The following is a 55,028-nucleotide window of genomic DNA, read 5'->3' as shown; positions in this document are numbered from 1 at the left end:
CGGATCATCAGTGTGAACGTTAATGGCATTCAGGCTGCGGCCGAGCGTGGTTTGCTCAGCTGGCTACAAGCCCAGAATGCCGACGTCATCTGCCTTCAGGATACCCGCGCCTCGGCCTTTGAACTCGACGACCCAGCTTTCCAGCTCGATGGCTATTTCCTTTATGCCTGCGATGCAGAGGTGCCCGCCCAAGGTGGCGTGGCGCTCTACTCGCGGATGCAGCCCAAGGCAGTCATCACCGGCCTGGGCTTCGAGACAGCCGACCGTTACGGGCGTTACCTGCAAGCAGATTTCGACAAAGTCAGTATTGCCACCTTGCTGTTGCCTTCGGGCATGAACGGCGACGAAGACTTGAACCAGAAATTCAAGTTGATGGACGACTTCGGCAAGTACCTGGACAAGCAGCGCCGCAAGCGCCGCGAGTACATCTACTGCGGCTCGTTCTATGTCGCGCAGCAGAAGCTCGACATCAAGAACTGGCGCGACAGCCAGCAATCGCCAGGCTTCCTGCCGCCAGAGCGCGCATGGATGGACTCGATTGTCGGCGACATGGGCTACGTCGATGCCCTGCGCGAAGTCAGCCGCGAAGGCGACCAGTACAGCTGGTGGCCGGACAACGAGCAGGCCGAGATGCTCAACCTGGGTTACCGGTTCGATTACCAGATCCTCACCCCAGGCCTGCGCCGCTTCGTGCGTAACGCCCGCCTGCCGCGCCAGCCGCGGTTCTCCCAGCATGCGCCACTGATCGTGGACTATGACTGGACGCTGACCATCTGAACCCCGGCCAGCAGCGCGATACAAAAAAGGCGACCTTCACGGTCGCCTTTTTTTGTGTCTACCAACGCTGTCAGTCGGCCAGGGCGGCGTTCTGCAGTTCGTAGATCTCGTTCATGCCTTTTTGCGCCAGCGCCAGCATGGCGTTGAAGTCTTCCGGCTGGAACGGCGCGCCTTCGGCGGTGCCCTGCACTTCGATGAACCCACCGGCGCTGGTCATCACCACGTTGAGGTCGGTCTCGGCGGCGGAGTCTTCCGGGTAGTCCAGGTCGAGTACGGCTTCGCCCTGGTACATGCCCACCGACACGGCAGCGATCATGTGCTTGAGCGGGTCGCCGCCCTTGAGGCCGCCACGCTTCTTGATCACGCGCAGGGCATCGACCAGAGCGACCATGGCGCCGGTGATCGACGCGGTACGGGTGCCGCCGTCGGCCTGGATCACGTCGCAGTCGACGTACAGGGTGATCTCACCGAGCTTTTTCATGTCCAGCGCGGCGCGCAGGGCGCGGCCGATCAGGCGCTGGATTTCCAGGGTGCGGCCGCCCTGCTTGCCACGGCTGGCTTCGCGCTGGTTACGCTCACCGGTGGAACGCGGCAGCATGCCGTATTCGGCGGTCAGCCAACCTTGGCCCTGGCCTTTGAGGAAGCGGGGAACACCATTTTCGACGCTGACCGTGCAGATGACTTTGGTGTCACCGAACTCGACCAGTACCGACCCCTCGGCGTGCTTGGTGTAGTTGCGGGTGATGCGGATCGAGCGGAGCTGATCGGCGGCGCGACCACTTGGACGTTTCATCTGGGATACCTGTACTGGGACTTGAATCTGCCGAGCATTATAGAGCCGGCAGCCCGGCGAGGACACGCCTATTGTCGCCGCCCCGGCAGCCTGTCGCCTTTTCCCACCCACGTTGGGGGCTGTCTGTAACATGGGCGGCTGCCCGGGCCAAGTTGGGCGCCAGGGCCGCACTGCGCTACAATCCTGCGCCTTGCAGCCGAAAGGCTTGCCCCGTTCACCCATCTATATGCGAGGTCGTCCCCCATGGTGCACAGCATGACCGCTTTTGCTCGTGTCGAGCGCGCCGGCAGCCAAGGCACCCTGGTCTGGGAGCTGCGCTCGGTCAACCACCGTTACCTGGAGCCGCACCTGCGCCTGCCAGAAGCCCTGCGCGACCTTGAAGGCGCGGTGCGCGAAGGCCTGCGCCAGGGCGTGTCGCGGGGCAAGGTGGAATGCACCCTGCGCCTCAACGAAGACAGCACCGGCAAGGCGCTGCAGGTCGACCGCGAGCGCGCCGCGCAGCTGGTCGCCGCCGCCGAGACGGTGGCCAGCCTGATCAAGCAGCCGGCCCCGCTCAACCCGCTGGAAGTGCTGGCATGGCCCGGCGTGCTGGTGGCCGATGCAAGTGACCCGCAGGCGCTCAATGCGCAAGCGCTGGCGCTGTTCGACGAGGCGCTGCAGGAGCTCAAGGCCGGTCGCCAGCGTGAAGGCCAGGAACTGGCCCGGCTGATCAACGAGCGCCTGGACAACATGGCCACCGAGGTCGTCACCCTGCGCGCTCTGGTGCCGCAGATGCTGGCCGCCCAGCGGCAGAAGATCCTCGACCGCTTCCACGACATGCAGGCCGAACTCGACCCGCAGCGCCTGGAGCAGGAGATGGTGCTGCTGGCGCAGAAGAGCGACGTCGCCGAAGAGCTGGATCGCCTCAACACCCATATCATCGAAGTGCGCCGGGTACTCAAGTCCGGTGGCGCTGCCGGTCGGCGCCTGGATTTCCTCATGCAGGAACTCAACCGCGAAGCCAACACCCTCGGCTCCAAGGCGTTCGACCCACGCAGTACGCAAGCGGCGGTCAACCTCAAGGTGCTGATCGAACAGATGCGCGAACAAGTACAGAACATCGAGTAAGGCCACCCCGACCATGAATCACAGCAGCGGCACCCTTTATATCGTTTCGGCCCCGTCTGGCGCCGGCAAGACCAGCCTGGTCACGGCGTTGACCGAGGCCGACAAACACATCCGTGTCTCGGTTTCGCACACCACCCGGGCCATGCGTCCGGGCGAGCAGGACGGCGTGAACTATCACTTCGTCGATCACGACGCGTTCAAGGCGCTGATCGAGAAAGGTGATTTCCTCGAGCACGCAGAAGTGTTCGGCAATTATTACGGCACGTCGCGCAGCGCCTTGCAGCAGACGCTGGACCAGGGCATCGACCTGATCCTGGAAATCGACTGGCAGGGTGCACAGCAGGTGCGCAAGCTGATGCCTGAGGCATTGTCGATCTTCATCCTGCCGCCAAGCCAGGAAGCCCTGCGCGAGCGCCTGACCGGGCGTGGCCAGGACAGCGAGGCGATCATCGAAGGGCGTATGCGCGAAGCGGTCAGCGAGATGGAGCACTACGCCGAGTACGAGTACGTGATCATCAATGATGATTTCGCTGTCGCACTGGAAGACATCAAGGCGGTGTTCCGCGCCAATCGCCTGCTGTTGGCCAAACAGCAACAGCGCCATGGGGCGCTGCTCAAGCAATTGGTCGGCTGATCGATTGCCGGGGCCTCTTCGAGGCCCTTTCGCGACACAAGGCCGCTCCCACAGTAACAGCGCCAGTCTTGAGCTGGACGAGGTCTCCTGTGGGAGCGGCCTTGCCGGGGCGCCGGACCGGTCGGAAAGGGGCGCAAAGCGCCCCCAGCCGCTATTCCTGCAACTGCAGCTTGGCCTGCTGCTGCAGGGTCGCGCCAAGGAAGAACGCCGGCAGGCGCAGCCGCGACAGCAGCATCAGGCAGATCCCCAGCAGCGAGATGATCGCCGCAATCACGAACACCAGCCCCAGCCCACCGACATGCGAGCCGCTGCCAAAGTCCGGCGAGGCGCTGTCGATTGCCGTGCGCACGAAGATCACCGACAGGATCGCCCCGCCCAGCAACGGGCACACGCCGCGCATGAAGAAGTGCCGCAGGCTGGCGAACAGGCTGTGGCGGAAGTACCAGACGCAGGCAAAGGCGGTCAGCGAATAGTAGAAGCAGATCATCATCCCCAACGCGGTGATGGTGTCGGCCAATACGTTCTCGCTGAGGGTGCGCATGGTCACGTAGAACAGCGCCGCAGCGATGCCAGCGCAGATCGTCGCGTAACGCGGGGTCTGCGAACGCGGGCAGACCTTGGCGAACCGCTGCGGCACGGCGCCGTAATACCCCATCGCCAGCAAGGTGCGCGCAGGCGATACGAAGGTCGACTGCAACGACGCCGCGGTGCTGGCCAGCACCGCGATGGACATCAGGATCGCCAGCGGGCCCATCACCGGACCGGCCAGGTGGGCGAACACGTTCTCTTGAATCCGCGGGTTACCGAGGCCCAGGCCCACATCACTGATCCCGGCGAACTGCAGGGTGGCGATGGCGGTCAGCAGGTACAGGCAAAGGATCAGCAGCACCGTCCAGGTGGCGGCCTTGCCGGGCACCTCTTCACTGCCAATCGACTCCTCGCTGACCGTCAGGCACACGTCCCAACCCCAGAAAATGAAGATCGACAGCGACAAGCCCGCGGCAAACGCCGAGAACGACTCGACCCCGAACGGGTTGAACCAGGCCAGGTCGAAGGCCAGCGGCGGCGGCGCGGTGGTCTCGCTGAACGCGGCAAAGGCAAAGCCGATCAGCACCAGCAGCTGCAAGGCCACCAGGCCATACTGCACCGTCATCGTCGTGCCCATGCCGCGACAGCAGATCCACACCGCCAGGGCGATGAACGCGCAACAGGTGACGATGTTGATCACCAGGTTGTCGGCCAGCGCCGCCAGCGACTGATCGCCGGTGATCTGGCCAAGAAACAGGTAGAAGAAGTCCACCGCCACGCCGGCCAGGTTGGACAGCACGATGGTCGTGGCAACCACCAGCCCCCAGCCGCCGATCCAGCCGATCATCGGCCCAAATGCCCGCGCCGACCAGGTAAACGAGGTGCCGCTGTCCGGCTCTGCGGCATTCAGCTCGCGGTAACCCAGGGCAACCAGCAGCATCGGCAGGAAGCCGACGATGAACACCGCCGGCAAGTGCGCGCCGACCTCACGCACGGTCGGCCCGAGGGCGCCGGTCAGGGTATACACCGGGGCGATGGTGGAAATGCCCAGCACCACGCTGGCCAGCAGACCCAGGCGGCCTTTGGCCAAGCCTTTGCTGACGCGCGCGCCGCTGTTGCCTGTCTCGGCCGCCGCATCGGGTGGGCGGCCGGTTTCAGTCTTTACGCTCATGAGTATTCGCCGTTGATATTGGTATTGTTTTCACAGGCCGTCGGTGGAGGGCCCGTTTTCACTCATTGAATGCTGCTGCTTGGCGGTGCGTCATCCGAGACCTTCGGCTGACTTCAGACTGCCTCCTGGCGCGAACCCTGCCGAGCAGCGTGGGCGATGCAGGCCTCGCGAAACGCCTGAAACAGGCGCAGGGAGACCGGGTTTTCGGCGAAACGCCATTCCGGGTGCCATTGCACGCCGAGCACAAAGCCCGGTGCATCGCGCAGCGACACCGCTTCAATCAGGCCATCCGGTGCCTTTGCCTCGACACGCAGGCCTGGGGCCAAACGGTCGATACCCTGGCTGTGCAGCGAGTTGACCTCGAACTGCTCAGCCAGGCCAAGGCGCTCGAACATCCCGCCCGCTTCAATGCGCACAGGGTGTCGAGGGCCGTATTGCACCTCCAGGGGTGCGTCCTCCGGTTCGCGGTGGTCCAGGTAGCCGGGCAGGTCCTGCACGCGCTGGTGCAGGCTGCCACCCAGGGCTACGTTCAATTCCTGGAAACCACGGCAGATGCACAGCACCGGTACGCCGGCGGCAATCGCCGCCTGCAGCAGCGGCAAGGTCAGGCGGTCACGCGCCGGGTCGTGGCGCGTGCCTTCGGCGCTGGCGGCGCCATTGTAATGATGCGGCTCGACATTTGAAGGCGAACCGGTAAAAACAATCCCGTCGAGGATCGCCAGCAACGCCCGCGGGTCGCTGGCGACGTCGCGGGCCGGGAGAATCAGCGGGGTCCCGGCAAAGCCGGCCGCCTCCACATACTTGTCGCCGACCGTGTGCGAGGCGTTCTTGCCGACCTGCTGGCGGCAGGCGCTGACACCGATCAGAGGGACCGCATTTGCGCTCATGGGCTTACACCGTGTGCAGGTACCAGTTGTACTCGAGGTCGGAGATCGACACTTCGAACTCGGCCTGCTCGCTTTCCTTGCAGGCGACGAAGATGTCGATGTAGTCCGGGCTGATGTATTGGTTGAGAACTTCGCTGTCATCCAGCGCGCGCAAGGCGTCGCGCAGGTTGTTCGGCAGGCTCTGCTCGAGCTGCTCGTACGAATTGCCTTCGATCGGCTCACCCGGCTCGAGTCGGTTGACCAGGCCGTGGTGAATGCCGGCCAGGATCGACGCCATCATCAGGTACGGGTTGGCGTCGGCACCGGCCACGCGGTGCTCGATACGCACGGCATCGCTGCTGCCGGTCGGCACACGGACGGCGACGGTGCGGTTGTCCAGGCCCCAGCTCGGCGCATTGGGCACGTAGAACTGAGCGCCGAAACGGCGGTACGAGTTGACGTTGGGGCAGAGGAAGGCCATCGAGGCCGGCAGGGTTTCCAGCACGCCGGCGATCGCATGACGCAGCGGCTCGCTGTCGAGCGGGTCTTCGCTGGTGAAGATGTTCTTGCCGGTCTTCTTGTCGAGCAGCGAGATGTGCACGTGCAGGCCGTTGCCCGCCTGGCCCGGGTAGGGCTTGGCCATGAACGTGGTGTCCATCTCATGGTCGTAGGCGACGTTCTTGATCAGGCGCTTGAGCAGGATCGCGTAGTCGCAGGCCTTCAGCGGGTCGGCGACGTGGTGCAGGTTGACCTCGAACTGCGCCGGGGCGCTTTCCTTGACGATGGCGTCGGCCGGGATGCCCTGCTCCTTGGCCGCCTCGAGCATGTCCTGCAGGCAGTCGGCGTATTCGTCGAGGTCGTCGATCAGGTACACCTGGGTCGAGTGCGGGCGCTTGCCGGAGATCGGCGAACGCGGCGGCTGCGGACGACCGTTGAGGTTGTCCTGGTCGATCAGGTAGAACTCCAGCTCGAACGCGGCGCAGATATCCAGGCCCAAATCGTCGAACTTGCTCACCACCTGGCGCAGCACTTCACGCGGGTCGGCGAAAAACGGCTGGCCTTCGAGCTCGTGCATGGTCATCAGCAGCTGCGCGGTCGGGCGCTTCTGCCAGGGCTCGTAGCAGAGGGTACCGGGGATCGGGTAACAGACCCGGTCGGCATCGCCGATGTCCAGGCCAAGGCCGGTGCTCTCGACGGTCGAGCCGTTGATGTCGAGGGCAAACAACGACGCCGGCAGGTTGATGCCGCGCTCGTAGACCTTGTGCAGGCTGGCGCGCTCGATGCGCTTGCCGCGGACCACACCGTTCATGTCGGAGATCAGCAGGTCGACATACTGGATATCCGGATGGGCCTTGAGAAAGTCATTCACTTCGCTGGAAGAACTGGCGCACGGGGTGACCGACGTCATGGCTGTACATCCTATGATTTGGAGCGGCGATGTGGAGGGGTACGGCAGGCGCCTCACGGGCGACGATGGTGGCTGCTGTTGTTTTTTTCACGGTCCCATCGTGGGGATTGTCTGGCCCGACGGGGTGCATTGATTCCCGCAGGCCGTTTCACTATAAAATGGCCCCAACGCAACAGACATTGGCATTTCGGCAAGCAGAGCGTGCACCAATGCAATATCAGATCACCCATGCCGACCTTTCCCTGGTCCTCGCCCTGGAGCGCGGTCGGTCGCTGGCCAAGGCCGCCGAGTTGCTCAAGGTCGACGTTTCGACGGTGTTCCGCTCGATTCGACGCCTGGAGTCGGCGCTCGGCACCGCGCTGTTCGTCAAAAGCCGCAAGGGTTACCTGCCCACCGACACCGCCCAGGCCCTGGCCGAGCAGGCCGAACGCGCCGAGCTGGCGCTGGAGGCGGCACGGATTGCCCTGACCAGCGGTGAGCAGGTGGTCAGCGGCACGGTGCGCCTGACCTGTACCGAGGCGGTGCTGCACAGCCTGTTGTTGCCGGCGCTGGCGACGTTCATGCCGAACTATCCGGCGTTGTCGCTGGAGCTGGGCACCTCGAACACCTTCGCCAACCTCAGCCGCCGCGACGCCGACATCGCCCTGCGCCTGACCAACACGCCGCCGGAGCACCTGGTCGGGCGCTGCCTGGGGTCGACCTCGTACGTCATCTGCGGCCACCCGAGCCTGCGCGAGCGCCTCGCCGAGTCGGCCAGCAGCGTGCCATGGATCGCCCCGGACGACTCGATGCAGGACCACCCCACGGTGGTCTGGCGCAACCAGCAGCACCCAGGGCTGATCCCGCGGTACCAGTGCAGCGGCATGTCGACCATCGCCCAGCTGGTCAGCACCGGCCTGGGCGTGGCGGCGCTGCCCGACTACATGGTGCATGACCTGCCCGACGTCGAGGCGCTGAGCCCAGCGCTGCCCGGCTGCGATACCCAGCTGTGGCTGCTGACCCGCCCAGACTGCCGCGCGCTGCGCTCGGTGCAGACCTTGTTCGAGGAGCTGACCCCACATCTGCGCGGCGCAATGTTGCGTTAAGGCGCCGACAACGGTTGTGCCAGAGCCCCCCGAGCCGTTATCGTCAGCTGAACGGCGCGGGCTCTGCCAAATCAGTCCTTCCCTATTGGCTGGTGATTTTTTAAACTACACAGTCCGCCTGCCCATTCTGGGCTGTACGCCTACCGCATTGCTACTGAGGAAGACCATGGCCCGCGTAACTGTTGAAGACTGCCTGGAACACGTGGATAACCGTTTTGAGCTGGTCATGCTCTCCACCAAGCGCGCCCGTCAGCTGGCCACCGGTGGTAAAGAACCCCGCGTGGCATGGGAAAACGACAAGCCTACCGTCGTCGCCCTGCGCGAAATCGCCGAAGGCATCATCACCAACGAGTTCCTCGCCGCCGAAGAGATCGTCACTGAGGATCCGGTGTTCGCCGCATTCGAGGACGAGTCCAACGAGGCTGTCTGATTGATGCCCGGTCGACGTTGCTTGGCAACAGGACTTCTTCCTCGGCAGGAGGCATACCCATGCCGAGCATAGATACCCTAGCCGAACGGCTGTCGACCTACCTCGGCCCGGAACAGGTCAACCTGGTCCGCCGAGCCTACTTCTACGCCGAACAGGCGCACGATGGGCAACGCCGCCGCAGTGGCGAACCCTACGTGACTCATCCGCTGGCAGTCGCCGGCATCCTCGCCGACATGCACATGGACCATCAGAGCCTGATGGCGGCCATGCTGCACGACGTGATCGAAGACACCGGCATCGCCAAGGAAGCCCTCAGCCAGCAGTTTGGCGAGACGGTCGCCGAGCTGGTCGACGGGGTCAGCAAGCTGACCCAGATGAACTTCGAGACCAAGGCCGAGGCGCAGGCCGAGAACTTCCAGAAGATGGCCATGGCCATGGCCCGGGACATCCGCGTGATCCTGGTCAAGCTGGCCGACCGCCTGCACAACATGCGCACCCTGGAAGTGCTGTCCGGCGAAAAACGCCGGCGCATCGCCAAGGAAACCCTCGAGATCTACGCCCCGATCGCCAACCGCCTCGGCATGCACACGGTGCGCGTGGAGTTCGAAGACCTCGGCTTCAAGGCGATGCACCCGATGCGCTCGTCGCGCATCCACCAGGCGGTCAAGCGCGCCCGCGGCAACCGCAAGGAGATCGTCGCCAAGATCGAGCAGTCGCTGGCCAACTGCCTGTCCAGCGACGGCATCGAAGGCGAAGTCAGCGGCCGCCAGAAACACCTCTATGGCATCTACAAGAAGATGCGCGGCAAGCGTCGCGCCTTCAACGAGATCATGGACGTGTATGCGTTTCGCATCATCGTCGACAAGGTCGACACCTGCTACCGCGTGCTCGGCGCCGTGCACAACCTGTACAAGCCGCTGCCGGGGCGCTTCAAGGATTACATCGCGATCCCCAAGGCCAACGGCTACCAGTCGTTGCACACCACGCTGTTCGGCATGCATGGCGTGCCCATCGAAATCCAGATCCGCACCCGCGAGATGGAAGAGATGGCCAACAACGGCATCGCCGCGCACTGGCTGTACAAGTCCAACGACGATGATCAGCCCAAGGGCAGCCATGCCCGCGCCCGCCAGTGGGTCAAGGGCATCCTCGAGCTGCAGCAGCGTGCCGGCAACTCGCTGGAATTCATCGAGAGCGTGAAGATCGACCTGTTCCCGGACGAGGTCTACGTCTTTACCCCGAAAGGCCGGATCATGGAGCTGCCCAAAGGCTCCACCGCGGTCGACTTCGCCTACGCGGTGCACACCGACGTCGGCAACAGCTGCATCGCCTGCCGCATCAACCGCCGCCTGGCGCCGTTGTCCGAGCCGCTGCAAAGCGGGTCGACGGTTGAAATCGTCAGCGCCCCGGGCGCGCGACCGAACCCGGCCTGGCTCAACTTCGTGGTCACCGGCAAGGCGCGTACGCACATCCGCCACGCCCTCAAGCAGCAACGCCGCTCCGAGTCGATCAGCCTCGGCGAGCGCCTGCTGAACAAGGTCCTGACCGGCTTCGACAGCAGTCTGGAGAAGATTTCCCAGGAGCGTATCCAGCCGATCCTCGCCGAGTATCGCCTGGAGGTCATTGAAGACCTGCTCGAAGACATCGGCCTGGGCAACCGCATGGCCTACGTGGTCGCCCGCCGCCTGCTGTCCGCCGAGGGCGAGCAGTTGCCGAGCGCAGAAGGCCCGCTGGCGATCCGCGGTACCGAAGGCCTGGTGCTCAGCTACGCGAAATGCTGCACGCCGATCCCTGGCGACCCGATCGTCGGCCACCTGTCGGCGGGCAAAGGCATGGTCGTGCACCTGGAAGACTGCCGCAACATCAGTGAAATCCGCCACAACCCGGAGAAGTGCCTGCAACTCTCCTGGGCCAAGGACGTCACTGGCGAGTTCAACGTCGAGCTGCGTGTCGAGCTTGAGCACCAGCGCGGCCTGATCGCCCTGCTGGCCAGCAGCGTTAATGCCGCCGACGGCAACATCGAGAAGATCAGCATGGACGAACGCGACGGCCGTATCAGCGTGGTCCAGCTGGTGGTCAGCGTGCACGACCGCGTGCACCTGGCCCGTGTGATCAAGAAGTTGCGCACCCTGACCGGCGTGGTTCGCATCACCCGCATGCGTGCGTAGTCCGTCAACCGCAAGGAGTCATCATGACCAAGACCGTCATCAACAGCGACAAGGCCCCCGCCGCCATCGGTACCTACTCCCAGGCGATCAAGGCCGGTAACACTGTCTACATGTCTGGCCAGATCCCGCTGGATCCGAAGACCATGGAGCTGGTCGAAGGCTTCGAAGCCCAGACCGTGCAGGTGTTCGAGAACCTCAAGTCGGTGGCCGAGGCTGCGGGCGGTTCGTTCAAGGACATCGTCAAGCTGAACATCTTCCTCACCGACCTGAGCCACTTCGCCAAGGTCAACGAGGTCATGGGCCGTTACTTCGAACAGCCCTACCCGGCCCGCGCCGCCATCGGCGTTGCCGCGCTGCCCAAGGGCGCCCAGGTCGAAATGGACGCCATTCTGGTCATCGAATAATGATGCCGCGGGTGACGGGCGCCCTGCCTGTCACCCTCTCAGCCCCAAGGTTTCCCACCATGCGTCATGCCCTGCCTCTCGCGCTGGCAGCCCTGTTCCTGGGCGGTTGCGCCAGCCACAAACCCGAAGATTACAACGGCACCTGGATCAACCAGGCCGCCATCGATGCCGCCGCCAAAGGTGGCAGCCTGCGCCAGGCGCTGGCCGCGCATGGCCCGGTGTTCGAGTGGAAGCTCGACGTCAGCCGCCAGCACGCCAGCTACAGCAATGGCTTTGAAGCGGCCGACGGCAACCTCAGCGCTGCCGAGAAACACTGGCAGGCCAGCTTCGAGGGCGGCCAGGTCGAACAGCTGGAGCTGGACGGTGACGAACTGAATGTCACCGGCCAGGCCGGCCAACAGCAGACCTTCGTCAAAAGCAGCCCACCGGCTTCGGCCGATGCGCCGCTGGGCAGCAGCTTCGAGAAGGCGCTGTACCAGAGCTACCTGAAGGGCGACTGGAAGATCGTCGAAGGCCAGGGTCAAGGCGCCGTTGTGCGCTTTGCCGACAACGGCAGCGTCAGCGGCCTGCCCGGGCCTGACCGTTACGCGCTGTGCTTGACGGGCGACTGCGCCAACATGGGCGGCGCCAACGACACCTTGTGGCTGGAGCGTAACCAGCGCGGCGCGCCGTTCGTGTTCAAGCGTGACGGTGATCGGCTGGAGATCTTCCAGGCGGTCAATCGTGCCCAGGCCGATGAGATGCCGCAGCTGGCGCCGGGTGCACGGCAGTGGCTGCTCGAGCGTAGCTGAGCCTGCGCGAGGGATTTTTGTTGGCCTCTTCGCCGATGCGATCTACCCGCGAAGAGGCCGGCACTGACAACCCTCAGCGCCCCTGCAGAATCGCCGCATACCCCTCTTTATAGCTCGGATACTGCGGCGCCCAGCCCAGTGCCTGCGCCCGCGCATTGCTGCAGCGCTTGCTGCCGGTGCGACGCACCCGCTGCTCGTCCGACCACTCGGTAACGCCCATGTATTCGCGCAGCCAGGCGACCACGTCGGCCAGCGGCGCCGGGGCGTCGTCGACGCCAATATAGCAATCCTCCAACGCCACTCCCCGCGCATCCGCCTGCAGCAGATACGCCAACAAACCCGCAGCATCCTCGGCATGAATTCGGTTGCCATAGAGCGGCGGCTGTTCGGCAACGCGATAGCCTTGACGCACCTGGCTCAGCAGCCATTCGCGGCCCGGCCCGTAGATCCCGGTCAGACGCACCAGGCTGGCCGGGATACCACTGGCCAGGGCCACGCGCTCGGCTTCGAGCATGATCCGCCCCGAGTAACCGGCAGGCTCGGTGGCCGCCGTTTCGTCGACCCATTCGCCGTGCTGCTGGGCAAACACGCTGCTGCTGGACACGAACAGCAACCGCCGCGGTTGCTGACCGCGCGCCTGCAGCCAGCTCAGCACATTGCGCAGCCCATCGACATAGGCCGCCTGATAGCCCGCTTCGTCATGCTGGCTGGCGGCCACGCAGTACACCAGGTAGTCCGGCGCGCGGGTCGGCCAGGCGGCGGGTATGCAAGCGTCGGCCAGGTCGGCCGCGATCGGATCGACACCCGCAGGCAACTGCCCGACCGACCGCCGCAGGCCAGCGACCTGCCAACCAATGGCCAGCAACTGCTGGGCCAGACGGCCGCCGACATCCCCGCAACCAACGATCAAAGCCGATAAATCCGACATTACCCATCTCCATTTCCAAAGGGTCAGGCTAGCCGGACTACACGATCAGCGGCTAGACAAAGGTGAAAAAAACCGAGCGTATTGCTTTTGTTAACAAGAATTACTTGCAATAATGGCCGCCAATCTGTTCTCGGCCGCCTCGAGGCCGTGGTGAACGTCAACGCTTATTCTTCATCAGGTCCGGCCAGCATGACTCGTATTCAACCTTCCGCTTCGCCAACCACATCGCGCGCATGGCGCGCCATTGCCGCGCTGATGTTCAGCCTGGTACTGGCCCCTGCCGCCATGGCAGATGAGCCTGTCGCTCCCGCTGCCAGCACCCCGGCAGCCGCCTCGGCCCCCGCTGATGCCGCCGCTCCGGCAGCTGCACCCGCTGCCGTCGAAGCCGGCGCGGCCCCTGCGGCCGAACGCACGGTCCCTGCTGGCGAGAACGTCGAAGCACTGGTTGAAGACACGTCACTGGGCATGGCCCACGACCTGTCCCCATGGGGCATGTACAAGAACGCCGACATCATCGTGAAGATCGTCATGATCGGCCTGGCCATCGCCTCGATCATCACCTGGACCATCTGGATCGCCAAGGGCTTCGAGCTGCTGGGCGCCAAGCGCCGCCTGCGTGGCGAAGTCGCCGTGCTGAAGAAGGTCGCCAGCCTCAAGGAAGCCGCCGAGGTCTCCAACAAGGAAGGCACCCTGGCCCACACCCTGGTCCACGACGCCCTCGAAGAGATGCGCCTGTCGGCCAATGCCCGCGAAAAAGAAGGCATCAAGGAGCGTGTGGCGTTCCGCCTCGAGCGCCTGGTTGCCGCCAGCGGTCGTAACATGAGCAACGGCACCGGCGTGCTGGCCACCATCGGTTCCACCGCACCGTTCGTCGGTCTGTTCGGTACCGTGTGGGGCATCATGAACAGCTTCATCGGTATCGCCAAGACCCAGACCACCAACCTCGCGGTCGTTGCCCCCGGCATCGCCGAAGCCCTGCTGGCCACCGCCCTGGGCCTGGTTGCGGCAATCCCGGCCGTGGTCATCTACAACGTCTTCGCCCGCTCCATCGCCGGCTACAAGGCACAGGTGTCCGACGCGTCGGCGCAGGTCCTGCTGCTGGTCAGCCGTGACCTCGACCACCAGGGCAGCGAGCGCGCCGCCCCGCACATGGTGAAAGTGGGGTAAGCCATGGGCCTGCATCTGAACGAAGGTGGCGACGACCTCGCCGAAAACCACGAAATCAACGTTACGCCGTTCATCGACGTGATGTTGGTGCTGCTGATCATCTTCATGGTCGCGGCTCCCCTGGCCACTGTCGACATCAAGGTCGACCTGCCGGCCTCGACCGCCAAACCGGCGCCGAGGCCCGAGAAACCGGTGTTCGTCAGCGTCAAGGCCGACCAGAAGCTGTACGTCGGCGACGATCAGGTTGCACAGCCCGACCAGCTTGGCGCGATGCTCGACGCCAAGACCAAGGGCGACAAGGAAACCACCATCTTCTTCCAGGCCGACAAAGGCGTGGATTATGGCGACCTGATGGAAGTGATGAACACCATGCGCGCGGCCGGCTACCTCAAGGTCGGTCTGGTAGGTCTTGAGACGGCAGCCAAGAAATGACGAAGACGCGGCACAATCTGGCGCGTTACAGCGGCAGCTTGGCGATCGTGCTGGGTCTCCATGCCGTCGCCGTGCTGCTGACGCTCAACTGGTCGGTGCCCCAAGCCATCGAGCTGCCGCCGGCAGCCATGATGGTCGAACTGGCACCGCTCCCTGAGCCAGCGCCGCCACCCCCTCCAAAAGCCGCACCCAAGCCACCGGTAGAAGTCGAAGAACCGCCTCTGCCCAAGCTGGTCGAGGCACCGAAACCGAAAATCGCCATCCCCAAGCCGCCCAAGCCGAAGGCCAAGCCGCAGCCGCCCAAGCCCGAGAAAAAGCCTGAGCCGGTGAAGGATGAACAACCGACCAAGGAAGACGTCGTCGACACCCCACCGAGCACTGCGCCTGCGCAGAAATCGGCGGCACCGGCACCGAGCATCTCGTCCAATAGCAACGCCTTGCCGACCTGGCAGAGCGACTTGTTGCGCCACCTGGCGAAGTTCAAGCGCTATCCGGAAGACGCCCGTCGTCGTGGCCTGCAGGGTATCAACCGACTGCGTTTCGTAGTCGACGCCGAAGGCAAGGTGCTGTCGTTCTCGATGGCCGGTGGTTCGGGCAGTGCAGCGCTGGACCGCGCGACCATGGAAATGATCCGACGCGCAGGGACCGTACCCAAGCCGCCGGCAGAACTGCTCAACAATGGCACGATCGAAGTGGTAGCACCCTTTGTCTACTCGTTGGACAAGCGCTGACACTTTGCTTCTGTCACAAAACGGCAAGTCTGATAACGTGCGTCTATCGTTTGCAGCCGCTATGCTGGGGCCGCAACTTCATGGACGCACGTTATGACCCTCACAGAATTACGCTACATCGTCACACTCGCCCAGGAGCAGCACTTCGGCCACGCCGCCGAGCGTTGCCATGTCAGCCAGCCGACCCTGTCGGTCGGTGTGAAGAAACTCGAGGACGAGCTTGGCGTGTTGATCTTCGAGCGCAGCAAGAGCGCGGTGCGCCTGACCCCGGTCGGCGAAAGCATCGTGGCCCAGGCGCAGAAGGTCCTCGAGCAGGCGCAAGGCATTCGTGAGCTGGCCCAGGCCGGAAAAAACCAGCTGACCGCGCCACTCAAGGTCGGCGCCATCTATACCGTCGGTCCTTACCTGTTCCCCCACCTGATCCCACAGCTGCACCGGGTCGCCCCGCAGATGCCGCTGTACATCGAAGAGAACTTCACCCACGTACTGCGCGAAAAACTGCGCAACGGCGAACTGGACGCGGTGATCATCGCCCTGCCGTTCAACGAGGCCGACGTGCTGACCCTGCCGCTGTACGACGAGCCGTTCTGTGCGTTGATGCCGGCGGACCACGCCTGGACCGCCAAGAAGACCATCGACACCGCCCTGCTCAACGACAAGAGCCTGCTGCTGCTGGGCGAAGGCCACTGCTTCCGCGACCAGGTGCTGGAGGCGTGCCCGACCCTGAACAAGGGTGGCGACGGCTCCAAGCACACCACGGTCGAGTCCAGCTCGCTGGAAACCATCCGCCACATGGTCGCCTCCGGCCTGGGCATCTCGATCCTGCCGCTGTCGGCCGTGCACAGCCACCATTACGCCCCGGGCGTGATCGAAGTGCGCCCACTGACCCCGCCAGCGCCGTTCCGCACCGTGGCCATCGCCTGGCGTGCCAGCTTCCCGCGGCCCAAGGCGATCGAGATCCTCGCCGATTCGATTCGCCTGTGCTCGGTCGTCAAAGCTCCCGCGGAACAACCGGCCTGACCCATGAACGAGCTGTCTAAGGTCCCCGTCACCGAACTCAAGGGCGTCGGCGAGGCGATGGCGGATAAACTCGCCAAGGTCGGCCTGGAAAACCTGCAGGATGTGCTCTTCCACCTGCCCATGCGTTACCAGGACCGCACCCGCGTGGTGCCCATCGGCCAGCTGCGGCCTGGCCAGGATGCGGTCATCGAGGGCGTGGTCAGCGGCACCGACGTGACCATGGGCAAGCGCCGCAGTCTAGTGGTGCGCCTGGGTGACGGCAGCGGCGTGCTGAGCCTGCGCTTCTACCATTTCAGCAATGCGCAAAAGGAGGGCCTCAAGCGCGGCACCCACTTGCGCTGCTATGGCGAAGCGCGCCCCGGTGCTTCGGGCCTGGAGATCTACCACCCGGAGTACCGTGCGCTGAATGGCAGCGAGCCGGCGCCGGCGGTCGAGCAGACCCTGACCCCGATCTACCCGACCACCGAAGGCCTGACCCAACAACGCCTGCGCCTGCTCTGCCAGCAGAGCCTGACGATGCTCGGCCCACGCAGCCTGCCCGACTGGCTGCCGGCGCAACTGGCCAACGACTATCAGCTGGCGCCGCTCGACGAGGCGATCCGCTACCTGCACAACCCGCCAGCCGACGCCGACCTCGAAGAGCTCGCCCTGGGCCACCACTGGGCCCAGCACCGGCTGGCCTTCGAAGAGCTGCTGACCCATCAGCTGTCGCAGCAGCGCCTGCGCGAAAGCCTGCGCAGCCTGCGTGCGCCGGTACTGCCCAAGGCCAGCCGGCTGCCAGCGCAGTACCTGGCCAACCTTGGCTTCGCGCCCACCGGTGCGCAGCAGCGGGTCGGCAACGAGATCGCCTACGACCTCAGCCAGGGCGAGCCGATGATGCGCCTGGTGCAGGGTGATGTCGGCGCCGGCAAGACCGTGGTGGCCGCCCTCGCCGCCCTGCAGGCGCTGGAGGCCGGTTACCAGGTGGCGCTGATGGCGCCGACCGAGATCCTCGCCGAGCAGCACTTCATCACCTTCAAGCGCTGGCTGGAGCCGCTGGGCATCGAAGTCGCCTGGCTGGCCGGCAAGCTCAAGGGCAAGGCCCGGGTCAGCGCCCTGGAGCAGATCGCCGGCGGTGCGCCGATGGTGGTCGGTACCCACGCGCTGTTCCAGGAAGAGGTCAAGTTCAAACACCTGGCCCTGGCGATCATCGACGAGCAGCACCGCTTCGGCGTGCAGCAGCGCCTGGCCCTGCGCAAGAAAGGCGTGGCCGGCGAGCTCTGCCCGCACCAGTTGATCATGACCGCCACGCCGATCCCGCGGACCCTGGCCATGAGCGCCTACGCCGACCTCGACACCTCGGTGCTCGACGAGCTGCCGCCCGGCCGTACCCCGGTCAATACCGTGCTGGTGGTCGACAGCCGGCGCTTCGAAGTGGTCGAGCGGGTCCGTGCGGCCTGTGCCGAAGGCCGCCAGGCCTACTGGGTCTGCACCTTGATCGAAGAGTCCGAAGAGCTCACCTGCCAAGCGGCCGAGAGCACCTATGAAGACTTGGGCAGCGCCCTTGGCGAACTGCGCGTGGGGCTGATCCACGGGCGCATGAAGCCGGTCGAAAAAGCCGCGGTGATGGCCGAATTCAAGGCCGGCAACCTCCAGCTGCTGGTCGCGACCACGGTGATCGAGGTGGGCGTCGACGTGCCCAATGCCAGCCTGATGATCATCGAGAACCCCGAGCGCCTCGGCCTGGCGCAGTTGCACCAGTTGCGCGGGCGGGTCGGTCGGGGCAGCGCGGCGAGCCACTGCGTGCTGCTCTATCACCCGCCATTGTCGCAGATCGGCCGCGAACGCCTGGGCATCATGCGCGAAACCAACGATGGCTTCATCATCGCCGAAAAAGACCTCGAGCTGCGCGGCCCCGGCGAGATGCTCGGGACCCGCCAGACCGGCCTGCTACAGTTCAAGGTCGCCGACCTGATGCGCGACGCCGACCTGCTCCCGGCAGTACGCGATGCCGCCCAGACGCTGTTGGCGGACTGGCCGGAGCACGTCAGCCCGCTGCTCGACCGCTGGCTGCGCCACGGCCAGCAATATGGCCAGGTGTGACACACCTCTCGGAATGGATCCAGTCTGCTGGTCAGGCTGGTTATACTTTGCGTTTAAAGAATTACTTGGATACAGACCATGACTGAAGTTGCCCTGGACACCGCAACCCCGCACGCACCGTCTGTCATCCGGCTGTTGCTCGAAAAACTCGGCGTGGACTACCGCGAGGTGCCTGAGCACCCGCGGCTGCCCGCCGCGTCGCGTGTTCAGGCGGTCCTGCTGGATGACGAAGTCGGTGCCTTGATGGTGCTGATCCCCCAGGACCAGCTGCTCGACCTCAACCGCCTGACCGAGATCACCGGTCGCAAGCTGGTCGCCGTGCCCCTGGCGCGCCTGCGGCTGATGCTCGACAAGCATTGCCTCAAGGCCTTGCCGGCGCTACCGGCACTGACCAGCTCGCCCTGCCTGTACGAAGAGCGCCTGCTCGCCAGCGACACCGTACTGATCCAGTCGGGTGAGCCCGGCGTGCTCCTGGAAGTCGAGCGCGGGCCGTTCAAACGCATGCTGCACAAGGCCAGCGCGGGCAATTTCGGCCTCAAGGTCGAAGACATCCGGCCTAACCTGGACCGCCCCGACGACGACCGCCACGAGATCACCCAGGCGGTGCAGGCGTTCACCGCGCGGCGCATCCAGAAGCGCCTCGAGGAAACCATCGAGATCCCGCCGCTGGCCGACACCGCGCAAAAGATCATCAAGCTGCGCGTCGACCCCAACGCCAGCATCGACGACATCACCGGCGTGGTCGAAACCGACCCGGCGCTGGCGGCCCAGGTGGTCAGTTGGGCGGCATCGCCGTACTACGCCTCACCGGGCAAGATCCGCTCGGTGGAAGACGCCATCGTGCGCGTGCTGGGCTTCGACCTGGTGATCAACCTCGCGCTCGGCCTGGCCCTGGGCAAGACCCTCGAGCTGCCCAAGGATCACCCGCAACAGGCGACGCCGTACTGGCAGCAGTCGATCTACACCGCTGCGGTGATCGAGGGCCTGACCCGCGCAATGCCGCGGGCCGAGCGCCCGGAGGCCGGCCTGACCTACCTTGCCGGCCTGCTGCACAACTTCGGCTACCTGCTGTTGGCGCATGTCTTCCCGCCGCACTTCTCGCTGATCTGCCGGCACCTGGAGGTCAACCCGCACCTGTGCCACACCTTTGTCGAACAGCACCTGCTGGGCATCAGCCGCGAACAGATCGGTGCCTGGCTGATGAAGCTGTGGGACATGCCCGACGAGCTGTCCACCGCGCTGCGTTTCCAGCACGACCCGAGCTATGACGGTGAGTATTCGGCGTTCCCCAACCTGGTCTGCCTGGCAACCCGCCTGCTGCGCTCGCGCGGGATCGGCTCGGGGCCGCAGGAGAGCATTCCGGAGGAGCTGCTGGAACGGCTGGGGCTGAGCCGGGACAAGGCCGACGACGTGGTCAACAAGGTGCTGGAGGCCGAGGCGCTGTTGCGCGAGCTGGCCTCGCAGTTCAACGCGCCGCACTGAACTCGCCGGGGCGCTTTGCGCCCCGGACCCTCAGGTTTTCTTCTTCTTCGGCTTGAGGTACTTCATCAAGCCCTGGAACCACATGACCAGCGCCGGATTGCCCTTGATCTGGATGTGCTTGTCCTGAATCCCCTGCATGAACGCCAGCTGCTTGTTGCTCGCCTGCAGCGTGGCGAAGCCGTAGGCGGCGTCCTTGAAGGCTATCGCAAAGGCCGGCTGCGGGTGCTGGCCACCCTTGCTGCTGACCCGCTCGTTGTTGACGATGAAATGGCGGGCAACCTTGCCGTCGAGGGTCTGCATCTGGAACACCAGGTCCTTGTCGCGCAATTGCTGCTGGAACGCCGGATTGTTGCGGCTGGCCCGGGCCATCAACAGCCCCATGGCCCAGAGAAGAAAGCGGAACTTCATCGACGCGCCTCGATTAAAAAGTGACTGAGCGGCGCAGTTTATCCCCTTCTCGACCTTTTTATGCAAGCTCGCCGTGGTTACGCCATGTAAAGCACAACGGGCGCCCTCAAGGCGCCCGTTCGGTGTGCAGCAGAAGATTGATCAGGGATTATTTCTTCTTGGCGGCCTTGGCCGGAGCAGCCGGTGGATTGACGCTGTCCTTGAGGTTCTTGCCGGGCTTGAAGGCGACCGTGTTGCTGGCCTTGATCTTCACCGGCTCGCCAGTCTGCGGGTTCTTGCCCGTGCGGGCGCCACGATGACGCTTCTCGAAGGTGCCAAAGCCGACCAAGGTAACGGTGTCCTTGTCGAGGGCACCGGTGATGCTGTCGAGGATCGCGTTAAGCACCTGATTGGCCTTTTCCTTGGTCAGATCGGTCTTTTCTGCGATGACAGCGGCGAGTTCTGGTTTGCGCATAGTGAAGCCTCTTGGACGGGAATTCTTGTTGTTATTGCCGTGCTGCTTGGCGAAGCAGCGCTCAAGGCGCCGCAGGCTCTAAACTGCGGCAGACGCGAGTGAGAATGGCACGCTCATGGGTACCGCGCCAGTGTCTGGACGGCCAATGTGGCAGCAACAACAAGGTAAATCCGACAGAAAACCCGCCATTCACGCCATCAGGGCGGGTAACTGCCGATTCAGCGCCAGCTTTTCCATGACGGCGGTGCCGGTCAGGGCATAGCCCAGCAGGTTGCCCTCGGCGTCGCGGCACAGCAGCTTGAGGTCGGCGCCCTGCCCTTCGACCTGCCAGTCGCCCTCGCGGCCGGCCGGCACGGGCGAGACCACCAGGGGGCAGGCGGGTGTCTTGACGGTGATCGGCATCGGTCCGTAGGCGACCGCTACCGGGGCACCGGTCAGGGTCTGCGCCAAGGCGCGGGCACAGCCCATCAGCGGCATCACGTACAACAGGTTGATGCCGTCGACCTCGGCGCAGTCGCCAAGGGCGAAGATGTTGGCGTGCGAGGTGCGCAGCTCGCGATCGACCACCACCCCGCGGTTGACCTGCAGGCCGGCAGCGGCGGCGAGGTCGGTGCGTGGGCGCAGGCCGATGGCCGAGACCACCAGGTCACAGGCGATCACGCTGCCGTCCGACAGGTGCGCCTCGAGGCCCTCGGCGGCGTGCTGCAGGCGGGTCAGCACCGGCCCGAGGTGAAAACGCACGCCCAGCCCTTCCAGGCCGGCCTGCACGGCGCCAGCGGCGGCGGGATGGAGCAGGGTCGGCATGACCTGCTCGCACGGCGCCACGACGTCGACCTCGAAGGCGCCCAGGCGCATGTCGTTGGCGAACTCACAGCCGATCAGCCCGGCGCCGAGGATCAGCACCCGCTGCTTGCCGGCCGCCGCCGCGCGAAAGCGCGCATAGTCCTCGAGGTCGTTGATCGGGAAGATCAGCGCGCTGGCATCGCCCTCGACCGGCACCTGCACGGTCTGCGCCCCCCAGGCCAGGATCAGGTCGCGATAGGCCACCGCCTCTTCGCCGATCCACAGGCGCTTGTGGCCGGGGTCGATGCCACTGATGCGCGTGTGGGTGCGGACCTCGGCCTTGAGCTGCACGGCCATGGCGCCGGGTTCGGCCATGCACAGGCCGTCGGCGTCCTTGGCTTTGGCGAAGCCGGTGGAGAGCATGGGCTTGGAGTACGAGCGACCGTCGTCGGCGGTGATCAGCAACAGTGGGGTTTCACTGTCGAGCTTGCGGAACTCGCGGGCCAGGTTGTAGCCGGCCAGGCCGGTACCGATGATCACCACAGGGGACGTCATGTCGTGCTTCCTCACTTGAACAGGGTTGTGATCAGCCGATGGCGATCATTTCGAAATCCATCTTGCCGACGCCGCAGTCCGGGCACAGCCAGTCTGCCGGGACATCTTCCCAGCGGGTGCCGGCGGCGATGCCGTCGTCCGGCCAGCCCTCGGCCTCGTCATAGATCAGGCCACAGACAATACATTGCCACTTCTTCATCAGGGTTCCTCTTATGGGTTTGAGGCTTCAACGGTCATCACGCGGGGCTTTTTACTGGCCCTGCCTGCAGTATGCAAGCAGCGCGGGCAACATGCTAAGCTCGCCGCCTCTCTGGCTGTAACAAGCATACCGACGTGTCGTACGAATCCCCGCAAGCAGCCGCTGTCGCGTGGCTGCCGTATTCACAGCTGGCGACCCCGCTCGCCCAGCCTACCCTCGACTGGCTGTTCGACGAGGGTTCGCTGACCCGCCGCCTGACCCGCCTGTCCCAGGATCACTTCTCCGTCACCCCGCTGTTCGAGGGCTGGCAGGCCCTGCGCGACGACGAATGCCTGGCCCTGGGCCTCGCGCCCGGCGCCCAGGGCTGGGTGCGCGAAGTCTACCTGCGTGGCCACGGCCAGCCCTGGGTGTTCGCCCGCAGCGTGGCCGGGCGCAGCGCCCTGGAGCGCGGCGGGCTGGACCTGGAGACGCTGGGCAGCCGCTCGCTGGGCGAGTTGCTGTTCTGTGACCAGGCGTTTATCCGCCACCCGCTCGAAGTGTGCACCTATCCACCGGCCTGGCTGCCCGCCGAGGCCGCCGCTGACGGGCTCTGGGGGCGGCGCTCACGCTTCGAGCGCGATGGCCTCGACCTGCTCGTGGCCGAGGTGTTCCTGCCCGCCCTGTGGCAAGCGGCCAAGGAGGAAACCCGCTGATGTACCTGCAACTGCTCAAGTCGCTCAACCGCCTGCACCCGCGCGCCTGGGACTTCGTCCAGCTGAGCCGGATGGACCGCCCCATCGGTATCTACCTGCTGCTGTGGCCGACCCTGTCGGCGGTGTGGATTGCCGCCCAGGGCTCGCCCAGTGTGGCCAATGTGCTGATCTTCGGCCTTGGCGTGGTGCTGATGCGCGCCGCCGGTTGCTGCATCAACGACTTCGCCGACCGCAAGGTCGATGGCCACGTCAAGCGCACCGCCGACCGGCCGCTGGCCAGCGGCCGGATCAAACCGCGCGAGGCGCTGCTGCTGTTCGCGATCCTGGTCGGGGTGAGCTTCCTGCTGGTGCTGTGCACCAATGCGCAGACCGTGTGGCTGTCGTTCGGCGCGGTGGCCCTGGCGTCGTGCTACCCGTTCATGAAGCGCTACACCTACTACCCGCAGGTGGTGCTCGGCGCCGCCTATTCGTGGGGCATCCCCATGGCCTTTACCGCTGCCGGCGCTGAACTGCCAGCGAGCGCCTGGCTGCTGTACATCGCCAACCTGCTGTGGACGGTGGGTTACGACACCTACTACGCGATGGTCGACCGTGACGACGATCTGAAGATCGGGGTGAAATCCACGGCGATCCTGTTTGGCGAGTCCGACCGGACGATCATCCTGACCCTGCAGATGCTCTCGCTGGGCTGCCTGCTGCTGGCAGGCAACCAATTCCAGCTGGGCGGGTGGTTCCACCTGGGCTTGCTGGGGGCGGCGCTGTGCTTTGCGTGGGAGTACTGGTCGACGCGCAAGCTGGACCGCGATGCGTGCTTCAAGGCGTTTCTGCACAACCACTGGGCGGGGCTGCTGGTGTTCATCGGCGTGCTGCTCGACTACGCGCTGCGCTGAAACCCGGGGCCGCCTGGCGGCCCCGGTGATCGTTAAGGCTTGGCGACGTGCCAGACGTCTTTCATGCCATCACCCGTGGTCTCCCCGGCCTTCTTGTCCTTGACGAAGGTGTACAGCGGCTTGCCATCATAGGCCCACTGCATGCTGCCATCGTCGCGGGTCACGTGGGTCCACTTGCCTTTCGCCGCCTCATCGTCGGCCTTGACCATCAACGGCGGCCAGTTTTTCGCACAGTCGCCGTTGCACATCGATTTGCCGCCAGCATCCTTGTCGAACGTGTACAGCGTCATGCCGTCATGATCGACCCACATGCCATCCTTCTCCATGGCATGGTGGGCGGATGCCACTCCCGGCAGCGCCAGCACAGCGAAAAGGGCCATCCAGTTCAGCGTTTTTCGTGTCATTGGAGTTCACCGTTTTAGTTCGGGCGTGGGATCTAAAGCCTAGCTCAGTCAACGATAGTTGCCGCTTCAGCCCACGACATGTCACACGACTGCAATAATTCCGTTATCTAATGCGGGCCAAGACACCGTATCCAGGAGAGGTTTTGAGCATGGTTGGCAGGAACATTCTGATCGTCGACGACGAAGCACCGATTCGCGAGATGATCGCCGTTGCGTTGGAAATGGCCGGCTACGACTGCCTGGAAGCGGAGAACTCGCAGCAGGCCCACGCCATCATCGTCGACCGCAAGCCGGACCTGATCCTGCTCGACTGGATGCTCCCGGGCACCTCCGGGATCGAGCTGGCGCGCCGCCTCAAGCGTGATGAGCTGACCGGCGACATCCCGATCATCATGCTCACCGCCAAGGGTGAAGAGGACAACAAGATCCAGGGCCTGGAAGTCGGCGCCGACGACTACATCACCAAGCCGTTCTCGCCGCGCGAGCTGGTGGCCCGGCTCAAGGCCGTGCTGCGCCGCACCGGGCCGAGCGACACCGAAGCGCCGATCGAAGTCGGCGGCCTGCTGCTCGACCCGATCAGCCACCGCGTGACCATCGACGGCAAGCCGGCCGAGATGGGCCCTACCGAATACCGCCTGCTGCAGTTCTTCATGACCCACCAGGAGCGCGCCTACACCCGTGGCCAGCTGCTCGACCAGGTCTGGGGCGGCAACGTCTACGTCGAGGAGCGCACCGTCGACGTGCACATCCGTCGTCTGCGCAAAGCCTTGGGTGAAGCCTACGAAAATCTGGTACAAACCGTCCGCGGAACCGGCTATCGCTTCTCGACCAAGAGCTGATCGAAGCCCCAGCCCCTGGATGTGTGCTGTACAAGGATTGTGTTAATTGAACCAGAATTGGCATGCGACCCTGATTCGCCACCTGCTGCTGCTGATCAGCGTCTGCCTGGTCGGCGGGCTGGTGTCAGGCTATTACGGCTGGAGCCTGGCCATCGGCCTGGCGCTCTACCTGGGTTGGACCCTCAAGCAGTTGCTGCGCCTGCACGACTGGCTGCGCCACCATCAACCCGATGAAGCACCACCCGATGGCTACGGCCTGTGGGGCGAGGTGTTCGACAGCATCTACCACCTGCAACGCCGCGACCAGCGCGTGCGCGGCCGCCTGCAGGCGGTGATCGACCGGGTGCAGGAGTCCACCGCCGCCCTGCGCGATGCGGTGATCATGCTCGACAGCGATGGCAACCTGGAATGGTGGAACCGCGCCGCCGAGACCCTGCTGGGCTTCAAGACCCCGCAGGACGGCGGCCAGCAGGTCACCAACCTGGTCCGCCACCCGCGCTTCAAGGAATACTTCGAGGCCGAGAACTACCTCGAGCCGCTGGAGATCCCCTCGCCGATCAACGACCGCATGCGGGTCCAGTTGCACATCACCCGCTACGGCAACAACGAGCACCTGATGCTGGTGCGCGACGTCACCCGCATTCACCAGCTCGAGCAGATGCGCAAGGACTTCATCGCCAACGTCTCGCACGAGCTGCGCACGCCGCTGACGGTGATCGCCGGCTACCTGGAGACCCTGCTCGACAACGTCGAGGACGTGAACCCACGCTGGACCCGCGCACTGCAGCAGATGAGCCAGCAAGGGTCGCGCATGCAGACCCTGCTCAACGACCTGCTGCTGCTGGCCAAGCTCGAGGCCACCGACTACCCGTCGGACAATCAGCCGGTGTCGATCGACGCCCTGCTCAGCGCGATCAAGGGCGATGCCCAGGCGCTGTCCGGGCCGCGCAAGCAGCGCATCAGCCTGGAGTCGACGCCCGGCATCTCGCTCAAGGGCAGTGAGTCTGAGCTGCGCAGCGCGTTCTCCAACCTGGTGTTCAACGCGGTGAAGTACACCCAGGACGAAGGCAACATTCGCATCCGCTGGTGGGCCGACGAGCAAGGCGCGCACCTGTCGGTGCAGGATTCGGGGATGGGCATCGACGCCAAGCACCTGCCGCGGCTGACCGAGCGCTTCTATCGGGTCGACTCCAGTCGCAACTCCAACACCGGTGGCACCGGCCTGGGCCTGGCGATCGTCAAGCATGTGCTGCTGCGCCACCGCGGCCGGCTGGAGATCAGCAGCGTACCGGGGCACGGCAGCACCTTTACCTGCCATTTTGCGCCGAGCCAGGTGGTCATGGGCAAGGTCTGAGATCGACCGGGGCTGCTTGGCGGCCCTTTGCTTTTGTGGGCCCAGCCGTTACATTGGCTGTCCGTGCCAGCGTCTGCTGGCACTTCTTTTTTATCCTTTTCGAAGACGGACCCCGTAAAACCCCATCATGGACCCTTCCCCTGGTATCAGCTTCACCTCCCTGTTTGCCGACTTCGGCATGATTCTCTTTGCGCTGTTCCTGGTCTTGCTCAACGGCTTTTTCGTTGCCGCCGAGTTTGCCATGGTCAAACTGCGCTCGACCCGCGTCGAGTCGATTGCCGAACAGCACGGCTGGCGCGGCAGCATCCTGCGCAAGGTGCACAACCAGCTCGACGCCTACCTGTCGGCCTGCCAGCTGGGTATCACCCTGGCCTCGCTGGGCCTGGGCTGGGTCGGTGAACCGGCCTTCGCTCACCTGCTCGAGCCGCTGCTGGCCTACTTCGGCGTCGACAGCCCGGAACTGATCAAGGGCGTCTCGTTCTTTGTCGCGTTCTTCGTCATCTCGTACCTGCACATCGTTGTCGGCGAGCTGGCACCCAAGTCCTGGGCGATCCGCAAACCCGAGCTGCTGTCGCTGTGGACGGCGGTGCCGCTGTACATCTTCTACTGGGCGATGTACCCGGCCATCTACCTGCTCAACGCCAGCGCCAACACCATCCTGCGTATCGCCGGGCAAGGTGAACCTGGCCCGCACCACGAGCACCATTACAGCCGCGAAGAACTGAAGCTGATCCTGCACTCCAGCCGTGGCCAGGACCCCAGCGACCAAGGCATGCGCGTACTGGCCTCGGCGGTGGAGATGGGCGAGCTGGAGGTGGTCGACTGGGCCAACTCGCGCGAGGACATGATCAGCCTCGACGCCAAGGCGCCGCTCAAGGAAGTGCTGGCGATGTTCCGCCGGCACAAGTTCAGCCGCTACCCGGTATACGACGCCGAGCGCGAGGAGTTCACCGGGCTGCTGCACATCAAGGACCTGCTGCTGGAGCTGGCCGACCTCGACCACATCCCCGGCGTCATCGACCTGGAAGACCTGTGCCGGCCGCTGGAGCGGGTTTCCCGGCACATGCCACTGTCGCAGCTGCTCGAGCAGTTCCGCAAGGGCGGCGCGCACTTCGTGCTGGTCGAGGAAGCCGATGGCAAGGTGATCGGCTACCTGACCATGGAAGACGTGCTGGAAGTGCTGGTCGGCGATATCCAGGACGAACACCGCAAGACCGAACGCGGCATCCTCGCCTACCAGCCGGGCAAACTGCTGGTACGCGGTGATACACCGCTGTTCAAGGTCGAGCGCCTGCTCGGTGTCGACCTCGACCATATCGAGGCGGAAACCCTTGCCGGGCTGGTCTACGAGACGCTCAAGCGGGTGCCTGAGGAAGAGGAACTGCTGGAGGTCGATGGCCTGCGGATCATCATCAAGAAGATGAAAGGGCCGAAGATCGTCCTGGCCAAGGTGCTGAAACTGGATTGAGCCATTGGGGCCGCTTCGCGGCCCCAGGTTTTCAAGGGTTGCCCGCCGTGAAATCGGGCAGCCCGCCCAATGGCTTGTCGAACTGATACGGGATCGACTCCAGCGCCAGACCGACGTTGCGCTGCACCACGAAATGCAGGTGCGGCCCGCTGCTGTTGCCGGTATTCCCCGACTTCGCCAGCAGCCCCCCCTGCAGCACCCGCTGCCCCTCGCGCACGGTCACCGAGCCACGCTGCAAGTGCAGGTACACACCCATGGTGCCGTCCGGGTGGAGGATCCGCACGAAGTTGCCTGAAGGGTTATTGCCGCGCCCGCTCTGGCTGTTCTCGGTCTTGACTACCACCCCGCCCCGCGCAGCAACGATCGGCGTGCCCTCAGGCATGGCGATGTCCATGGCATAGCGGCCCTTGGCGCCGAAATGGCTGAAGCGCCCGTTCGGCCCTTGGCTCAGGCGGAACGGCCCACCGCGCCACGGGAACGGATAGCGAAACGCCTGGGGTCGCTGGGTCGGGTTGCCCATGGCGTACTCGAGCTTGGTCTGGTAACCCAATTGAGCGCCCGGCTGGGCCATGACCACGGTCAGCACCTGAGTCGAGCGTGGCGGCAGCACCTTGCGCACGATGCGCGGCGCATTGCTGCCCAGGGCGTTGCTCAGGCGGTTCAAGCGCAGCTCGACCTCGACCGGGGCAAACAGCGTGTTGCGCGCCACGAAGCGCACGCCGCCGGCAACCGTCTCGGCATTGAGCTGTACCTGCTCGTCCAGTCGCTCGACCATGGCGTCGCGCAGCACCAGCGGCTTGGCGCCCGCGCTGGGGCGATCGGAATAGGACACCACGCCGAAGGCGTCGGTGGTCTTGTACAGGGTCACGCCCAGGCTCGACGCCGAGGCCGTGAGCAAGACACAGAACAGCAGCAGGCGGCTGGGCATGATAGTGGCTTTTTGACAGGTGCGATCTGTCCAAGCCTAGCAGCAGGATCTGCAGGGGGTAGGTGCAGCTGGTCGGCTTTGTTGGGTCAGGGCCGGCCCTTTCGCGGGGCAAGCCCGCTCCCACAGAGTGCCTGCAATGCCCGAATTCTGAGTCCAACACCAATCCTATGGGAGCGGGCTTGCCCCGCGAAAGGGCCAGCCCTGCCAGCGCTTACGCGCCGGGGGTGAAGTGCTTCTGCGCGGTACCGCGGGCAATCAGTCGCGACAGGTAGTCGAGCTTCTGCGCGTCCTGGTCGACGAACTTGAAGGTCAGTTGCAGCCAGTCGCTGTCAGGCTTTGGCTCCATCGCCGCCACGGCATGCAGGTAGCCATTCAAGCGGGCCACCTCGGCGTTCTCGCCCTGCTCCAGGTCGAGCACCGCGCCTTCCAGCACCTGCGGCAGGTTGGCGCTACGGCGCACCACCAGCAGCGCTTCCTTGAGGCTCAACGCCTTGATCACGCACGCCTGCGAGCCGCTCGCCAAACGCAGCTGGCCCTGGCCACGCCCGGTCGGCGCAGCCGTCGCTGCGGGCTTGGCCGCCGGGGCATTGATCAGCGGCTTGGCCGCCGTCAGCGCTGCTGCGGGCGCTACCTTGGCCGCCTCAGGACGGCCACCGGTCAGGGCGCTCAGCGAGTCGTTGGCAAACGCCGAGTTGACCCGTGCCTGCCCACCCGCCATCAGGCTGTCGAGCTTGCCGATCTTGCTCAGCGACTTCTTCACCTTGGTCAGCAACTGCTCGTTGGTGAACGGCTTGCCGACGAAATCGGACACCCCGGCCTGAATCGCCTGGATGACGTTTTCCTTGTCGCCACGGCTGGTCACCATGATGAACTGCAGGGCTTTCATCTCAGGCTGCTGGCGGCACCAGGTGAGCAACTCGAGCCCGGACATCTCCGGCATCTCCCAGTCGCACAGGACCAGGTCGAACGGCTCCTTGGTCAACATGGCCATGGCCTTGCGACCGTTGACCGCGTCTTCGATGACCATGCCGGGGAAGGCATTGCGCAGGCATTTCTTTACCAGGTCGCGGATGAACGGGGCGTCATCCACAACCAGTACATTGACTTTACTCATCAACACTCCTCTTGATCCCGACTAGCATACCGCTGACTGATGGCCATTTGCCAAGCACTGGTCACGCCGGGACTGCCTACACTGTTCGCGGGTGCCTACTGGCTGCTCGACCGCAAACGAAAACGCCCGGCACTAGGCCGGGCGTTCATGCTCGGGAGCAATCCTATTTATCGTCCGATTCGGCCGAAACATTAGCGCTATCGCCCTCGCGACCGGCCGTCCCTTCGACTTCCGCCTTCATCCGCTTGAGGCCCATGTGGCGCACGTCGGTGCCCCGCACCAGGTAGATCACCAGCTCGGAGATGTTGCGGGCGTGGTCGCCGATACGCTCCAGCGAACGCAGCGCCCAGATCACGCTGAGCACCCGCGAGATCGAGCGCGGGTCTTCCATCATGTAGGTGACCAGCTCGCGCAGGGCGGTCTTGTACTCGCGGTCGATGGTCTTGTCGTACTGGGCCACCGACAGGGCCAGGTCGGCGTCGAAGCGGGCAAAGGCGTCCAGCGCGTCGCGGACCATGTTGCGCACCTGGTCGCCGATATGGCGCACTTCGACGTAGCCGCGCGGCGACTCGCCTTCTTCGCAGAGCTGGATGGCGCGACGGGCGATCTTGGTCGACTCGTCACCGATGCGCTCGAGGTCGATCACCGACTTGGAGATGCTGATGATCAGGCGCAGGTCGGAGGCCGCCGGCTGGCGACGGGCGAGGATGCGCACGCATTCCTCGTCGATGTTGCGCTCCATCTGGTTGATCTGTTCGTCGACTTCACGCACCTGCTGGGCCAGGCCCGAGTCGGCCTCGATCAGCGCGGTGACGGCGTCGTTGACTTGCTTCTCGACCAGGCCGCCCATCGCCAGGAGGTGGCTGCGAACCTCCTCCAGCTCGGCATTGAACTGCTGGGAGATGTGATGGGTAAGGCTTTCTTTGTTGATCATGCTTTCGCTCCGCGAAGAAGCTTCAGGTGGCAAGCTTCAAGCTTCAAGTTGTTCGTGTCGTTCCGGGCTTCACGCTCGCCGCTTTCTTGCAGCTTGAAACTTCAAGCTTGCGGCTGCTGCTAGCCGTAGCGACCGGTGATGTAGTCTTCGGTCTGCTTCTTCGACGGGTTGGTGAACAGTGTATCGGTATCACCGAATTCGATCAGTTTGCCCATGTACATGAACGCGGTGTAGTCGGAGACGCGCGCCGCCTGCTGCATGTTGTGGGTAACGATGACGATGGTGTACTTGGATTTCAGTTCGTAGATCAGCTCTTCGACCTTCAACGTCGAGATCGGGTCGAGTGCCGAGCACGGCTCATCGAGCAGCAGCACTTCAGGCTCGACGGCGATGGTCCGGGCAATCACCAGACGTTGCTGCTGACCGCCGGACAGGCCCAGCGCCGACTCGTGCAGGCGGTCCTTGACCTCCTCCCACAGGGCCGCGCCCTTGAGGGCCCACTCAACGGCCTCGTCGAGGGTGCGCTTCTTGTTGATGCCCTGGATGCGCAGGCCGTAGACGACGTTCTCGTAGATGGTCTTGGGGAACGGGTTGGGCTTCTGGAACACCATGCCGACCCGGCGACGCAGCTCGGCGACGTCTTCGCCCTTGCGGTAGATGTTGTTGCCGTAGAGGTTGATCGCGCCGTCGACACGGCAGCCATCGACCAGGTCGTTCATGCGGTTGAACGTGCGCAGCAGGGTCGACTTGCCGCAGCCGGACGGGCCGATGAAGGCGGTCACGCGCTGCTTGGGGATGTTCATGCTGACGTCGAACAGCGCCTGCTTGTCACCGTAGTAGAGGGACAGGCCAGGCACTTCGATGGCCACGGTTTCTTCGGCCAGGCGCAGGCCCTGCTTGTCGCGACCCAGGGCCGACATGTCGATGCCGTGGGTGTGGGATTCTTGCTGCATGGTCAACTCCATACGCTATCAATTCGTTTCAAAGGGCCGCCCGGTGGGTGGGCGGCACGCTTGCAGATCAGGATCAGTGGTCCAGCGCCTTGTACTTCTCGCGCAGGTGGTTACGCATCCACACCGCGGACAGGTTGAGCGTGGCGATCACCAGCACCAGCAGCAATGCGGTGGCATACACCAGCGGCCGCGCGGCCTCGACGTTGGGGCTCTGGAAGCCGACGTCGTAGATGTGGAAGCCCAGGTGCATGATCTTCTGGTCCAGGTGCAGGTAAGGGTAGTTACCGTCCACCGGCAGCGACGGCGCCAGCTTCACCACACCGACCAGCATCAAGGGTGCCACTTCACCGGCGGCACGGGCCACGGCGAGGATCATCCCGGTCATCATCGCCGGGCTGGCCATGGGCAGGACGATCTTCCACAGGGTCTCGGCCTTGGTCGCACCAAGGGCCAGCGAGCCCTCGCGCACGGTCCGCGGGATCCGCGCCAGGCCCTCTTCGGTGGCCACGATCACTACCGGCACCGCCAGCAGCGCCAGGGTCAGCGAGGCCCACAGCAGGCCCGGAGTACCCAGGGTCGGCGCCGGCAGGGCTTCAGGGAAGAACAGGCGGTCGATCGAGCCACCCAGCACATAGACGAAGAAGCCCAGGCCGAACACGCCGTAGACGATCGCCGGTACACCCGCCAGGTTGTTCACGGCGATGCGGATCAAGCGCGTCACCGGGCCCTGGCGTGCGTATTCCCGCAGGTACACCGCCGCCAGCACGCCGAACGGGGTGACGATCACGGCCATGATCAGGGTCATCATCACGGTCCCGAAGATCGCCGGGAAGATGCCGCCCTCGGTGTTCGCCTCGCGCGGGTCATCACTGAGGAACTCCCACACCTTGGCGAAGTAGGTGCCCAGCTTGGTGACCGTGCCCATGCCGTTCGGCTGGTAGGCGTGGACCACCTTGTCGAGGTTGATCTCGACTTCGCGGCCGTTGCCATCGCGGGCCACCAGGCTGTCGCGGCTGAAGTCGGCGTGCAATGCGCCAAGGCGGTCTTCGATGGCCTTGTAGCGGTTGTTCAGCTCGGCGCGCTCGGACTCCATGTCGGCTTGAGCGGCGGCGTCCAGCTTGCCGTGCAGCTCAAGCTTGCGGCTTTGCAGGCGCAGGCGCTCCAGGCCATGGTTGATCGCACCGATGTCTTTCTTCTCGAGCGACTGCAGCTCGCCGGCCAGCTGGCTGGCGCGCTTGAGACGCGCCTGCAGCTCGCCCCAGGCCGCCTGGCCTTCGGCGACGACCTTGCCGTCTTGCTTGACGCTGACCAGGTAGCCGTAGAAGTTGCCCCACTCGCGACGCTCGAGGGCGATCAGTTCGGCGGGGGTGGTCTGATCCACCAGCCAGTCGCCGACCACCCAGGTGAAGTCGCTGCCGTTGAGGTCGCGGTTACCGACCTTGACCAGCTCGCGGGTCATGAACTCCGGGCCGTCGTCAGGCACCGGCAGGCCGGCGCCCTTCAGGCGTGCCAGCGGCACCTGTTCCTTTTGTACCACTTCACCGATGACCACATGGTCGGCCTGGCCAGGCACCTTGTAGGTGGCCTGGATCAGGTCGGCTGGCCAGAAGTGGCCGAGGCCACGCACGGCGATCACCGCCAGCAGGCCCACGGTCATGATCACGGCGATGGCGACGGCGCCACCGCTGATCCACACACCCGGAGCGCCGCTCTTGAACCAGCCTTTGAGGGAATCCTTTTTCACGGATCTCTACCTTTCTATCAAAGCGACGAGTATTTCTTGCGCAGACGCTGACGAATCAGCTCGGCCAGGGTGTTCATCACGAAGGTGAACATCAGCAGTACCAGCGCGGCGAGGAACAGCACGCGGTAGTGGCTGCCGCCGACTTCCGACTCGGGCATCTCCACCGCGACGTTGGCGGCCAGGGTACGCATGCCTTCGAACAGGTTCATTTCCATGACCGGGGTGTTGCCGGTGGCCATCAGCACGATCATGGTCTCGCCCACCGCACGGCCCATGCCGATCATCAGCGCCGAGAAGATCCCCGGGCTGGCGGTCAGGATGACCACGCGGGTCAGGGTCTGCCACGGCGTCGCACCCAGGGCCAGCGAGCCCAGGGTGAGGCTGCGCGGCACGCTGAACACGGCGTCTTCGGCAATCGAGTAGATGTTCGGGATCACCGCGAAGCCCATGGCGATACCGACGACCAGAGCGTTGCGCTGGTCGTAGGTGATGCCCAGGTCGTTGCTGATCCACAGGCGCATGTCGCCACCGAAGAACCAGGTTTCGAGGAACGGGCTCATGGACAGGGCAGCCCAGCCGGTGAACAGGATCACCGGGATCAGGATCGCCGCTTCCCAGCCATCCGGCACCCGCAGGCGCAGGGACTCAGGCAGGCGGCTCCAGCCGAAGCCGGCCACCAGGATGCCGATCGGCATCAGCAGGAACAGGCTGAACACACCCGGCAGGTGGCCTTCCAGGTACGGCGCCAGGAACAGGCCGGCGAAGAAGCCGAGGATCACCGTCGGCATCGCTTCCATCAGCTCGATCACCGGCTTGACCTTGCGGCGCATGCCCGGGGCCATGAAGTAGGCGGTGTAGATCGCGGCAGCGATGGCCAGCGGCGCCGCCAGGATCATCGCGTAGAACGCGGCCTTGAGGGTACCGAAGGTCAGCGGCGAGAGGCTCAGCTTGGGCTCGAAGTCGGTGTTCGAGGCGGTCGACTGCCAGACATACTTCGGCTCGTCGTAGTTCTCGTACCAGACCTTGCTCCACAACGCGCTCCAGGACACTTCCGGGTGCGGGTTCTTCAGGCTCAGTGGCAGCAGCTTGCCGCCTTCCTCGATGATGATGCGGTTGGCGCGTGGCGACAGGGCGAGGATGCCCGCGCCTTCGGCGGCCGGCTCGACCAGCAGGGTGCGGTGCGCGGTGCTGTGGAACACCCCCAGCTGGCCGGCGCTGTCCAGGGCGATGAAGCCCTTGCGGCGTTCTTCGGCGTCGATCTGCACCACCGGTGCCGCGCCCATCTGGAAGCTGCGGATCAGTTTGAAGCGTTGCTCCCCATCCGGGTCGCGGGCCATGAACCACTGGCTCAGGCCGCCTTTGGAGTCACCGAAGATCAGCGAGATACCGCCCACCAGCTGGGCGCTGGCGGTGATTTCCGACTGGCCGTCGTCGAGCAGCTTGTAGCGACCGTTGAGGCTCTTGTCGCGCAGGCTGAACACGTCGGCCTGGGCGCGCCCGTTGATCACGTACAGCCATTGCTGGCGCGGGTCGATGAAGATGGCTTTGACCGGCTCGGTCATCTGCGGCAGGTCGATGGTCTTCTGCTCGCTGGTGACCTCGCCGGTCATCATGTTTTCTTCGCGGGTCAGCTGGCTGACCAGCAGTTGCGAACCGTGCGAGCCGGCGACCGTCAGGGTCTCGCCATTGACGTTGACGCTGACGTGCTCGAGCGCGCGGCCCTGGGGATCGAGGGCGAACGGCGCCTGGCCATACGGGAAGTCGATGCCAGGGGTGATGGTCTTCTGGTTGTCCGGGTAGGTGACCTTGTAGGTGTGGTTGAACACCATCGCCTGGCCGTTGGACAGGCCCAGCACGATCAGCGGGCTGCCCGGCTGGTCGCTACCGATCGAGGTCACCTGGGTGCCGGCCGGCACGGGCAGCTCGACGCGTTTCAGCTCGGCACCGGTCTTGGTGTCGAAGAACAGCGCCTGGCCCTTGTCGGACACACGCATGCCCACCAGATTCTGCTCTTCAAGGGCGATCATCAGCGGCTTGCCGGCATCCTGCTGCAGCCAGGTCGGCTCCAGGGCCTTCTTGCTGGTCAGTTCGGCGCCCTGGAACAGCGGCAACACTACATAGGCCAGGTAGAAGAAGATCAGGGTAATCGCCGCCAAAACGGCAAGCCCGCCCACCAGTACATACCAGCGGGTCAGGCGGTCCTTGAACGCACGCATCTTGCGCTTGCGCTGCAACTCGGGCGTATTGAAATCAATCCGCACCGGGGGAGAATTTTGGGTCATGGTGGAGTTGGCCAGATCATTCATGCGCACACCCTAGCGGTCCCGTATGACAGAAACATGACAGTGCATTGACGCAAAAAAGCCCGCCGCACAGATGACCTGGCTTCGGACTGGGAATGTGTGCGAAGGCTGGCCCTGTGGCCAGCCTTCGCCGGGGTCCTACTTACTTCTTGGCAACGTTGGCGTTGTGATCCAGACCCAGGTCAGCCAGGGCCTTGTCGACTACCTTCTTCGGCAGCGGGATGTAACCATCCTTGACCACGACCTGCTGGCCGGCTTGCGACAGGACCAGCTTGATGAACTCGGCGTCCAGCGGGGCCAGCGGCTTGTTCGGCGCCTTGTTGACGTAGACGTAGAGGAAGCGCGACAGCGGGTACTTGCCGTTCAGGGCGTTTTCTTCGTTGTCTTCGATGAACTCGGTGCTGCCTTTCTTGGCCAGGGGTACGGTCTTGACGCTGGCGGTCTTGTAACCGATACCCGAGTAGCCGATACCGTTCAGCGAGCTGCTGATCGACTGCACGACCGAAGCCGAGCCTGGCTGTTCGTTGACGTTAGGCTTGAAGTCGCCTTTGCACAGGGCTTCTTCCTTGAAGTAGCCGTAGGTGCCGGACACCGAGTTGCGGCCGAACAGCTGCACTGGCTTGTTGGCCAGGTCGCCGGTCACACCCAGGTCACCCCAGGTTTTCACGTCGGCCTTGGCGCCGCACAGGCGAGTCGAAGAGAAGACCGCATCGACCTGTTCCATGGTCAGGCCTTTGATCGGGTTGTCCTTGTGCACGAACACGGCCAGGGCGTCGACCGCGACCGGGATGGCGGTTGGCTTGTAGCCGTACTTCTGCTCGAAGGCCTGCAGCTCGACGTCCTTCATCTTGCGGCTCATCGGGCCGAGGTTGGCGGTGCCTTCGGTCAGTGCAGGTGGCGCGGTGGAGGAGCCGGCCGCCTGGATCTGGATGTTTACGTTCGGATATTCCTTCTTGTAGGCCTCGGCCCACAGAGTCATCAGGTTGGCGAGGGTGTCCGAACCGACGCTGGAGAGGTTGCCCGATACACCGGTGGTCTTGGTGTAGGTCGGGATTGCTGGGTCGACAGCGGCTACCGCATTGGCGGTTGCAACGCCAGCGGCGGCGAAGGTGAGGGCCGCCATCAAACGCTTCAGTTTCATGCCTTGCTCCTAGCAGGAATATTGGGGGTGTTGGATGGAACGGGCCCAAGTATCTGCAGGCCGCATGAACACGATATGACCCCAATGTGACAATTGGATGAAAGGCCATCACCGCTCAGGCGGGATGGCCTTTTCAAGATGTTCGACGAAGGCCCGCAATTGCGGGCCTTCAGAGCCTGCTCAGCGCTTCTTGGCCAACAGGTAGAGGCCTACCAGCAGACCGACCGTGCACAACACCGCCACATAATAGGCCGGCGCCATCGGGCTGATCTTCAGCAGCGCGGTGACCACCATCGGCGTCAGCCCGCCAAAGATCGCGTAGGCCACATTATAGGAGAACGACAGGCCGCTGAAGCGCACCGGCGCCGGGAACGCCTTGACCATCACGTACGGCACCGCGCCGATCACGCCGACACACAGGCCGGTGATGGCGTAGAGCGGGAACAGCAGGTCGGGACGGGTCGGCAGGCTGTGGTAGAAGGTCCACGAGGTTGCCAGCAGCGCCAGGCTGCCGATCACCAGCACGCGCCCGGCGCCAAACCGGTCGGCCAGGCTGCCGGAGCCGATGCAGCCGAGGCTGAGCAGGACGATCGCCAGGCTGTTGGCCTTCAGCGAGTCGGTCGGGCTGATGTGATAGATGCTCTGCAGCAGCGCCGGGGTCATCAGGATCACCACCACGATGCCGGCCGACAGCAGCCAGGTCAGCAGCATCGACAGGACGATCGCCCCGCGGTGATCACGCAGTACCGCCGCCAGCGGCAGCTCTTCGGCCAGGGCCTTGCGCTGCTGCATCTCGGCGAATACCGGGGTCTCGTGCAGCCAGCGGCGCAGGTACACCGAGAACAGGCCGAACACGCCGCCCAGCAGGAACGGGATGCGCCAGGCGTAGTCGGCGACTTCGTCCGAGGTATAAAGGGTGTTGATCAGGGTCGCCACCAGCGAGCCGAGCAGGATCCCGGCGGTCAGCCCCGCCGTCAGGGTGCCGCAGGCGTAGCCGGTGTTGCGCGCCGGTACGTGCTCGGAGACGAACACCCAGGCGCCAGGCACTTCGCCACCGATGGCCGCGCCCTGGATGACCCGCATCAGCAGCAGCAGGATCGGCGCCCACAGGCCGATCTGCGCATAGGTGGGCAGCAGGCCCATGATCAGCGTCGGCAAGGCCATCATGAAGATGCTCAGGGTGAACATCTTCTTGCGCCCGAGCAGGTCACCGAAGTGGGCCATGACGATGCCGCCCAGCGGCCGCGCCAGGTAGCCGGCGGCAAAGATGCCGAAGGTCTGCATCAGGCGCAGCCATTCAGGCATGTCCGGGGGGAAGAACAGCTTGCCGACGACCGTGGCGAAGAACACGAAGATGATGAAGTCGTAGAACTCCAGCGCACCGCCCAGGGCGGACAGCGAGAGCGTCTTGTAGTCACTGCGGGTCAGCGGCCGCGAGGGCTGCTCGATACTGCTGGGCACGGAGGTCATCGGTTATCTCTTGTAGGTCGTGCAGGCCGCTTGGGGCGCGGCTTCTGGATGGGGAAACAGCGAAGATAACAAATTGCCACGCCGTGCTCATAGCGATACAAAAACCCTACAGATATTCATCAATGCACGGTCGTCGCTGGCTGTGAGGCTCTATATACTGCCCCTTCGTGGGAAAAGGTTGCTTCCCTTGTGGGATGTTGTGCGAAAACGCCGGTCTTTATGTCAGGCGGTTTCGCAGAGTTTCCCTTTGGCCGCCCTCTAGAGCGAAATCAGCGTAGTATGATTTTGGCTGAATCGTTTTCACGGCGTCCTTGATTGCGCCCACCAACGAAGCGTCACGGGTCAGAGGCCCCACGGCATGATTGAGCTCGAACAAGAAGATCCTATCCCGCAGGGCGACCTGGCCCTGCAGATTACGGCGTTACCCCGTGAAACCAACGGCTTTGGCGACATCTTTGGCGGCTGGCTGGTCGCCCAGATGGACCTCGCCGGCACTGCCATGGCCAGCCGCGTCGCGGGCGGCCGGGTGGCCACCGTGGCGATCGACCGCATGGCCTTCCTGGTGCCGGTGGCGGTGGGTGCGCAGCTGTCGTTCTATACCCAGACCCTGGAGATCGGCCGCAGCTCGATCCAGATGATGGTCGAGGTGTGGAGCGATGATCCGTTGTCCAGCGAATGGCGCAAGGTCACCGAGGCGGTGTTCGTCTTCGTCGCCATCGATGGCAGTGGCCGTACCCGCTCCGTGCCTCGTCGCTGAGGCCGGCTGGCGGTAAACTCGTTGCAAGGCACAAGGTCCAAGCCCTGACGTGCAATCAACGAGACAAGCGTATGGCTAACTTCAAGGTCGACACCGAGCTCCACGGCGAGCTCAACTGCTGGCGCATCAGCAGCGCCCATGCCGAACTGCTGATCGCCCAGCAGGGCGCGCAGATCCTCAGCTACCAGCGCATCGGCGAGCCGCCGTTGCTGTGGCTGAGCGACCAGGCGATCTTCCGCCCGGGTAAATCGGTGCGTGCCGGCGTACCGGTCTGCTGGCCGTGGTTTGGCAACTTGCAGCGCAACCCCCAATCTGTACAAAAAATGTACAAGGCTGACCAGGCCCCTGCGCATGGGCTGGCGCGTGGCCGTGACTGGCAACTGCGCGGGGTCGAAGAGATCGCCGGCGCGCTGCGCATCGAGTTCGAACTGCCCGAGGCCCAGGGTGACCTGCCGGGCTGGCCGCACGAGGTCGAGTTGAAGCTGCTCATCGAACTGGGTGAGCAGCTCACGGTGACCCTGACCAGCTACAACCTGGGCAGCGATACCGTCACCATTAGCCAGGCCCTGCACAGCTACTTCGCGGTCAGCGACGTGCGCCAGGCGCGGGTCGAGGGTGTCGAGGGGCTGGGCTATATCGAGACCCTGGCCGACTGGGAGCAACGCGAACAGGCAGGCGCGCTGGCGTTTGCCGGTGAGACTGACCGGATTTACCTGGATACGCCGGAGCAGTTGAGCATCGTCGATCCGCAGTGGCAGCGGCGAATTACCTTGCGCAGCAGCGGCTCGCGTTCGGCAGTGATCTGGAACCCCTGGACCGAGCGGGCCAAGGAATTGCCGGACATGGCCGATGATGGCTGGCAGCGCATGCTGTGCATCGAGACGGCGAATGTGTGGGATGACGTGGTCGAGCTCAAGCCGGGGGCGAGCCATGAGCTGAGCGTGGTGATCGGCAGCGAGACGCTCTAGGCCTTCAGCGCCTCTGCCGGCCTCTTCGCGGGTAAACCCGCTCCTACAAGGGTCGGCAGCGCTGCATGACCCTGTGGGAGCGGGCTTGCCCCGCGAAGAGGCCGGCAGAGACAACCTCAGAGGTCGGCGTCTTCCACCACCCTCACCTGCCCCGCATCCAGCGCATACGCCGCATCGGCCAGGTCATTGCTGACCTTCTCCACCTTCAACGTGCCGCTGACCCACAGCGGCGTGTAGATGTCGTCGATCTTCAAGCCCTTCGGATAACGCACCAGCACCAGCTGGTTCGGCGGCGGCGGCGGCACGTGGATGCAGGCGCCTGGGTACGGCACCAGGAAAAACAGCGTGCTGTTGCCCTTGGCGTCGCTTTCCAGCGGCACCGGATAGCCACCCAGGCGGATCTGCTTGCCGTTCATCGCCGCCACGGTCTTGGTCGAGTACATCACCGCCGGCAAGCCCTTGCTCTGCTTGAGGCCGCCCTTGTCGGTAAAGGTACCGTTGGCTTCGGGCGAGTCGTGGTCGATTTCAGGCATCTGCTCCAAGGCCTTCTGGTCCGACGCGGGCATCAGCGCCAGCCAGTCGGTTTCGGGCAGCTCGGCATGGGCCAGGGCACTGGCCAGCAGCAGGGGAAGGAGAAACAACGCACGCATGAGAACGCTCGGCAACTCGGGAGAATTGCCGGGCATTCTACCGTGCAATCAGCGTTTCTTGATCAGGCCGTAGATCACCAGCAGGACAACGGCGCCGACCAGCGCACCAAAGAAGCCCGCGGCTTGCCCAGCCTGGTAGATGCCCAGTGCCTGGCCGCCGTAGGTGGCCAGCAGGGAGCCGGCGATACCCAGCAGGATGGTCATGATCCAGCCCATGCTGTCGTCCCCGGGTTTCAGGAAACGCGCCAGCAGGCCGACGATGAGGCCGATGAAGATGGTTCCAATGATGCCCATGGCATTCCCTCTGCAGTGAGATGAAACACGCCAAAGCCTAGACAGCGCTTTGGCATGTTGCCATCTCAGAGGGCCAAGCGGCCGCAGAGGTTCAATCAGCCGGCGATCAACGCCTCTACTTCGGCGATCTTGGCCTGGAGGCCAACCATGTCGGAGCAGCGCAGGGTGGCGTGGCCAACCTTGCGGCCAACCTTGAACGCCTTGCCGTAGTGGTGCAGGTGGCAGTCGTCGATGGCAACGACCTTGTCCACCGCCGGCACTTCGCCGATGAAGTTGAGCATGGCGCTCTCACCGACCTTGGCGGTCGAACCCAGCGGCAGGCCGGCAATGGCCCGCAGGTGGTTCTGGAACTGGCTGCACTCGGCGCCTTCGATGGTCCAGTGCCCGGAGTTGTGCACGCGCGGAGCGATCTCGTTGGCCTTCAGGCCACCGTCCACCTCGAAGAACTCGAAGGCCATCACGCCGACATACTCGAGCTTCTCCAGCACGCGGCCGACGTAGTCTTCGGCCAGCGACTGCAGCGGGTGGTCTTCGCTGGCCACCGACAGGCGCAGGATGCCGCTCTCGTGGGTGTTGTGCACCAACGGGTAGAAGCGCGTCTCGCCATCACGGCCACGCACGGCGACCAGCGAGACTTCGCCGGTGAACGGCACGAAGCCTTCGAGCAGGCACGGCACGCTGCCCAGCTCGGCAAAGGTGTCGACCACGTCTTCAGGCGTGCGCAGGACCTTCTGGCCCTTGCCGTCGTACCCCAGGGTGCGGGTCTTGAGCACGGCCGGCAGGCCGATGCTGGCCACCGCGGCATCCAGATCGGCCTGCGAGAGGATGTCGGCGAAGGCCGGGGTGGGGATGCCCAGGTCGCGGAACATGCTCTTCTCGAACAGCCGGTCACGGGCGATGCGCAGCGCCTCGGCGCTCGGGTACACCGGCACGAACTGCGAGAGGAAAGCGACGGTTTCGGCCGGGACGCTTTCGAACTCGAAGGTCACCAGGTCGACTTCGTCGGCCAGCTGGCGCAGGTGGTCCTGGTCGCCGTAGTCGGCCCGCAGGTGCTCGCCCAAGGGCGCGGCGCACGCGTCCGGCGCGGGGTCGAGGAAAGCGAAGTTCATGCCCAGCGGAGTGCCCGCCAGGGCCAGCATGCGGCCCAACTGGCCGCCACCGATTACACCGATCTTCATGGGTTAGGCCTCAAACCTGACGCGGGTCTGGATTGTCCAGGACGGTTTCGGTCTGTTCCGTGCGGAACTGCTTGAGCGCCGCGTGGAACTGCGGGTGCTTGGCACCGAGGATGCTCGCCGACAGCAGCGCGGCGTTGATCGCGCCGGCCTTGCCGATGGCCAGGGTGGCGACCGGAACACCGGCCGGCATCTGCACGATCGAAAGCAGCGAGTCGACGCCCGACAGCATCGACGACTGCACCGGCACGCCGAGCACCGGCAGGTGGGTCTTGGCGGCACACATGCCTGGCAGGTGGGCAGCGCCACCGGCACCGGCGATGATCACCTCGATGCCGCGGCCTTCGGCCTCATCGGCATACTGGAACAGCAGATCCGGGGTACGGTGGGCGGAAACCACCTTCACCTCGTAGGGAATGCCGAGTTTTTCCAGCATATCGGCGGTGTGGCTAAGGGTGGACCAATCGGACTTGGAGCCCATGATCACGCCAACCAGTGCACTCATCGTCGAGCCTCTTCGCTTGTGCGCCCTTGGGCGCGTCAAAAAACAACAAGCCACGCGGGACGACCGGCGTGGCTTGTTTGCTGATCATGACCGGAATCTATCCGGTCGAAAGGCCGCGCAGTATAACGTAACGCGATAGCATCCCGGCACCCCTGGCGACCAACTGTCGGGCCTATTTTTCGGGGGTTTGGCTGACTTTTGGGTCAACTGTGCCGCCTTCCAGCTTGCGCCACAGCAGCCTCACGTTGGCCTTGCGCACCAGCGCGCAGCGGTACAGGCGAATCTCCAGCGGCACATGCCAGGCACTGGGGCCGCACACCGCCAGTTCACCACGGGCCAGCTCGCCTTGCATCGACAGCCGCGGCACCCAGGCGACGCCCATGCCCTCGAGCGCCATGCTCTTCAGGCTGTCGGCCATCGCCGTCTCGTACACCGTGGTGTAGCGCAGGTTGCGCTGGCGCAGCAGCAGGCTCACCGAACGGCCGAGAAAGGCGCCGGCGCTGTAGGCCAGCAGTGGCACGCTGGCGTCGCCTTCGAGGTCGAACAGGGGCTTGCCGTCAGGGCCGACGGCGCAGACCGGGAGCATCTCGGTGGTGCCCATGTGCAGCGACGGGAAGATCTCGGCATCCATCTGCAGCGCCGCGTCCGGGTCATAGAAGGCCAGCATCAGGTCACAGCCGCCTTCACGCAGGGCGTGCACCGCGTCACCGACGTTGGTGGCGACCAAGCGGGTGGCGATGTTCAGGCCATCGTTGCGCAACCCCGCCACCCACCGCGGGAAGAAGCCCGAAGCCAGCGAGTGCGCTGCCGCGACCTGGATCACCTCGCCCTGCCCCCCTTCAAGGTGGTGCAAATGGCGGAGAACTTCGCTCAACTGGTCGACAACCGTACGCGCCGTGACGAGAAACAGCTGGCCCGCCTCGGTCAGCTCGATCGGCGTGCGGGAACGGTTCACCAAGGTCAGCCCAAGCGCCGCTTCGAGGCTTCGGATGCGCCGGCTGAACGCCGGCTGGGTGACGAAACGGCGCTCCGCCGCTTGGGAAAAACTACGTGTCGAGGCCAGCGCGCTGAAATCTTCCAGCCATTTGCTTTCAAGGTTCATGAAGCCCTCTCTCGCCGTGCACCAAAATGGAACACGCTCGATTATCAATAGACGTCACATCAATCAGTATGCCGTTTGTGCATAGGTTAGCGTCTAACAGCATTGGCCGACAAATCTGCCCAGGCCTAGGATTGGCGGCATTCCGGCAGGTGCCGGGTCAAACTCGAGATGATATCTATCATGTCCTCCGCTGCATCGTTCCGCGTCGAAAAAGATCTGCTTGGTACCCTTGAAGTCCCTGCCGATGCCTACTACGGCATCCAGACTCTGCGCGCTGCCAACAACTTCCACCTCTCCGGCGTTCCGCTGTCGCACTACCCGAAACTGGTAGTCGGCCTGGCGATGGTCAAGCAGGCAGCTGCTGACGCCAACCGTGAGCTGGGGCACCTGAGCGATGCCAAGCACGCTGCGATCACCGAGGCCTGCGCCCGTCTGATCCGCGGTGACTACCACGAGCAGTTCGTGGTCGACATGATCCAGGGCGGTGCTGGTACTTCTACCAACATGAACGCCAACGAAGTCATCGCCAACATCGCGCTGGAGGCCATGGGTCACCAGAAGGGCGAGTACCAGTACCTGCACCCGAACAACGACGTCAACATGGCGCAGTCGACCAACGACGCCTACCCGACCGCGATCCGCCTGGGTCTGCTGTTGGGTCATGACGCCTTGCTGGCCAGCCTCGACAGCCTGATCCAGGCCTTCGCCGCCAAAGGTGAAGAGTTCAGCCACGTCCTGAAGATGGGCCGCACCCAGCTGCAAGACGCCGTGCCGATGACCCTGGGCCAGGAATTCCGCGCCTTCGCCACCACCATGACCGAAGACCTCAACCGTCTGCGTTCGCTGGCACCGGAGCTGCTGACCGAAATCAACCTGGGCGGTACCGCGATCGGTACCGGCATCAACGCCGACCCGGGCTACCAGATGCTCGCCGTACAGCGCCTGGCAACCATCAGCGGCCAGCCGCTGGTACCGGCGGCCGACCTGATCGAAGCCACCTCCGACATGGGCGCCTTCGTGCTGTTCTCCGGCATGCTCAAGCGTACCGCGGTCAAGCTGTCGAAGATCTGCAACGACCTGCGCCTGCTGTCCAGCGGCCCGCGTACCGGCATCAACGAGATCAACCTGCCAGCGCGTCAGCCGGGCAGCTCGATCATGCCAGGCAAGGTCAACCCGGTGATCCCGGAAGCCGTCAACCAGGTGGCCTTCGCCATCATGGGCAACGACCTGGCCCTGACCATCGCCGCCGAAGGTGGCCAGCTGCAGCTGAACGTGATGGAGCCGCTGATCGCCTACAAGATCTTCGACTCGATCCGCCTGCTCCAGCGCGCCATGGACATGCTGCGCGAGCACTGCATCGTCGGCATCACCGCCAACGAACAGCGCTGCCGTGAACTGGTCGAACACTCGATCGGCCTGGTCACCGCCCTGAACCCGTACATCGGCTACGAAAACGCCACCCGTATCGCCCGCGTTGCCCTGGAAACCGGCCGCGGCGTACTGGAACTGGTGCGCGAAGAACAGCTGCTGGACGAAGAGATGCTCAACGACATCCTGCGTCCGGAAAACATGATCGCTCCACGTCTGGTGCCGCTGAAGGCGTAACCGACTGCTGCAACCCGTCTCACCAGGTTTGAGGGACTAGACACCTCTCGACCTTTCAAGGGCCCGAGCGCACGCTTCGGGCCCTTTTTTTATCTGCAGATCCTGCGTGTCGGCGCCCGGCACACAACTTGCTCCATAATGCCTCCCACCCCACGGGATAGCCGAGCATGCTGCACAGCCACCTGACCACCCTCAACGCCGTTTCGCTGATCCTCAAGGTCTTCCAGGAGGATGGCTGCGATGCCTCGACGTTGCTGGCCGGCAGCGGCATTGGCCCGGCCGACCTGGGCCATGCCGATGCGCGCATCACCACCCAGCAGGAGCTGCAGGTGTGCGCCAACGCGGTAGCCCGGCGCGAGGAGATCGGCCTGGAGCTGGGCCGGCGCATGCATGTGTCGTGCTACGGCATGCTCGGTTACGCCCTGCTCTCCAGTGCCACTTTGGGTGACGCCCTGCGCCTGGCGCTGCGCTATCCGGCACTGCTGGGAACAGTCTTCCAGCTGCGCCTGCTCGACGATGGCCAACGGGTCTGGTTCAGCGCCAGCGAGTACCGCGACAGCCCGGCGCTGGCCACCTTCAATGCCGAGTTCTGCCTGGTGTCGCTGAAAATCATCTGCGACGACTTGCTGGGCCGTTCGCTGCCACTGCTGGCGGCGCGTTTCGAACATGCCCAGCCCGGCTATCACGCGCTATACGCCGGTGCATTCCCGTGCCCGCTGGGGTTCGAGGCGGGCGACAACGCCTTCGCCTTCGAGCGGCGCTGGCTGGACATGCCCTTGCCGCTGGCCGACCCGATCACCCACCAGGCGATGAGCGAACGCTGCCGGCAGTTGAACCTGGAGTTCACCGGGCGCCAGGCCTGGCTGGGGCGGATCCGCCAGTTGCTGGTGCAGCAGCTGGACGCCGCGCCGGGGCTGGAAGGCCTGGCGCGGCAGATGAACTGCTCGTCGCGCACCTTGCGCCGGCACCTGCAGGCGCTGGGCAGCAGTTATCAACAGTTGCTCGATGAGCTGCGCTTCGAGCGCGCCAAGCAGTTGCTGGCCGAAGACCAGATGCCGATCTACCGGATTGCCGAAACCCTCGGCTTCAGCGAGACCGCCAGCTTCCGGCATGCCTTCCAGCGCTGGAGCGGCGTGGCGCCCAGTCACTTCCGCGGCTAAGCGACGGCCAACCCTTTGGCCATATCGATCCCCTTTTGGCCATCGCCAACGTTCTCCCGCAACAGGCGGCCCCCGACAATGGAGGCACGCCAGTCACTCCCGGAGAACAACAAATGCTGACGATCTATTCCGATGATCACCGCCTGCACCACGGCCGCTGCGAGCTGATCGACGGCAAGCTGATGCCGTGCTTCGAAATGCCTTCGCGCGCCGACCACGTCCTCGACCAGGTCAACAAGCGCCAGCTCGGCCCCGTCCAGGGCCCCACCGACTTCGGCCGCGCGCCGCTCGAGCGCATCCACAGCAGCGACTACCTGAACTTCTTCGAAGGCGCCTGGGCGCGCTGGGCGGCCCTGGGCCACGACGGCGACCTGCTGCCCTTCACCTGGCCAGCGCGGACCCTGCGCCAGTTTAAGCCCAGCGGCCTGCACGGCGAGCTCGGCTACTACAGCTTCGACGCCGGCGCACCGATCACCGCCGGCACCTGGCAGGCCGCCTACAGCGCCGCCCAGGTCGCCCTGACCGCCCAGGCGGCGATCCAGCAAGGCGCCCACTCGGCCTTCGCGCTGTGCCGGCCACCGGGGCACCACGCCGCCGCCGAGGTCATGGGCGGCTACTGCTACCTGAACAACGCCGCCATTGCCGCCCAGGCCTTCCTCGACCAAGGCCAGGGCAAAGTGGCGATCCTCGACGTCGACTACCACCACGGCAACGGCACCCAGGACATCTTCTACCGCCGCAACGACGTGTTCTTCGCCTCCATCCATGGCGACCCGCAGGCCGAGTTCCCGTTCTTCCTCGGCTACGCCGACGAAACCGGCGAGGGTGCGGGTGAAGGCTGCAACATCAACTATCCATTGCCCGCCGGCAGCGACTGGGCCGCCTGGAACCACGCCCTGGAAGCCGCTTGCCAGCGTATCGCCGCCTACGCGCCGGATGTGCTGGTGATCTCGCTGGGCGTGGATACCTTCAAGGACGACCCGATCTCGCAGTTCAAGCTGGACAGCCCGGACTACCTGGCGATGGGCGAGCGCATCGGCCGCCTGGGCAAACCGACCCTGTTCGTCATGGAAGGCGGCTACGCTGTGGAAGAAATCGGCATCAACGCGGTCAATGTGCTGGAAGGCTTCCAGCGCGCCCAGCCAGGAGCCCGACCATGACCCGACTCAAGCGCCTGCTCGCCCCACTGCTCGCCGTAAGCCTGGTCGCTGGCGCCGTCCAGGCCCAGGCCGAGCAGCGCACCCTGCGTGTGTACAACTGGTTCGACTACATCACCCCGCAGACCCTCGTTGACTTCCAGAAGGACAGCCAGGTCAAGCTGATCTACGACATCTTCGACACCAACGAAGCGCTCGAGGCCAAGCTGCTCACCGGCAACTCCGGGTATGACGTGGTGGTGCCGTCCAACGTATTCCTGGCCAAGCAGATCGAAGCCGGGGTGTTCCAGCCGCTGGACCGCAGCAAGCTGCCCAACTGGCAGCACCTGGACCCGGCCCTGATGAAGCTGATCGAAGCCAACGACCCGGGCAACCAGTTCGCCGTGCCCTACATGTATGGCACGGTGCTGATCGGCTTCAACCCGGCCAAGGTCAAGGCCGTGCTCGGTGACGCGGCGCCGGTCGACAGCTGGGACCTGATCTTCAAGGAAGAGAACCTCGCCAAGCTCAAGCAGTGCGGTGTGGCCGTGCTCGACTCGCCGTCGGAGATCCTCCCGCTGGCTCTCAAGTACCTCGGCCTGGACCCCAACAGCAACAAGCCTGATGACTACAAGAAGGCCGAAGCGCTGCTGCTGAAGATCCGCCCGTACATCACCTACTTCCACTCCTCGAAGTACATGGCCGACATCGCCAACGGCGATATCTGCGTGGCCGTGGGTTATTCCGGCAGCTTCTCGCAGGCGGCCAACCGCGCGCGCGAGGCCAACAATGGCGTGGTGGTGGACATGCGCCTGCCCAAGGAAGGCGCGCCGATCTGGTTCGACATGCTGGCGATCCCGAAGAACGCGGCGAACTCGGCGGATGCGCATGTGTTCATCAACTATCTGCTGCGGCCTGAGGTGATTGCGCCGATCAGCGACTTTGTCGGGTATCCGAACCCGAACAAGGACGCGACCGCGAAGGTCAGCCCGGCGATTCGCAATAATCCGAACCTGTATCCGACTCCGGAGGCGATGAGCACGCTGTATACGCTCAAGCCATTGGCGCGGGATGCCGAGCGGGCGCGGACTCGGGCCTGGACGCGAATCAAGTCCGGTACCTGATCAGAGATCCTGGGGCTGCTGTGCAGCCCATCGCCGCGGTCCGGCGTCCCGGCAAGCCCGCTCCTACAGGTACCGTGCAGGTCCGCATCCTGTAGGAGCGGGCTTGCCCGCGATGGGCCGCTGCGCGGCCCCGGCTATCTCCAGGCCTTGCGCAAGCGCATCAACGCATCGGCAATCTGTGCTTCAGGTACCGCCGCAAACCCCAGCACCAGCCCCGCGCGTTTATCCACAGGCACCTCGCTGTCCTCCAGCCAGTACCTGCTCAGCGGATTCACCTCGACCCCCACTGCCTCCGCCAGGGCCACCAGCTCACCCTCCCGTGCGAAGTTATCCACAGCCACCTTCACATGCAGCCCCGCCGCCACGTCCGGCATCGCCCCCAACCCCGCCACCTCCGTCGGCCACCCTGCCTTGAGCACATTGCGCCGGCTCAGCGCCGCCCGCCGCATGCGGCGGATATGCCGGAGAAAATGCCCCTGGGCCATGAACTGCGCCATCACACACTGCGTACTCACCTCCGAATGCCGCACCGCCAGCGCCCTGCCCTGGCTGAACGGCTCGACCAGCCGCTGCGGCAACACCAGGTAGCCCAGGCGCAACGCCGGAAAGGCGATCTTGCCGAACGTGCCCACGTACAACACCCGCCCTTGCCGATCCAGCGCCGCCAAGGGCGCCAGCGGTGCGCCGTTGTAGCGGTACTCGCCGTCGTAGTCGTCTTCGATGATCCAGCCATCCTGGCGCTCGGCCCAGGCCAGCAGCTCCAGGCGCCGCGCCAGGCTCATGGTGACCCCTGTGGGGTATTGGTGCGCCGGGGTCACATAAGCCAGCCGGCAGTCGGCCAATTGCGCCAGCCGGGCGCAATCCAGCCCCTCCTCGTCCACCGGCACGCCGCACACGCGTGCGCCGGCAACGGCAAACGCGTGCCCCGCCGCCCGGTACCCCGGGTTTTCCACAGCTACAGCGTCGCCAGGCTGCAACAGCAGCTGTGCACAAAGGCTGATTGCCTCCTGCGCACCACTGGTGATCACAATTTGTCCAGCCGTGCACGACATGCCCCGCGAGCGACGCAGATAGGCGGCGATCAGCTCGCGCAGCAGCGGCTCACCTGCCGGGTCGCCATAGCCCAGTTGCGCAGGGTCGGGGTTTCGCCAGAAGCCCGCTTGCAGCTTGGCCCAGACGTCGAACGGGAACAGGTCGAAGGCCGGCACACCGACTCGAAATGCGCGTGGCGGGCCCGTTCTGGGCAGCGGCAGGTGGTGAATTTTCAGACGCTCCAACGGCTCACTGGAACGCATGCTGCTGGATAAATCCTCAGTATTTTCTGGGGTAAATGTGGATAACCCTGTTGATAACCTAGGGTATAACCCTGTGGACAGTTGTGTGGATAGTTTTTTCAGCTGGGTCACGTAGGTGCCGTCGCCGACCCGACTTTCGATGTAGCCCTCGGCATACAGCTGGTCGTAGGCGCGTACCACACTGTTACGCGACAACGACAGCACCGCGGCCAGGTCGCGGGTGGCTGGCAGGCGCGTACCGCTGCTCAAGCGGCCGTCCAGCACCCGCGCACGCAGCGCCAAGTACAACTGCTGACTGAGCCCGCGACGCGGGTCGAGGACGATGCCGGCAGGGTCGAAAGGCAACACGAAGGGGCGCTCGCTCATGGCATTGGACCTATCAAATCCGCTGTTAATGGCTCTTAACCTGGACCAATAGACTGCCTAGGATGGAGCCATTCGACAAGGAACCCAGCATGTACAACAGCAAACCGCATCAGGAGCACGACCTCGACCGCCTGCACCAGCAGATGCTCGAAACCCGCCTGGCTGTACTGGTGACCTACGGCGAGCAGGGTCTGCTCGCCAGCCATATCCCGGTGCTGGTGGATACCGGCGAAGGTGAGTTCGGCACGGTCTACGGCCACCTGGCCCGCGCCAATCGTCAGTGGCAGGTGCTCGAGCAAGGCACTGAAGCCTTGCTGGTCTTCGCCGGCGCCGACGCCTACGTCAGCCCCAGCTACTACCCGAGCAAGCTCGACAACCACAAGGTGGTGCCGACCTGGAACTACCTGGCCGTGCATGCCTACGGCGCCGCCGAAGTGATCCAGGACGGGCCGGGCCTGCTGGACATCGTCAGCCGCCTGACCGATCGGCACGAGCAGGGCCGCAGCGCACCCTGGACAGTCGCCGATGCGCCCAGCGACTACATCGACGGCATGCTCCGCGCCATCGTCGGCTTCCGCCTGCCCATCGCCCGCCTGCAAGGCGCGCGCAAGCTCAGCCAGAACCGCTCGGCCGAGGACATCGAAGGCGTTCGCCAAGGCCTGGCCAGCAGTACCGATCCACTGAACCTGCAACTCGCCGCGCACATGCGCGCCCTCTGAAGGAATAGCCCGTATGTCCAGCGTCATCATTCGCCCCGTCAGCGCCAACGACCACGCCGCCTGGCTGCCCCTGTGGCAGGCCTACCTGCGCTTCTATGAAACCGAACTGCCCGAGGAAGTCAGCGCCGTGACCTGGCAGCGCCTGCTCGACCCGCAGGAGCCGACCCACTCGGCGTTGGCCTGGGTCGATGGCAAGGCGGTGGGCATGGTCAACTGGATCTATCATCGAACCAACTGGAGCATCGCCAACGCCTGCTACCTGCAGGACCTGTACGTGGACGGCGAGCAGCGTGGCCTGGGCATCGGCCGCCAGCTGATCGCGCTGGTCAATACCACGGCCAAGGCGGCCGGATGCTGCAAGGTGCATTGGCTGACCCACGAAACCAACACCACCGCCCAGGGCCTGTACGACCAGGTCGCAGAACGGCCTGGCTTTATCCAGTTTCGCCAAACGCTGTAAGACAGGAGCCGCACATGAGTCAGCCGATTAACTGGCAACCGGCGAAAACGCCCCAGGCCGAGCCCATCGAAGGGCGTTTCATTCGCCTGGAGAAGCTCGATCCAACTCGCCATGGCGATGACCTGTGGCAGGTGCTGCAAGGCCCGCAGTCTGATCCGTCGCTGTGGGACTACCTGCCCTACGGCCCGTTCAGCGAACGCGCCCCTTTCGACAAATGGCTCGAAGGCAACGCCGCCAGCCGCGATCCACTGTTCTACAGCGTCATCGACCGCGCCAGCGGCCAGGTGCAGGGCATCCTCAGCCTGATGTCGATCGTGCCCGACCACGGCCGCATCGAGATCGGCCACATCGCCTTTGGCGCGGCCATGCAGCGCACGCCAAAAGGCAGCGAGGCGGTTTACCTGCTGGGCAAGCTCGGTTTCGAACTGGGCAATCGCCGTCTGGAATGGAAGTGCAACAACGCCAATGCCCGCTCCAAGCGTGCGGCGGAGCGCTTCGGCTTCATTTACGAGGGGGTGTTCCGCAATCACATGGTGATCAAGGGGCAGAACCGCGATACCGCCTGGTACGCGATTACCGATGACGAGTGGCCAGCCGTGGCCGCTGGCTTCGAGCGCTGGCTGAGTGCCGACAACCAGCGCCCCGACGGACAGTCGAAGACGCTGGAAGCCTGCCGCAACCTGGCCTGAGGTTCACTCAGTCGAGGTGACGCTTGAGCTCGGCGATGTGCTCCGGGCCAATGCCGCAGCACCCGCCGAGCAGGCTGGCGCCACGCTGACGCCAGTTCTGCGACCAGCTCAGGTAGCCCGGCGGATCGAGGTCTTCACGCAGCTCGTCCAGGCCATCGTTGGCGGTAGCGTCCTTGGGCTGCGGCGGGAAGGCGTTGGCGTAGGCACCGATGGCGATGTCTGCGCCCAGGCGCTCGAACACTTCGCGGGCGGCGTCGATCGCCGCGCCGATCACTTCCGGCTGGCTGCAGTTGAACAGCATGGCCTTCACGCCCAGGGCCGCGACCGCTTCGGCCGCTTGAGTCACGCTTTCGCCTGAACGCAGCGTCGGCACCTCGCCGACCTCTTCGTCCTGCAGGGTGAACGACACCCACAGCGGTTTGCCATCGGCCGGCAATTGCTTGGCAATCGCCTGCACTTCAACGATCGCGCTCTGGGTTTCGGCCAGCCACAGGTCGACATACGGCGCCAAACCTACGACCAACGGCAGCAGCACTTCGGTGACGCGCTCGGGCTCGAACAGGTCTGGGCGATACGAGCCGAACAGCGGCGGCAGCGAACCGGCAACCTTTACCGGCCGCGCGCTGGCGTCAGCCGCGGTGCGCGCCAGCTGACCGGCGGTGGCCGCCAGGGCGAAGCCTTCATCGGCGAAGCGCTGTTCACCAATATGAAACGGCACCACCGCGTAGCTGTTGCTGGTAATTACCCCGGCACCGGCTTCGATATAGGCGGTGTGCACCGCGATCACCGCTTCCGGCGCTTCGCTCAGCGCCAGGGCCGACCATTCCGGCTGGCGAAACGGCGCGCCTCGGCGCTGCAGCTCCCGACCCATGCCGCCATCAAGAATTTCCAACGACCGATCGCCCATATAACTTCCGCTTATATTGATATGAATAATATTCACTGGTGACTTCAAACTTATAACTATTAAATATCGAATCCGCTTTTTTTAACAACTTTTTCCAGGTATCTCCATGCGTTTGCCTTCCTTGCTTTGCGCAGGCCTTCTGGCCCTGAGCGCCACCTCTGCAGCCTTTGCCGGTGCCACCCTGGACCGCGTCGAGTCGCGCAAGGAAATCGTCAACGTGCTGATGGAGAGCTACCCGCCGTTCTCGTTCCTCAATGATCAGAACCAGCTCGATGGCTTCGACGTCGACGTGGCCAAGGCCGTGGCGGCCAAGCTCGGCGTCAAGCTGCGCCTGGAGACACCGTCCTGGGACGTGATCGCCGCCGGCCGCTGGAGCGGTCGCTACGACCTGTGCATCTGCTCGATGACCCCAAGCAAGGCGCGCGCCGAGGTGTTCGACTTCCCGGTGGAATACTACGCCTCGCCGGCGGTGATCGTGGTCAATGCCAAGGATGAGCGGATTCACTCGGCCAAGGACCTCGACGGCCTCAAGGTCGGCCTGACCAGCGCCTCCAGCTACGAGAGCTACCTGAACAAGAACCTGGTGATCGAAGGCGCTGAAGAGCAGAAGATCGATTACCCGTTCGACTTCGTCCAGATCGCCCCGTACGACACCGACAACGTGGCCTTCCAGGACCTCGGCCTGGGCGCCGGCGTGCGCCTGGACGCCATCCTCACCAACCTGGTGACCGCACAGCCGCGCCTAGACCAGGACAAGCGCTTCAAGCTGGCCGGCGCGCCGCTGTATGAAGAGCCGAACTCGGTCGCCATCGAAAAAGGCGATCCCGAGTGGGACGCCAAGGTGCGCCAGGTGTTCGCCGAGCTCAAGGCCGATGGCACGCTGGCCAAGCTGTCGCAGAAGTGGATCGGCGCCGATATCAGTAAATGAGTGCTCATCAGCCCGCTCCAAAACCCGTGGTGGGCGCGCCGGGTGCGCGCCTGTTCGGCTTCCGCACCCGCCTGTACCTGACGTGGCTGGTGTTGCTCCTGCTGTTCGTCGGCTTCTTTCTCAGTTTTGACCTGAAATTCTCGATCATCGTCGAGAAATTCCCCAACCTGGCAGGCTTCAAGCTCGGCCCCAATGGCTTCCTGCAGGGCGCTGCGCTGACACTGTTCCTGTGCCTGTGCTCGATGGTGGTGTCGGTGCTGCTGGGCTTTGCCGCCGCCCTCGCACGGCTGTCGAAGAGTGCCGTGCTGTTTGGCGTGGCCAGCTTCTACACCTCGTTCTTCCGCGGTACACCGCTGCTGATCCAGATCCTGCTGATCTACCTGGGCCTGCCGCAGCTGGGCCTGGTGCCCGGTGCCATCGCAGCGGGGATCATCGCCCTGTCACTCAACTACGGCGCCTACCTGAGCGAGATCTTCCGCGCCGGGATCATCGGCGTCGCCCTTGGCCAACGCCAGGCGGCCCTGGCCCTGGGCATGCGCCCGGCCGCGATC

55 protein-coding genes (2 of these 55 only partly in view) are annotated in these 55,028 nt (G+C 64.5%); 30 read left to right on the top strand and 25 right to left on the bottom strand.

The features are described 5' to 3' along the window. Positions 1 to 777, top strand: partial view of an exodeoxyribonuclease III gene (locus CCOS865_RS01175; protein WP_119137165.1) — the 3' portion only. It extends 3 nt beyond the left edge of the window; only the last 777 of its 780 coding nucleotides appear in the window; its start codon lies beyond the left edge, outside the window; its stop codon occupies positions 775 to 777. A 70-nt stretch (positions 778 to 847) separates the two neighbouring features. Here the strand turns inward: CCOS865_RS01175 and rph are convergent, their stop codons facing one another. After that, entirely contained in the window at positions 848 to 1,570 is a 723-nt protein-coding gene (gene rph, locus CCOS865_RS01170; RefSeq protein WP_119137164.1) for a ribonuclease PH, read from the bottom strand. Between the two features lie 243 nt (positions 1,571 to 1,813). Here rph and CCOS865_RS01165 point away from each other — a divergent pair, with 243 nt between their 5' ends. Next, positions 1,814 to 2,677 carry a YicC/YloC family endoribonuclease gene (locus tag CCOS865_RS01165; RefSeq protein ID WP_119137163.1) on the top strand — a complete coding sequence of 288 codons (864 nt, stop codon included), beginning with the start codon at positions 1,814 to 1,816 and terminating at the stop codon, positions 2,675 to 2,677. 13 nt (positions 2,678 to 2,690) lie between these two features. Then, positions 2,691 to 3,311 (top strand): guanylate kinase, encoded by a 621-nt coding sequence (gmk, locus tag CCOS865_RS01160; protein WP_119137162.1) that lies wholly within the window; start codon positions 2,691 to 2,693, stop codon positions 3,309 to 3,311. A gap of 151 nt (positions 3,312 to 3,462) precedes the next feature. Here the strand turns inward: gmk and CCOS865_RS01155 are convergent, their stop codons facing one another. The 3 genes from CCOS865_RS01155 to CCOS865_RS01145 all read right to left on the bottom strand — a co-directional run bounded on the left by CCOS865_RS01155 (position 3,463) and on the right by CCOS865_RS01145 (position 7,284). After that, positions 3,463 to 5,010 carry an APC family permease gene (locus CCOS865_RS01155; RefSeq protein WP_119137161.1) on the bottom strand — a complete coding sequence of 516 codons (1,548 nt, stop codon included), beginning with the start codon at positions 5,008 to 5,010 and terminating at the stop codon, positions 3,463 to 3,465. Positions 5,011 to 5,123: 113 nt separating this feature from the next. Further along, the gene (locus CCOS865_RS01150; protein ID WP_119137160.1) at positions 5,124 to 5,897 is read right to left on the bottom strand and encodes a gamma-glutamyl-gamma-aminobutyrate hydrolase family protein; all 774 of its coding nucleotides are present in this window, start codon (positions 5,895 to 5,897) and stop codon (positions 5,124 to 5,126) included. A 4-nt stretch (positions 5,898 to 5,901) separates the two neighbouring features. After that, positions 5,902 to 7,284: a glutamine synthetase family protein gene (locus CCOS865_RS01145; RefSeq protein WP_119137159.1), complete on the bottom strand. Its 1,383-nt coding sequence runs from the start codon at positions 7,282 to 7,284 to the stop codon at positions 5,902 to 5,904. 209 nt (positions 7,285 to 7,493) lie between these two features. Between CCOS865_RS01145 and CCOS865_RS01140 the strand changes: the two genes are divergently transcribed. The 5 genes from CCOS865_RS01140 to CCOS865_RS01120 all read left to right on the top strand — a co-directional run bounded on the left by CCOS865_RS01140 (position 7,494) and on the right by CCOS865_RS01120 (position 12,162). After that, on the top strand, positions 7,494 to 8,369 hold the full coding sequence (locus CCOS865_RS01140) for a LysR family transcriptional regulator (RefSeq protein ID WP_119137158.1): 876 nt from the start codon (positions 7,494 to 7,496) through the stop codon (positions 8,367 to 8,369). Positions 8,370 to 8,535: 166 nt separating this feature from the next. Continuing rightward, positions 8,536 to 8,799: a DNA-directed RNA polymerase subunit omega gene (gene rpoZ, locus CCOS865_RS01135; protein WP_101322874.1), complete on the top strand. Its 264-nt coding sequence runs from the start codon at positions 8,536 to 8,538 to the stop codon at positions 8,797 to 8,799. A 59-nt stretch (positions 8,800 to 8,858) separates the two neighbouring features. Beyond that, a complete protein-coding gene (gene spoT / locus CCOS865_RS01130) occupies positions 8,859 to 10,967 on the top strand; it encodes a bifunctional GTP diphosphokinase/guanosine-3',5'-bis pyrophosphate 3'-pyrophosphohydrolase (RefSeq protein WP_119137157.1) in 2,109 nt (702 codons plus the stop codon). 23 nt (positions 10,968 to 10,990) lie between these two features. After that, a complete protein-coding gene (locus CCOS865_RS01125; protein ID WP_119137156.1) occupies positions 10,991 to 11,371 on the top strand; it encodes a RidA family protein in 381 nt (126 codons plus the stop codon). Between the two features lie 59 nt (positions 11,372 to 11,430). After that, positions 11,431 to 12,162 (top strand): hypothetical protein, encoded by a 732-nt coding sequence (locus CCOS865_RS01120; RefSeq protein ID WP_119137155.1) that lies wholly within the window; start codon positions 11,431 to 11,433, stop codon positions 12,160 to 12,162. A 73-nt stretch (positions 12,163 to 12,235) separates the two neighbouring features. On the opposite strand, the gene CCOS865_RS01115 is transcribed toward CCOS865_RS01120, so the two are convergent. Then, complete coding sequence (locus CCOS865_RS01115; RefSeq protein ID WP_119137154.1) at positions 12,236 to 13,090, bottom strand: NAD-dependent epimerase/dehydratase family protein; 855 nt, start codon at positions 13,088 to 13,090, stop codon at positions 12,236 to 12,238. A gap of 189 nt (positions 13,091 to 13,279) precedes the next feature. On the opposite strand from CCOS865_RS01115, the gene exbB reads away from it, so the two are divergent. The 6 genes from exbB (at position 13,280) to CCOS865_RS01085 (ending at position 20,004) form a co-directional block, all read left to right on the top strand. After that, a complete protein-coding gene (exbB, locus tag CCOS865_RS01110) occupies positions 13,280 to 14,257 on the top strand; it encodes a tonB-system energizer ExbB (protein WP_119137153.1) in 978 nt (325 codons plus the stop codon). Positions 14,258 to 14,260: 3 nt separating this feature from the next. Continuing rightward, the gene (exbD, locus tag CCOS865_RS01105) at positions 14,261 to 14,689 is read left to right on the top strand and encodes a TonB system transport protein ExbD (protein ID WP_119137152.1); all 429 of its coding nucleotides are present in this window, start codon (positions 14,261 to 14,263) and stop codon (positions 14,687 to 14,689) included. Beyond that, positions 14,686 to 15,420, top strand: coding sequence for an energy transducer TonB (locus CCOS865_RS01100; RefSeq protein WP_119137151.1), 735 nt, complete (start codon positions 14,686 to 14,688; stop codon positions 15,418 to 15,420). The genes exbD and CCOS865_RS01100 overlap by 4 nt, the downstream gene beginning before the upstream one ends. Positions 15,421 to 15,513: 93 nt before the next feature. Next, complete coding sequence (locus CCOS865_RS01095; RefSeq protein ID WP_119137150.1) at positions 15,514 to 16,440, top strand: hydrogen peroxide-inducible genes activator; 927 nt, start codon at positions 15,514 to 15,516, stop codon at positions 16,438 to 16,440. A gap of 3 nt (positions 16,441 to 16,443) precedes the next feature. After that, on the top strand, positions 16,444 to 18,522 hold the full coding sequence (recG, locus tag CCOS865_RS01090) for an ATP-dependent DNA helicase RecG (RefSeq protein ID WP_119137149.1): 2,079 nt from the start codon (positions 16,444 to 16,446) through the stop codon (positions 18,520 to 18,522). Positions 18,523 to 18,600: 78 nt separating this feature from the next. Next, on the top strand, positions 18,601 to 20,004 hold the full coding sequence (locus CCOS865_RS01085) for an aminoacyl-tRNA deacylase and HDOD domain-containing protein (RefSeq protein ID WP_119137148.1): 1,404 nt from the start codon (positions 18,601 to 18,603) through the stop codon (positions 20,002 to 20,004). 30 nt (positions 20,005 to 20,034) lie between these two features. Here CCOS865_RS01085 and CCOS865_RS01080 read toward each other — a convergent pair whose 3' ends face one another. The 4 genes from CCOS865_RS01080 to CCOS865_RS01065 all read right to left on the bottom strand — a co-directional run bounded on the left by CCOS865_RS01080 (position 20,035) and on the right by CCOS865_RS01065 (position 22,403). After that, a complete protein-coding gene (locus CCOS865_RS01080) occupies positions 20,035 to 20,412 on the bottom strand; it encodes a helicase (protein ID WP_119137147.1) in 378 nt (125 codons plus the stop codon). Positions 20,413 to 20,560: 148 nt separating this feature from the next. Then, positions 20,561 to 20,866: an HU family DNA-binding protein gene (locus CCOS865_RS01075; RefSeq protein WP_043199840.1), complete on the bottom strand. Its 306-nt coding sequence runs from the start codon at positions 20,864 to 20,866 to the stop codon at positions 20,561 to 20,563. A 189-nt stretch (positions 20,867 to 21,055) separates the two neighbouring features. Next, positions 21,056 to 22,204: an NAD(P)/FAD-dependent oxidoreductase gene (locus CCOS865_RS01070; RefSeq protein WP_119137146.1), complete on the bottom strand. Its 1,149-nt coding sequence runs from the start codon at positions 22,202 to 22,204 to the stop codon at positions 21,056 to 21,058. A gap of 31 nt (positions 22,205 to 22,235) precedes the next feature. Beyond that, positions 22,236 to 22,403 carry a rubredoxin gene (locus CCOS865_RS01065; protein WP_119137145.1) on the bottom strand — a complete coding sequence of 56 codons (168 nt, stop codon included), beginning with the start codon at positions 22,401 to 22,403 and terminating at the stop codon, positions 22,236 to 22,238. A gap of 134 nt (positions 22,404 to 22,537) precedes the next feature. Here CCOS865_RS01065 and CCOS865_RS01060 point away from each other — a divergent pair, with 134 nt between their 5' ends. Further along, the gene (locus tag CCOS865_RS01060; RefSeq protein ID WP_119137144.1) at positions 22,538 to 23,095 is read left to right on the top strand and encodes a chorismate--pyruvate lyase family protein; all 558 of its coding nucleotides are present in this window, start codon (positions 22,538 to 22,540) and stop codon (positions 23,093 to 23,095) included. Continuing rightward, positions 23,095 to 23,985, top strand: coding sequence for a 4-hydroxybenzoate octaprenyltransferase (gene ubiA, locus CCOS865_RS01055; RefSeq protein ID WP_119137143.1), 891 nt, complete (start codon positions 23,095 to 23,097; stop codon positions 23,983 to 23,985). Before CCOS865_RS01060 ends, ubiA begins: the two co-directional genes overlap by 1 nt. A gap of 32 nt (positions 23,986 to 24,017) precedes the next feature. Here ubiA and CCOS865_RS01050 read toward each other — a convergent pair whose 3' ends face one another. After that, entirely contained in the window at positions 24,018 to 24,389 is a 372-nt protein-coding gene (locus CCOS865_RS01050) for a COG4315 family predicted lipoprotein (RefSeq protein ID WP_119137142.1), read from the bottom strand. A gap of 149 nt (positions 24,390 to 24,538) precedes the next feature. Between CCOS865_RS01050 and phoB the strand changes: the two genes are divergently transcribed. From phoB to CCOS865_RS01035, 3 genes are all read left to right on the top strand, one after another. Then, on the top strand, positions 24,539 to 25,228 hold the full coding sequence (gene phoB, locus CCOS865_RS01045; RefSeq protein ID WP_008091627.1) for a phosphate regulon transcriptional regulator PhoB: 690 nt from the start codon (positions 24,539 to 24,541) through the stop codon (positions 25,226 to 25,228). Positions 25,229 to 25,274: 46 nt separating this feature from the next. After that, a complete protein-coding gene (gene phoR, locus CCOS865_RS01040; RefSeq protein WP_119137141.1) occupies positions 25,275 to 26,582 on the top strand; it encodes a phosphate regulon sensor histidine kinase PhoR in 1,308 nt (435 codons plus the stop codon). A 127-nt stretch (positions 26,583 to 26,709) separates the two neighbouring features. Beyond that, positions 26,710 to 28,050 carry a hemolysin family protein gene (locus CCOS865_RS01035; RefSeq protein ID WP_119137140.1) on the top strand — a complete coding sequence of 447 codons (1,341 nt, stop codon included), beginning with the start codon at positions 26,710 to 26,712 and terminating at the stop codon, positions 28,048 to 28,050. Between the two features lie 31 nt (positions 28,051 to 28,081). On the opposite strand, the gene CCOS865_RS01030 is transcribed toward CCOS865_RS01035, so the two are convergent. The 8 genes from CCOS865_RS01030 to CCOS865_RS00995 all read right to left on the bottom strand — a co-directional run bounded on the left by CCOS865_RS01030 (position 28,082) and on the right by CCOS865_RS00995 (position 38,637). Then, on the bottom strand, positions 28,082 to 28,978 hold the full coding sequence (locus CCOS865_RS01030) for a peptidoglycan DD-metalloendopeptidase family protein (protein ID WP_119137139.1): 897 nt from the start codon (positions 28,976 to 28,978) through the stop codon (positions 28,082 to 28,084). Between the two features lie 211 nt (positions 28,979 to 29,189). Beyond that, positions 29,190 to 30,092, bottom strand: coding sequence for a response regulator (locus tag CCOS865_RS01025; RefSeq protein WP_119137138.1), 903 nt, complete (start codon positions 30,090 to 30,092; stop codon positions 29,190 to 29,192). Positions 30,093 to 30,255: 163 nt separating this feature from the next. After that, positions 30,256 to 31,026, bottom strand: a complete 771-nt coding sequence (gene phoU / locus CCOS865_RS01020) for a phosphate signaling complex protein PhoU (RefSeq protein WP_119137137.1) — start codon at positions 31,024 to 31,026, stop codon at positions 30,256 to 30,258. A 119-nt stretch (positions 31,027 to 31,145) separates the two neighbouring features. After that, entirely contained in the window at positions 31,146 to 31,979 is an 834-nt protein-coding gene (pstB, locus tag CCOS865_RS01015; RefSeq protein WP_119137801.1) for a phosphate ABC transporter ATP-binding protein PstB, read from the bottom strand. Between the two features lie 73 nt (positions 31,980 to 32,052). After that, complete coding sequence (gene pstA / locus CCOS865_RS01010; protein ID WP_119137136.1) at positions 32,053 to 33,723, bottom strand: phosphate ABC transporter permease PstA; 1,671 nt, start codon at positions 33,721 to 33,723, stop codon at positions 32,053 to 32,055. Positions 33,724 to 33,740: 17 nt separating this feature from the next. Then, positions 33,741 to 36,029 carry an ABC transporter permease subunit gene (locus CCOS865_RS01005; RefSeq protein ID WP_119137135.1) on the bottom strand — a complete coding sequence of 763 codons (2,289 nt, stop codon included), beginning with the start codon at positions 36,027 to 36,029 and terminating at the stop codon, positions 33,741 to 33,743. 139 nt (positions 36,030 to 36,168) lie between these two features. Beyond that, positions 36,169 to 37,167, bottom strand: a complete 999-nt coding sequence (locus CCOS865_RS01000) for a phosphate ABC transporter substrate-binding protein PstS (protein WP_119137134.1) — start codon at positions 37,165 to 37,167, stop codon at positions 36,169 to 36,171. Positions 37,168 to 37,347: 180 nt separating this feature from the next. After that, the gene (locus CCOS865_RS00995) at positions 37,348 to 38,637 is read right to left on the bottom strand and encodes an MFS transporter (RefSeq protein ID WP_119137133.1); all 1,290 of its coding nucleotides are present in this window, start codon (positions 38,635 to 38,637) and stop codon (positions 37,348 to 37,350) included. 358 nt (positions 38,638 to 38,995) lie between these two features. Here CCOS865_RS00995 and CCOS865_RS00990 point away from each other — a divergent pair, with 358 nt between their 5' ends. Then, complete coding sequence (locus CCOS865_RS00990) at positions 38,996 to 39,394, top strand: acyl-CoA thioesterase (RefSeq protein ID WP_003253317.1); 399 nt, start codon at positions 38,996 to 38,998, stop codon at positions 39,392 to 39,394. A gap of 71 nt (positions 39,395 to 39,465) precedes the next feature. Beyond that, positions 39,466 to 40,362, top strand: a complete 897-nt coding sequence (locus CCOS865_RS00985; RefSeq protein WP_119137132.1) for a D-hexose-6-phosphate mutarotase — start codon at positions 39,466 to 39,468, stop codon at positions 40,360 to 40,362. Between the two features lie 116 nt (positions 40,363 to 40,478). On the opposite strand, the gene CCOS865_RS00980 is transcribed toward CCOS865_RS00985, so the two are convergent. The 5 genes from CCOS865_RS00980 to CCOS865_RS00960 all read right to left on the bottom strand — a co-directional run bounded on the left by CCOS865_RS00980 (position 40,479) and on the right by CCOS865_RS00960 (position 44,088). Further along, positions 40,479 to 41,012 (bottom strand): DUF3299 domain-containing protein, encoded by a 534-nt coding sequence (locus CCOS865_RS00980; protein WP_167468994.1) that lies wholly within the window; start codon positions 41,010 to 41,012, stop codon positions 40,479 to 40,481. Positions 41,013 to 41,060: 48 nt separating this feature from the next. Continuing rightward, positions 41,061 to 41,306, bottom strand: coding sequence for a GlsB/YeaQ/YmgE family stress response membrane protein (locus CCOS865_RS00975; protein ID WP_119137131.1), 246 nt, complete (start codon positions 41,304 to 41,306; stop codon positions 41,061 to 41,063). A 95-nt stretch (positions 41,307 to 41,401) separates the two neighbouring features. After that, complete coding sequence (locus CCOS865_RS00970) at positions 41,402 to 42,484, bottom strand: 5-(carboxyamino)imidazole ribonucleotide synthase (RefSeq protein ID WP_119137130.1); 1,083 nt, start codon at positions 42,482 to 42,484, stop codon at positions 41,402 to 41,404. Between the two features lie 10 nt (positions 42,485 to 42,494). Continuing rightward, positions 42,495 to 42,986, bottom strand: a complete 492-nt coding sequence (purE, locus tag CCOS865_RS00965) for a 5-(carboxyamino)imidazole ribonucleotide mutase (RefSeq protein ID WP_119137129.1) — start codon at positions 42,984 to 42,986, stop codon at positions 42,495 to 42,497. A 172-nt stretch (positions 42,987 to 43,158) separates the two neighbouring features. Beyond that, on the bottom strand, positions 43,159 to 44,088 hold the full coding sequence (locus CCOS865_RS00960; RefSeq protein ID WP_119137128.1) for a LysR substrate-binding domain-containing protein: 930 nt from the start codon (positions 44,086 to 44,088) through the stop codon (positions 43,159 to 43,161). A gap of 180 nt (positions 44,089 to 44,268) precedes the next feature. Here CCOS865_RS00960 and aspA point away from each other — a divergent pair, with 180 nt between their 5' ends. The 4 genes from aspA (at position 44,269) to CCOS865_RS00940 (ending at position 49,113) form a co-directional block, all read left to right on the top strand. Then, complete coding sequence (aspA, locus tag CCOS865_RS00955; RefSeq protein WP_119137127.1) at positions 44,269 to 45,693, top strand: aspartate ammonia-lyase; 1,425 nt, start codon at positions 44,269 to 44,271, stop codon at positions 45,691 to 45,693. 167 nt (positions 45,694 to 45,860) lie between these two features. Next, positions 45,861 to 46,853 (top strand): AraC family transcriptional regulator, encoded by a 993-nt coding sequence (locus CCOS865_RS00950; protein WP_119137126.1) that lies wholly within the window; start codon positions 45,861 to 45,863, stop codon positions 46,851 to 46,853. 113 nt (positions 46,854 to 46,966) lie between these two features. Continuing rightward, a complete protein-coding gene (locus tag CCOS865_RS00945; protein ID WP_119137125.1) occupies positions 46,967 to 48,013 on the top strand; it encodes a histone deacetylase family protein in 1,047 nt (348 codons plus the stop codon). Beyond that, positions 48,010 to 49,113 carry a polyamine ABC transporter substrate-binding protein gene (locus tag CCOS865_RS00940; protein ID WP_119137124.1) on the top strand — a complete coding sequence of 368 codons (1,104 nt, stop codon included), beginning with the start codon at positions 48,010 to 48,012 and terminating at the stop codon, positions 49,111 to 49,113. Before CCOS865_RS00945 ends, CCOS865_RS00940 begins: the two co-directional genes overlap by 4 nt. 134 nt (positions 49,114 to 49,247) lie before the next feature. On the opposite strand, the gene pdxR is transcribed toward CCOS865_RS00940, so the two are convergent. Then, positions 49,248 to 50,774 carry a MocR-like pyridoxine biosynthesis transcription factor PdxR gene (pdxR, locus tag CCOS865_RS00935; protein ID WP_119137123.1) on the bottom strand — a complete coding sequence of 509 codons (1,527 nt, stop codon included), beginning with the start codon at positions 50,772 to 50,774 and terminating at the stop codon, positions 49,248 to 49,250. 89 nt (positions 50,775 to 50,863) lie between these two features. On the opposite strand from pdxR, the gene CCOS865_RS00930 reads away from it, so the two are divergent. From CCOS865_RS00930 to CCOS865_RS00920, 3 genes are read left to right on the top strand one after another with little or no spacing between them, the layout of a single operon-like run. Further along, on the top strand, positions 50,864 to 51,493 hold the full coding sequence (locus CCOS865_RS00930; protein ID WP_119137122.1) for an FMN-binding negative transcriptional regulator: 630 nt from the start codon (positions 50,864 to 50,866) through the stop codon (positions 51,491 to 51,493). 13 nt (positions 51,494 to 51,506) lie between these two features. After that, entirely contained in the window at positions 51,507 to 51,953 is a 447-nt protein-coding gene (locus CCOS865_RS00925) for a GNAT family N-acetyltransferase (protein ID WP_119137121.1), read from the top strand. A 14-nt stretch (positions 51,954 to 51,967) separates the two neighbouring features. Beyond that, on the top strand, positions 51,968 to 52,642 hold the full coding sequence (locus tag CCOS865_RS00920) for a GNAT family N-acetyltransferase (protein WP_119137120.1): 675 nt from the start codon (positions 51,968 to 51,970) through the stop codon (positions 52,640 to 52,642). Positions 52,643 to 52,649: 7 nt separating this feature from the next. Here CCOS865_RS00920 and CCOS865_RS00915 read toward each other — a convergent pair whose 3' ends face one another. Continuing rightward, positions 52,650 to 53,549 (bottom strand): homocysteine S-methyltransferase family protein, encoded by a 900-nt coding sequence (locus CCOS865_RS00915; protein WP_119137119.1) that lies wholly within the window; start codon positions 53,547 to 53,549, stop codon positions 52,650 to 52,652. 106 nt (positions 53,550 to 53,655) lie between these two features. Here CCOS865_RS00915 and CCOS865_RS00910 point away from each other — a divergent pair, with 106 nt between their 5' ends. Continuing rightward, positions 53,656 to 54,477 carry an ABC transporter substrate-binding protein gene (locus CCOS865_RS00910; RefSeq protein ID WP_119137118.1) on the top strand — a complete coding sequence of 274 codons (822 nt, stop codon included), beginning with the start codon at positions 53,656 to 53,658 and terminating at the stop codon, positions 54,475 to 54,477. Then, positions 54,474 to 55,028: the 5' portion of an amino acid ABC transporter permease gene (locus CCOS865_RS00905; RefSeq protein WP_119137117.1), read on the top strand. It continues 267 nt past the right edge of the window; only the first 555 of its 822 coding nucleotides appear in the window; its start codon is at positions 54,474 to 54,476; its stop codon lies off the right edge, out of view. Before CCOS865_RS00910 ends, CCOS865_RS00905 begins: the two co-directional genes overlap by 4 nt.

This window comes from Pseudomonas reidholzensis, from assembly GCF_900536025.1.
Lineage (GTDB): Bacteria > Pseudomonadota > Gammaproteobacteria > Pseudomonadales > Pseudomonadaceae > Aquipseudomonas > Aquipseudomonas reidholzensis.
Note: the sequence above shows the minus strand (reverse complement) of the source record. Positions and strands in the feature narration are given on the sequence as shown.

Excerpts from the sequence above, each read along its gene's own strand:
- rph (WP_119137164.1), bottom strand. The coding sequence starts at position 1,570 with ATGAAACGTCCAAGTGGTCGCGCCGCCGATCAGCTCCGCTCGATCCGC.
- CCOS865_RS01165 (WP_119137163.1), top strand. The coding sequence starts at position 1,814 with ATGGTGCACAGCATGACCGCTTTTGCTCGTGTCGAGCGCGCCGGCAGC.
- gmk (WP_119137162.1), top strand. The coding sequence starts at position 2,691 with ATGAATCACAGCAGCGGCACCCTTTATATCGTTTCGGCCCCGTCTGGC.
- CCOS865_RS01155 (WP_119137161.1), bottom strand. The coding sequence starts at position 5,010 with ATGAGCGTAAAGACTGAAACCGGCCGCCCACCCGATGCGGCGGCCGAG.
- CCOS865_RS01150 (WP_119137160.1), bottom strand. The coding sequence starts at position 5,897 with ATGAGCGCAAATGCGGTCCCTCTGATCGGTGTCAGCGCCTGCCGCCAG.
- CCOS865_RS01145 (WP_119137159.1), bottom strand. The coding sequence starts at position 7,284 with ATGACGTCGGTCACCCCGTGCGCCAGTTCTTCCAGCGAAGTGAATGAC.
- CCOS865_RS01140 (WP_119137158.1), top strand. The coding sequence starts at position 7,494 with ATGCAATATCAGATCACCCATGCCGACCTTTCCCTGGTCCTCGCCCTG.
- rpoZ (WP_101322874.1), top strand. The coding sequence starts at position 8,536 with ATGGCCCGCGTAACTGTTGAAGACTGCCTGGAACACGTGGATAACCGT.
- spoT (WP_119137157.1), top strand. The coding sequence starts at position 8,859 with ATGCCGAGCATAGATACCCTAGCCGAACGGCTGTCGACCTACCTCGGC.
- CCOS865_RS01125 (WP_119137156.1), top strand. The coding sequence starts at position 10,991 with ATGACCAAGACCGTCATCAACAGCGACAAGGCCCCCGCCGCCATCGGT.
- CCOS865_RS01120 (WP_119137155.1), top strand. The coding sequence starts at position 11,431 with ATGCGTCATGCCCTGCCTCTCGCGCTGGCAGCCCTGTTCCTGGGCGGT.
- CCOS865_RS01115 (WP_119137154.1), bottom strand. The coding sequence starts at position 13,090 with ATGTCGGATTTATCGGCTTTGATCGTTGGTTGCGGGGATGTCGGCGGC.
- exbB (WP_119137153.1), top strand. The coding sequence starts at position 13,280 with ATGACTCGTATTCAACCTTCCGCTTCGCCAACCACATCGCGCGCATGG.
- exbD (WP_119137152.1), top strand. The coding sequence starts at position 14,261 with ATGGGCCTGCATCTGAACGAAGGTGGCGACGACCTCGCCGAAAACCAC.
- CCOS865_RS01100 (WP_119137151.1), top strand. The coding sequence starts at position 14,686 with ATGACGAAGACGCGGCACAATCTGGCGCGTTACAGCGGCAGCTTGGCG.
- CCOS865_RS01095 (WP_119137150.1), top strand. The coding sequence starts at position 15,514 with ATGACCCTCACAGAATTACGCTACATCGTCACACTCGCCCAGGAGCAG.
- recG (WP_119137149.1), top strand. The coding sequence starts at position 16,444 with ATGAACGAGCTGTCTAAGGTCCCCGTCACCGAACTCAAGGGCGTCGGC.
- CCOS865_RS01085 (WP_119137148.1), top strand. The coding sequence starts at position 18,601 with ATGACTGAAGTTGCCCTGGACACCGCAACCCCGCACGCACCGTCTGTC.
- CCOS865_RS01080 (WP_119137147.1), bottom strand. The coding sequence starts at position 20,412 with ATGAAGTTCCGCTTTCTTCTCTGGGCCATGGGGCTGTTGATGGCCCGG.
- CCOS865_RS01075 (WP_043199840.1), bottom strand. The coding sequence starts at position 20,866 with ATGCGCAAACCAGAACTCGCCGCTGTCATCGCAGAAAAGACCGATCTG.
- CCOS865_RS01070 (WP_119137146.1), bottom strand. The coding sequence starts at position 22,204 with ATGACGTCCCCTGTGGTGATCATCGGTACCGGCCTGGCCGGCTACAAC.
- CCOS865_RS01065 (WP_119137145.1), bottom strand. The coding sequence starts at position 22,403 with ATGAAGAAGTGGCAATGTATTGTCTGTGGCCTGATCTATGACGAGGCC.
- ubiA (WP_119137143.1), top strand. The coding sequence starts at position 23,095 with ATGTACCTGCAACTGCTCAAGTCGCTCAACCGCCTGCACCCGCGCGCC.
- CCOS865_RS01050 (WP_119137142.1), bottom strand. The coding sequence starts at position 24,389 with ATGACACGAAAAACGCTGAACTGGATGGCCCTTTTCGCTGTGCTGGCG.
- phoB (WP_008091627.1), top strand. The coding sequence starts at position 24,539 with ATGGTTGGCAGGAACATTCTGATCGTCGACGACGAAGCACCGATTCGC.
- CCOS865_RS01035 (WP_119137140.1), top strand. The coding sequence starts at position 26,710 with ATGGACCCTTCCCCTGGTATCAGCTTCACCTCCCTGTTTGCCGACTTC.
- CCOS865_RS01030 (WP_119137139.1), bottom strand. The coding sequence starts at position 28,978 with ATGCCCAGCCGCCTGCTGCTGTTCTGTGTCTTGCTCACGGCCTCGGCG.
- CCOS865_RS01025 (WP_119137138.1), bottom strand. The coding sequence starts at position 30,092 with ATGAGTAAAGTCAATGTACTGGTTGTGGATGACGCCCCGTTCATCCGC.
- phoU (WP_119137137.1), bottom strand. The coding sequence starts at position 31,026 with ATGATCAACAAAGAAAGCCTTACCCATCACATCTCCCAGCAGTTCAAT.
- pstB (WP_119137801.1), bottom strand. The coding sequence starts at position 31,979 with ATGCAGCAAGAATCCCACACCCACGGCATCGACATGTCGGCCCTGGGT.
- CCOS865_RS01005 (WP_119137135.1), bottom strand. The coding sequence starts at position 36,029 with ATGAATGATCTGGCCAACTCCACCATGACCCAAAATTCTCCCCCGGTG.
- CCOS865_RS01000 (WP_119137134.1), bottom strand. The coding sequence starts at position 37,167 with ATGAAACTGAAGCGTTTGATGGCGGCCCTCACCTTCGCCGCCGCTGGC.
- CCOS865_RS00995 (WP_119137133.1), bottom strand. The coding sequence starts at position 38,637 with ATGACCTCCGTGCCCAGCAGTATCGAGCAGCCCTCGCGGCCGCTGACC.
- CCOS865_RS00990 (WP_003253317.1), top strand. The coding sequence starts at position 38,996 with ATGATTGAGCTCGAACAAGAAGATCCTATCCCGCAGGGCGACCTGGCC.
- CCOS865_RS00985 (WP_119137132.1), top strand. The coding sequence starts at position 39,466 with ATGGCTAACTTCAAGGTCGACACCGAGCTCCACGGCGAGCTCAACTGC.
- CCOS865_RS00980 (WP_167468994.1), bottom strand. The coding sequence starts at position 41,012 with ATGCGTGCGTTGTTTCTCCTTCCCCTGCTGCTGGCCAGTGCCCTGGCC.
- CCOS865_RS00975 (WP_119137131.1), bottom strand. The coding sequence starts at position 41,306 with ATGGGCATCATTGGAACCATCTTCATCGGCCTCATCGTCGGCCTGCTG.
- CCOS865_RS00970 (WP_119137130.1), bottom strand. The coding sequence starts at position 42,484 with ATGAAGATCGGTGTAATCGGTGGCGGCCAGTTGGGCCGCATGCTGGCC.
- purE (WP_119137129.1), bottom strand. The coding sequence starts at position 42,986 with ATGAGTGCACTGGTTGGCGTGATCATGGGCTCCAAGTCCGATTGGTCC.
- CCOS865_RS00960 (WP_119137128.1), bottom strand. The coding sequence starts at position 44,088 with ATGAACCTTGAAAGCAAATGGCTGGAAGATTTCAGCGCGCTGGCCTCG.
- aspA (WP_119137127.1), top strand. The coding sequence starts at position 44,269 with ATGTCCTCCGCTGCATCGTTCCGCGTCGAAAAAGATCTGCTTGGTACC.
- CCOS865_RS00950 (WP_119137126.1), top strand. The coding sequence starts at position 45,861 with ATGCTGCACAGCCACCTGACCACCCTCAACGCCGTTTCGCTGATCCTC.
- CCOS865_RS00945 (WP_119137125.1), top strand. The coding sequence starts at position 46,967 with ATGCTGACGATCTATTCCGATGATCACCGCCTGCACCACGGCCGCTGC.
- CCOS865_RS00940 (WP_119137124.1), top strand. The coding sequence starts at position 48,010 with ATGACCCGACTCAAGCGCCTGCTCGCCCCACTGCTCGCCGTAAGCCTG.
- pdxR (WP_119137123.1), bottom strand. The coding sequence starts at position 50,774 with ATGAGCGAGCGCCCCTTCGTGTTGCCTTTCGACCCTGCCGGCATCGTC.
- CCOS865_RS00930 (WP_119137122.1), top strand. The coding sequence starts at position 50,864 with ATGTACAACAGCAAACCGCATCAGGAGCACGACCTCGACCGCCTGCAC.
- CCOS865_RS00925 (WP_119137121.1), top strand. The coding sequence starts at position 51,507 with ATGTCCAGCGTCATCATTCGCCCCGTCAGCGCCAACGACCACGCCGCC.
- CCOS865_RS00920 (WP_119137120.1), top strand. The coding sequence starts at position 51,968 with ATGAGTCAGCCGATTAACTGGCAACCGGCGAAAACGCCCCAGGCCGAG.
- CCOS865_RS00915 (WP_119137119.1), bottom strand. The coding sequence starts at position 53,549 with ATGGGCGATCGGTCGTTGGAAATTCTTGATGGCGGCATGGGTCGGGAG.
- CCOS865_RS00910 (WP_119137118.1), top strand. The coding sequence starts at position 53,656 with ATGCGTTTGCCTTCCTTGCTTTGCGCAGGCCTTCTGGCCCTGAGCGCC.